The 55609-nt window shown below is 72.9% G+C and carries 49 protein-coding genes and 5 pseudogenes; 19 read left to right on the top strand and 35 right to left on the bottom strand.

The window, feature by feature from the left end; all coding sequences use genetic code 11:
• The first annotated feature begins 37 nt into the window (after positions 1 to 37).
• Positions 38 to 475, top strand: a complete 438-nt coding sequence (locus tag M8J74_RS25325; protein ID WP_249838656.1) for a MarR family winged helix-turn-helix transcriptional regulator — start codon at positions 38 to 40, stop codon at positions 473 to 475.
• A gap of 205 nt (positions 476 to 680) precedes the next feature.
• On the top strand, positions 681 to 1061 hold the full coding sequence (locus M8J74_RS25320; RefSeq protein ID WP_058921407.1) for an anti-sigma factor antagonist: 381 nt from the start codon (positions 681 to 683) through the stop codon (positions 1059 to 1061).
• 15 nt (positions 1062 to 1076) lie between these two features.
• On the opposite strand, the gene tuf is transcribed toward M8J74_RS25320, so the two are convergent.
• Together tuf and M8J74_RS25310 are read right to left on the bottom strand one after the other, a co-directional pair.
• Positions 1077 to 2270 carry an elongation factor Tu gene (tuf, locus tag M8J74_RS25315; protein WP_249838655.1) on the bottom strand — a complete coding sequence of 398 codons (1194 nt, stop codon included), beginning with the start codon at positions 2268 to 2270 and terminating at the stop codon, positions 1077 to 1079.
• A gap of 55 nt (positions 2271 to 2325) precedes the next feature.
• Positions 2326 to 3279 carry a ribose-phosphate diphosphokinase gene (locus M8J74_RS25310; protein ID WP_249838654.1) on the bottom strand — a complete coding sequence of 318 codons (954 nt, stop codon included), beginning with the start codon at positions 3277 to 3279 and terminating at the stop codon, positions 2326 to 2328.
• A gap of 195 nt (positions 3280 to 3474) precedes the next feature.
• Here M8J74_RS25310 and otr(A) point away from each other — a divergent pair, with 195 nt between their 5' ends.
• On the top strand, positions 3475 to 5334 hold the full coding sequence (otr(A), locus tag M8J74_RS25305; RefSeq protein ID WP_249838653.1) for a tetracycline resistance ribosomal protection protein Otr(A): 1860 nt from the start codon (positions 3475 to 3477) through the stop codon (positions 5332 to 5334).
• 10 nt (positions 5335 to 5344) lie between these two features.
• On the opposite strand, the gene M8J74_RS25300 is transcribed toward otr(A), so the two are convergent.
• A complete protein-coding gene (locus M8J74_RS25300) occupies positions 5345 to 6535 on the bottom strand; it encodes a cytochrome P450 (protein ID WP_249838652.1) in 1191 nt (396 codons plus the stop codon).
• 144 nt (positions 6536 to 6679) lie between these two features.
• On the opposite strand from M8J74_RS25300, the gene M8J74_RS25295 reads away from it, so the two are divergent.
• On the top strand, positions 6680 to 7342 hold the full coding sequence (locus M8J74_RS25295; protein WP_249838651.1) for a DUF4230 domain-containing protein: 663 nt from the start codon (positions 6680 to 6682) through the stop codon (positions 7340 to 7342).
• On the opposite strand, the pseudogene M8J74_RS25290 reads toward M8J74_RS25295, so the two are convergent.
• From M8J74_RS25290 to M8J74_RS25275, 4 genes and pseudogenes are all read right to left on the bottom strand, one after another.
• Positions 7343 to 8167 (bottom strand): annotated as a pseudogene (locus tag M8J74_RS25290) (proton-conducting transporter transmembrane domain-containing protein); the annotation flags it as partial.
• 135 nt (positions 8168 to 8302) lie between these two features.
• Positions 8303 to 8563 (bottom strand): Na(+)/H(+) antiporter subunit B, encoded by a 261-nt coding sequence (locus M8J74_RS25285; RefSeq protein WP_058921415.1) that lies wholly within the window; start codon positions 8561 to 8563, stop codon positions 8303 to 8305.
• 264 nt (positions 8564 to 8827) lie between these two features.
• Positions 8828 to 8911, bottom strand: a pseudogene (locus M8J74_RS45045) (hypothetical protein); the annotation flags it as partial.
• A 92-nt stretch (positions 8912 to 9003) separates the two neighbouring features.
• Positions 9004 to 9186: a hypothetical protein gene (locus M8J74_RS25275; RefSeq protein WP_249838650.1), complete on the bottom strand. Its 183-nt coding sequence runs from the start codon at positions 9184 to 9186 to the stop codon at positions 9004 to 9006.
• A 247-nt stretch (positions 9187 to 9433) separates the two neighbouring features.
• Here M8J74_RS25275 and M8J74_RS25270 point away from each other — a divergent pair, with 247 nt between their 5' ends.
• Together M8J74_RS25270 and M8J74_RS25265 are read left to right on the top strand one after the other, a co-directional pair.
• Complete coding sequence (locus M8J74_RS25270) at positions 9434 to 10081, top strand: VanZ family protein (RefSeq protein WP_249838649.1); 648 nt, start codon at positions 9434 to 9436, stop codon at positions 10079 to 10081.
• A gap of 137 nt (positions 10082 to 10218) precedes the next feature.
• Complete coding sequence (locus M8J74_RS25265) at positions 10219 to 11577, top strand: ricin-type beta-trefoil lectin domain protein (RefSeq protein WP_249838648.1); 1359 nt, start codon at positions 10219 to 10221, stop codon at positions 11575 to 11577.
• Positions 11578 to 11583: 6 nt separating this feature from the next.
• Here M8J74_RS25265 and M8J74_RS25260 read toward each other — a convergent pair whose 3' ends face one another.
• From M8J74_RS25260 to M8J74_RS25250, 3 genes and pseudogenes are all read right to left on the bottom strand, one after another.
• Positions 11584 to 11820: a hypothetical protein gene (locus tag M8J74_RS25260; protein WP_249838647.1), complete on the bottom strand. Its 237-nt coding sequence runs from the start codon at positions 11818 to 11820 to the stop codon at positions 11584 to 11586.
• Between the two features lie 190 nt (positions 11821 to 12010).
• On the bottom strand, positions 12011 to 12226 hold the full coding sequence (locus M8J74_RS25255) for a hypothetical protein (RefSeq protein WP_249838646.1): 216 nt from the start codon (positions 12224 to 12226) through the stop codon (positions 12011 to 12013).
• Positions 12227 to 12236: 10 nt separating this feature from the next.
• Positions 12237 to 12811: pseudogene (locus M8J74_RS25250) on the bottom strand (SDR family oxidoreductase).
• A gap of 112 nt (positions 12812 to 12923) precedes the next feature.
• On the opposite strand from M8J74_RS25250, the gene M8J74_RS25245 reads away from it, so the two are divergent.
• The 4 genes from M8J74_RS25245 (at position 12924) to M8J74_RS25230 (ending at position 17159) form a co-directional block, all read left to right on the top strand.
• Complete coding sequence (locus M8J74_RS25245; protein ID WP_249838645.1) at positions 12924 to 13964, top strand: PHP domain-containing protein; 1041 nt, start codon at positions 12924 to 12926, stop codon at positions 13962 to 13964.
• 62 nt (positions 13965 to 14026) lie between these two features.
• Positions 14027 to 14683, top strand: coding sequence for an HAD family hydrolase (locus M8J74_RS25240; RefSeq protein WP_249838644.1), 657 nt, complete (start codon positions 14027 to 14029; stop codon positions 14681 to 14683).
• A 61-nt stretch (positions 14684 to 14744) separates the two neighbouring features.
• Positions 14745 to 15959 (top strand): FUSC family protein, encoded by a 1215-nt coding sequence (locus tag M8J74_RS25235; RefSeq protein WP_372500261.1) that lies wholly within the window; start codon positions 14745 to 14747, stop codon positions 15957 to 15959.
• Positions 15960 to 16199: 240 nt separating this feature from the next.
• Positions 16200 to 17159, top strand: a complete 960-nt coding sequence (locus M8J74_RS25230; RefSeq protein WP_249838643.1) for an SDR family NAD(P)-dependent oxidoreductase — start codon at positions 16200 to 16202, stop codon at positions 17157 to 17159.
• Here the strand turns inward: M8J74_RS25230 and M8J74_RS25225 are convergent.
• Together M8J74_RS25225 and M8J74_RS25220 are read right to left on the bottom strand one after the other, a co-directional pair.
• The gene (locus M8J74_RS25225; protein ID WP_249838642.1) at positions 17156 to 17812 is read right to left on the bottom strand and encodes a M15 family metallopeptidase; all 657 of its coding nucleotides are present in this window, start codon (positions 17810 to 17812) and stop codon (positions 17156 to 17158) included. The two genes, M8J74_RS25230 and M8J74_RS25225, sit on opposite strands and share 4 nt — an antisense overlap.
• A 34-nt stretch (positions 17813 to 17846) precedes the next feature.
• On the bottom strand, positions 17847 to 18677 hold the full coding sequence (locus tag M8J74_RS25220; protein WP_249838641.1) for an alpha/beta fold hydrolase: 831 nt from the start codon (positions 18675 to 18677) through the stop codon (positions 17847 to 17849).
• 154 nt (positions 18678 to 18831) lie between these two features.
• On the opposite strand from M8J74_RS25220, the gene M8J74_RS25215 reads away from it, so the two are divergent.
• Positions 18832 to 19860 carry an SDR family oxidoreductase gene (locus M8J74_RS25215; protein ID WP_249838682.1) on the top strand — a complete coding sequence of 343 codons (1029 nt, stop codon included), beginning with the start codon at positions 18832 to 18834 and terminating at the stop codon, positions 19858 to 19860.
• A gap of 185 nt (positions 19861 to 20045) precedes the next feature.
• Here M8J74_RS25215 and nrfD read toward each other — a convergent pair whose 3' ends face one another.
• The 8 genes from nrfD to M8J74_RS25175 form a co-directional block, all read right to left on the bottom strand.
• Entirely contained in the window at positions 20046 to 21008 is a 963-nt protein-coding gene (nrfD, locus tag M8J74_RS25210) for an NrfD/PsrC family molybdoenzyme membrane anchor subunit (RefSeq protein ID WP_249838640.1), read from the bottom strand.
• A complete protein-coding gene (locus tag M8J74_RS25205) occupies positions 21005 to 21850 on the bottom strand; it encodes a 4Fe-4S dicluster domain-containing protein (protein WP_249838639.1) in 846 nt (281 codons plus the stop codon). The genes nrfD and M8J74_RS25205 overlap by 4 nt, the downstream gene beginning before the upstream one ends.
• Complete coding sequence (gene fdh / locus M8J74_RS25200; RefSeq protein ID WP_249838638.1) at positions 21847 to 25092, bottom strand: formate dehydrogenase; 3246 nt, start codon at positions 25090 to 25092, stop codon at positions 21847 to 21849. Before fdh ends, M8J74_RS25205 begins: the two co-directional genes overlap by 4 nt.
• 12 nt (positions 25093 to 25104) lie before the next feature.
• Positions 25105 to 25338, bottom strand: coding sequence for a hypothetical protein (locus M8J74_RS25195; RefSeq protein ID WP_249838637.1), 234 nt, complete (start codon positions 25336 to 25338; stop codon positions 25105 to 25107).
• Between the two features lie 181 nt (positions 25339 to 25519).
• Complete coding sequence (locus M8J74_RS25190) at positions 25520 to 26809, bottom strand: ROK family transcriptional regulator (protein WP_249838636.1); 1290 nt, start codon at positions 26807 to 26809, stop codon at positions 25520 to 25522.
• Positions 26810 to 26899: 90 nt separating this feature from the next.
• On the bottom strand, positions 26900 to 27865 hold the full coding sequence (locus M8J74_RS25185; protein ID WP_249838635.1) for a phosphotransferase family protein: 966 nt from the start codon (positions 27863 to 27865) through the stop codon (positions 26900 to 26902).
• Between the two features lie 22 nt (positions 27866 to 27887).
• Positions 27888 to 30314 (bottom strand): cytochrome P450, encoded by a 2427-nt coding sequence (locus M8J74_RS25180; protein ID WP_249838634.1) that lies wholly within the window; start codon positions 30312 to 30314, stop codon positions 27888 to 27890.
• A gap of 234 nt (positions 30315 to 30548) precedes the next feature.
• Positions 30549 to 31586 (bottom strand): LacI family DNA-binding transcriptional regulator, encoded by a 1038-nt coding sequence (locus M8J74_RS25175; RefSeq protein ID WP_249838633.1) that lies wholly within the window; start codon positions 31584 to 31586, stop codon positions 30549 to 30551.
• Positions 31587 to 31720: 134 nt separating this feature from the next.
• Here M8J74_RS25175 and M8J74_RS25170 point away from each other — a divergent pair, with 134 nt between their 5' ends.
• Positions 31721 to 33358 (top strand): glycoside hydrolase family 13 protein, encoded by a 1638-nt coding sequence (locus M8J74_RS25170; RefSeq protein WP_249838632.1) that lies wholly within the window; start codon positions 31721 to 31723, stop codon positions 33356 to 33358.
• 133 nt (positions 33359 to 33491) lie between these two features.
• Entirely contained in the window at positions 33492 to 34091 is a 600-nt protein-coding gene (locus tag M8J74_RS25165) for a PAS domain-containing protein (protein ID WP_372500260.1), read from the top strand.
• Here M8J74_RS25165 and M8J74_RS25160 read toward each other — a convergent pair.
• Together M8J74_RS25160 and M8J74_RS25155 are read right to left on the bottom strand one after the other, a co-directional pair.
• On the bottom strand, positions 34043 to 34945 hold the full coding sequence (locus M8J74_RS25160) for a DUF3626 domain-containing protein (protein ID WP_249838630.1): 903 nt from the start codon (positions 34943 to 34945) through the stop codon (positions 34043 to 34045). The two genes, M8J74_RS25165 and M8J74_RS25160, sit on opposite strands and share 49 nt — an antisense overlap.
• A gap of 116 nt (positions 34946 to 35061) precedes the next feature.
• Complete coding sequence (locus tag M8J74_RS25155) at positions 35062 to 35646, bottom strand: TIGR03086 family metal-binding protein (protein ID WP_249838629.1); 585 nt, start codon at positions 35644 to 35646, stop codon at positions 35062 to 35064.
• A gap of 119 nt (positions 35647 to 35765) precedes the next feature.
• Here M8J74_RS25155 and M8J74_RS25150 point away from each other — a divergent pair, with 119 nt between their 5' ends.
• The 3 genes and pseudogenes from M8J74_RS25150 (at position 35766) to M8J74_RS25140 (ending at position 40343) form a co-directional block, all read left to right on the top strand.
• On the top strand, positions 35766 to 37037 hold the full coding sequence (locus tag M8J74_RS25150; RefSeq protein WP_249838628.1) for an FUSC family protein: 1272 nt from the start codon (positions 35766 to 35768) through the stop codon (positions 37035 to 37037).
• A gap of 56 nt (positions 37038 to 37093) precedes the next feature.
• Positions 37094 to 38150 (top strand): annotated as a pseudogene (locus M8J74_RS25145) (hypothetical protein).
• 957 nt (positions 38151 to 39107) lie between these two features.
• Positions 39108 to 40343 (top strand): lactonase family protein, encoded by a 1236-nt coding sequence (locus M8J74_RS25140; RefSeq protein WP_249838627.1) that lies wholly within the window; start codon positions 39108 to 39110, stop codon positions 40341 to 40343.
• On the opposite strand, the gene M8J74_RS25135 is transcribed toward M8J74_RS25140, so the two are convergent.
• Together M8J74_RS25135 and M8J74_RS25130 are read right to left on the bottom strand one after the other, a co-directional pair.
• A complete protein-coding gene (locus M8J74_RS25135) occupies positions 40311 to 41036 on the bottom strand; it encodes a DUF2470 domain-containing protein (protein ID WP_249838626.1) in 726 nt (241 codons plus the stop codon). The two genes, M8J74_RS25140 and M8J74_RS25135, sit on opposite strands and share 33 nt — an antisense overlap.
• Before the next feature lie 87 nt (positions 41037 to 41123).
• The gene (locus tag M8J74_RS25130; protein ID WP_249838625.1) at positions 41124 to 41732 is read right to left on the bottom strand and encodes a TetR/AcrR family transcriptional regulator; all 609 of its coding nucleotides are present in this window, start codon (positions 41730 to 41732) and stop codon (positions 41124 to 41126) included.
• A 104-nt stretch (positions 41733 to 41836) separates the two neighbouring features.
• On the opposite strand from M8J74_RS25130, the gene M8J74_RS25125 reads away from it, so the two are divergent.
• Positions 41837 to 43345 (top strand): cytochrome P450, encoded by a 1509-nt coding sequence (locus M8J74_RS25125; protein WP_249838624.1) that lies wholly within the window; start codon positions 41837 to 41839, stop codon positions 43343 to 43345.
• Here the strand turns inward: M8J74_RS25125 and M8J74_RS25120 are convergent.
• Together M8J74_RS25120 and M8J74_RS25115 are read right to left on the bottom strand one after the other, a co-directional pair.
• Positions 43307 to 44137 carry a pentapeptide repeat-containing protein gene (locus M8J74_RS25120; protein ID WP_249838623.1) on the bottom strand — a complete coding sequence of 277 codons (831 nt, stop codon included), beginning with the start codon at positions 44135 to 44137 and terminating at the stop codon, positions 43307 to 43309. The genes M8J74_RS25125 and M8J74_RS25120 overlap by 39 nt on opposite strands.
• Before the next feature lie 56 nt (positions 44138 to 44193).
• Positions 44194 to 44973, bottom strand: a complete 780-nt coding sequence (locus M8J74_RS25115) for a phosphotransferase enzyme family protein (RefSeq protein ID WP_249838622.1) — start codon at positions 44971 to 44973, stop codon at positions 44194 to 44196.
• 190 nt (positions 44974 to 45163) lie between these two features.
• Here M8J74_RS25115 and M8J74_RS25110 point away from each other — a divergent pair, with 190 nt between their 5' ends.
• Complete coding sequence (locus M8J74_RS25110) at positions 45164 to 45364, top strand: DUF5999 family protein (RefSeq protein ID WP_249838621.1); 201 nt, start codon at positions 45164 to 45166, stop codon at positions 45362 to 45364.
• Positions 45365 to 45382: 18 nt separating this feature from the next.
• Here M8J74_RS25110 and M8J74_RS25105 read toward each other — a convergent pair whose 3' ends face one another.
• The 9 genes from M8J74_RS25105 to M8J74_RS25065 all read right to left on the bottom strand — a co-directional run bounded on the left by M8J74_RS25105 (position 45383) and on the right by M8J74_RS25065 (position 55135).
• Positions 45383 to 46126, bottom strand: a complete 744-nt coding sequence (locus M8J74_RS25105; protein ID WP_249838620.1) for a PIG-L deacetylase family protein — start codon at positions 46124 to 46126, stop codon at positions 45383 to 45385.
• A 28-nt stretch (positions 46127 to 46154) separates the two neighbouring features.
• Positions 46155 to 47456 carry an alpha/beta fold hydrolase gene (locus M8J74_RS25100; protein WP_249838619.1) on the bottom strand — a complete coding sequence of 434 codons (1302 nt, stop codon included), beginning with the start codon at positions 47454 to 47456 and terminating at the stop codon, positions 46155 to 46157.
• Positions 47457 to 47556: 100 nt separating this feature from the next.
• Positions 47557 to 48582 carry a LacI family DNA-binding transcriptional regulator gene (locus M8J74_RS25095; protein ID WP_249838618.1) on the bottom strand — a complete coding sequence of 342 codons (1026 nt, stop codon included), beginning with the start codon at positions 48580 to 48582 and terminating at the stop codon, positions 47557 to 47559.
• Positions 48583 to 48664: 82 nt separating this feature from the next.
• Positions 48665 to 50077 (bottom strand): BNR repeat-containing protein, encoded by a 1413-nt coding sequence (locus tag M8J74_RS25090; protein WP_249838617.1) that lies wholly within the window; start codon positions 50075 to 50077, stop codon positions 48665 to 48667.
• Positions 50078 to 50131: 54 nt separating this feature from the next.
• Entirely contained in the window at positions 50132 to 50452 is a 321-nt protein-coding gene (locus tag M8J74_RS25085) for an L-rhamnose mutarotase (RefSeq protein WP_249838616.1), read from the bottom strand.
• Positions 50453 to 50486: 34 nt separating this feature from the next.
• Positions 50487 to 51566 carry a rhamnose ABC transporter substrate-binding protein gene (gene rhaS / locus M8J74_RS25080; RefSeq protein WP_249838615.1) on the bottom strand — a complete coding sequence of 360 codons (1080 nt, stop codon included), beginning with the start codon at positions 51564 to 51566 and terminating at the stop codon, positions 50487 to 50489.
• A 29-nt stretch (positions 51567 to 51595) separates the two neighbouring features.
• Positions 51596 to 52588, bottom strand: coding sequence for an ABC transporter permease (locus M8J74_RS25075; RefSeq protein ID WP_058921447.1), 993 nt, complete (start codon positions 52586 to 52588; stop codon positions 51596 to 51598).
• A complete protein-coding gene (locus M8J74_RS25070; RefSeq protein ID WP_249838614.1) occupies positions 52581 to 53621 on the bottom strand; it encodes an ABC transporter permease in 1041 nt (346 codons plus the stop codon). Before M8J74_RS25070 ends, M8J74_RS25075 begins: the two co-directional genes overlap by 8 nt.
• Positions 53618 to 55135 (bottom strand): sugar ABC transporter ATP-binding protein, encoded by a 1518-nt coding sequence (locus tag M8J74_RS25065; protein ID WP_249838613.1) that lies wholly within the window; start codon positions 55133 to 55135, stop codon positions 53618 to 53620. Before M8J74_RS25065 ends, M8J74_RS25070 begins: the two co-directional genes overlap by 4 nt.
• Positions 55136 to 55418: 283 nt before the next feature.
• On the opposite strand from M8J74_RS25065, the pseudogene M8J74_RS25060 reads away from it, so the two are divergent.
• Positions 55419 to 55609, top strand: a pseudogene (locus tag M8J74_RS25060) (L-rhamnose isomerase); the annotation flags it as partial.

Below are 55609 nucleotides of genomic sequence, written 5' to 3'. Positions count from 1 at the left end.
ACAGACAGGATTCCTGTCAATGCTCTAGGCTGAACCCATGCTCGACTCCCAGGCCGCCAAGACATCGCCGTCCCTGCTCTACATGGTCAAGCAGGTAGAACTCGTGGTGCGCTCGCACCTGGACGAGCTGGTCAGGCCGGCGGGCATCACCGCGCTGCAGTACACCGCGCTGACCGTTCTGGAGCGTCACGACGGGCTGTCGGCCGCCCAGCTCGCCCGCGACTCGTTCGTCACCGCGCAGTCCATCGCCGACCTCGTACGGTCACTGGAGAACCGCGGGCTGGTGCGCCGGGAGCGCAATCCGCGCAACCGCAGGGAGCTGCTGATCCTGCTGACCGATGCCGGGCGGCGACTGCTCGAGGAGCACGCGGAGCCGGTGCGGACGCTGGAGGAGCGCATGGTCCGCGACCTCACGGCGCACCAGACCGAGCAGTTCCGCCAGTCTCTGACCAAAGCCTGGCACGCACTGTCGTAAGCGTTCACCGCAATTCGAAGACATATGTCAATCGAACATGCTCAAATTCACTCCATCGAGGGTAACTTGCAGGGCGGGGAACGCTTTTGCGCTCACTCGGGACCCAGGGGACGGGCTTGCGCTCATAGGCTCGCGGAACGTTGTCACCCCGGCCCCCGGTGACCTGCAAGCCCGCAGTGTCGGAGCAGGTGGAGGCGATGTCGTCGTGGAGCAGCAACCGGCGCCGCTGACGCGGCATCTGCGGGTCCGTCAGGACCGCGGTCACACGGTGCTGGAGTTCCGCGGCGAGATCGACATCGCGGCCGCCGCGGAGATCGGTCCGTACCTGGACGGCGTGACGGCCCGCCCGGAGGTGCGGCTGGTCATCGACCTGCGGCCCGTCGACTTCTTCGACTGCTCCGGACTGCGCCTGCTGTACCGGGCCCGGACCCGCGTCCTCGACCACGACGGCGAACTGCGGCTGGTGTGCACGCATCCTCTGACGCTGCGCATCCTGCGGGTCACGGGGCTGGCGAAACTGCTGCCTCCGCATCCGACCCTGGACGCGGCCCTGGGGCAGCCCGAGGCCACGTCCGGGTCGCTGTGAGCGCTTCCGGGCTTTCTACTTGAGGATCCTGGTGACCTGGCCGGCGCCGACCGTGCGGCCGCCCTCACGGATGGCGAACTTCAGGCCCTCCTCCATCGCGATGGGCTGGATCAGCTGGACGTGCATGCCGGTGTTGTCGCCCGGCATGACCATCTCGGTGCCCTTGGGCAGCGTCACCACACCGGTGACGTCGGTCGTGCGGAAGTAGAACTGGGGCCGGTAGTTCTCGAAGAACGGCGTGTGCCGGCCGCCCTCGTCCTTGGACAGGATGTACGCCCGCGCCTCGAACTCGGTGTGCGGGGTGACCGTACCGGGCTTGATGACGACCTGCCCGCGTTCCACCTCCTCCCGCTTGACGCCGCGCAGCAGCAGTCCGACGTTCTCGCCGGCCCGGCCCTCGTCGAGCAGCTTGCGGAACATCTCGATGCCGGTGACCGTGGTCTTCGTCTTGGTGTCGTGGATGCCGATGATCTCGACCTCGTGGTTGACGTGCAGCACCCCGCGCTCGATCCGGCCGGTCACGACGGTGCCGCGGCCGGTGATCGTGAAGACGTCCTCGATCGGCATGAGGAAGGGCTTGTCCACGTCCCGCTGCGGTTCGGGCACCGCCTCGTCGACGGCGTCGAGCAGGTCGATCACGGACTGCGTCCACCGCGGGTCGCCGTCCAGGGCTTTCAGCGCCGAGACCCTGACGACCGGTACGTCGTCCCCGGGGAACTCGTACTCGGTCAGCAGCTCGCGGACCTCCAGCTCCACGAGCTCCAGGATCTCCTCGTCGTCCACCATGTCGGTCTTGTTCAGGGCGACGACGATGTACGGCACGCCCACCTGCCGGGCCAGCAGCACATGCTCCTTGGTCTGCGGCATCGGCCCGTCCGTGGCGGCGACGACCAGGATCGCGCCGTCCATCTGGGCCGCGCCGGTGATCATGTTCTTGATGTAGTCGGCGTGCCCGGGGCAGTCGACGTGCGCGTAGTGCCGGCGCTCGGTCTGGTACTCCACATGGGCGATCGAGATGGTGATGCCGCGCTGCCGCTCCTCGGGCGCCTTGTCGATCTGGTCGAACGGCGTGAACGGGTTCAGGTCGGGAAACCTGTCGTGCAGCACCTTGGTGATCGCCGCCGTGAGCGTCGTCTTGCCGTGGTCGATGTGACCGATGGTGCCGATGTTCACGTGCGGCTTGGTCCGCTCGAACTTCGCCTTCGCCACTGCAACCCCTCCTGCGCATCCTGGTGATGCCGAGCGTTGCTCCACTACTCCATGTCTATTCGCTCCGGGGCGCGTCGAACAGGGCGCTGACGGACTCCCCGTTGTGAATGCGGCGCACGGCCTCGGCGAGCGCCGGGGCGACGGTGAGGATCCGCAGCTTCTCGGTGCGCTCCTCCTCCGGCACCGGCACGGTGTTGGTGCACACGATCTCCAGTACGTCGGGCTGCTCGCCGATGCGTTTGAGCGCTCCGGCGGCGAACAGCCCGTGCGTGCAGGCCACCCGGATCGAGCGGGGGCCCGACTCCCGCAACCGGTCGAGGAGTTCGAGGACCGTGCTGCCCTTGGCGATCTCGTCGTCCAGGACGATGACGTCCCGGCCGGCGACCTCGCCGATGACCGAGCTGATGGAGACCCGGTCGTCGGCGTACCGCTGCTTGGCACCCGCGGCCACCTGGGCGCCGAGCATCCGCGCGAACGCGGCCGCCTCCTTGGCGTTGCCGAGGTCCGGCGAGACGACGGTGGTGCGGGACAGGTCGTACCGCCGGAAGTGGGCGGCCAGTTCACGCCGGGCGTGCAGGTGGTCGACCGGGACCGAGAAGAAGCCGTGGACCTGCGGCGAGTGCAGGGTCATGGTCAGCACCCGGCTCGCGCCCGCCGCGACCATCAGGTCGGCGACGAGCCGTCCGCCGAGCGAGATGCGGGGCGCGTCCTTCTTGTCGGAGCGGGCGTAGGAGTAGTGCGGCATGACGACGGTGATCCGGGCCGCCGAGGCGCCGCGCGCCGCGTCGCACATCAGCAGCAGCTCCACCAGGTTCTCCTGGACCGGCTTGACCAGCGGCTGGATCAGGAAGACGTCCCGCTCCCGGCAGTTGGCCTGCAGCTGCACCTCCAGGCAGTCGTTGGCGAACCGGCTGACCCGGGTCGGGCTGAGCGGCACCCCCAGATGGGCGCACACCTCGGCGGCCAGATCGGGGTGGGCGCTGCCGCTGAACACGGAGATGTCTCGCACGATCCGCTCCTCGCATGATCACGTACGGGCCCTTCATGCTACTGAGGCCGGAAAATCCCGTTGCGCCGCACGCGAGCCCGCGGGTCATGATGGGACCGTCCGAGTCCCCTCACGTCAGGACCCCTCGCATGCGCCGACTCCTCGAGATCACCCAGCGCCCCCACCGGCCCACGGTCTTCGAGGACACGCCCCCGCATGCACACCCTGAACATCGGCATTCTCGCCCACGTCGACGCAGGTAAGACCAGCCTCACCGAGCGGCTGCTGTTCGACCACGGAGCGATCGACCGGCTCGGCAGCGTCGACGCCGGTGACACCCGCACGGACGACGGCTGGATCGAGCGCCGGCGCGGCATCACCGTCCGCTCGGCCGTCGCCGCCCTCACCGTCGGCGGCACCCAGATCAACCTCATCGACACCCCCGGCCACTGCGACTTCATCGCCGAGGTCGAGCGCGCCCTGGAGGTCCTCGACGGCGCGGTGCTGCTGCTGTCCGCCGTGGAGGGCGTGCAGGCGCAGACCCGGGTGCTGATGCGGACCCTGCGGCGGCTGCGGCTGCCCACCCTGGTCTTCGTCAACAAGATCGACCGGGCGGGCGCCCGCTCCACCGCCCTGCTCGCCGACATCCGGCGCAGGCTGACGCCGTCCGCCGCCGCGCTCACGGACGTGTCGGGCCTCGGCACCCCCGGCGCCCGGGTGACACCGCGCCCGGCCGGGGACACCCGGCTCGCCGAGGCGCTCGCCGAGGTCGACGCGGACGTGCTCGCCGCCCTGGTGGACGGCCCCGCGCCCACACCGGAGGACCTGCGCCGGGCGCTCGCCGCCCGCACCGCCGACGGCTCCTTCCACCCTGTCCTGTTCGGCTCGGCCCTCGGCGGACAGGGCGTCGCCGAGCTCGTCGACGCCCTGGTCCGGCTGGTCCCGTCCACCCCGGCACGGGGCGGCGCACCCCGCGGCACGGTGTTCGCCGTACGGCCCGGACCGGGCGGTGAGCGGACGGCGTATCTGCGGTTGTACGACGGTGAGGTGACGCCGCGTCAGCGGCTGACGTTCCGGCGGCGCGAGGCCGACGGGCGCACCACCGAGGTCTCCGGACGGGCGAACGGCCTGGCCGTGATCGGCCGGGACGGCCCGCTCACCGCCGGGAACATCGCGGCGGTCACCGGCATCGCCGGCATCCGTGTCGGCGACCGGCTCGGCGACGCCCCGTCCGGGGCGGCGCAGCGGTTCGCCCCGCCGACGCTGCGGACCGTGGTGCGCGCCCGCCGCCCCGAGCAGGCGGCTGCCCTGCGTGCGGCCCTCCTGGCCCTCGCCGACCAGGACCCGCTGCTGCACGTCCGGCCCGCGGCCGCCGGCGCCACCGCGCTGCTGCTGTACGGCGAGGTCCAGATGGAGGTGCTCGCGGCCACGCTCGCGCACGACTTCGGCATCGAGGCCGACTTCGAGCCGGGCCGCGTCCGGTTCCTGGAGCGGCCGCGCGGCGTGGGCGAGGCGTGCGCCGAGATGCCGTGGCACCTCGGCAGCCGCGTGTGGGCCACGGTCGGGCTGCGCGTGGAGCCGGGACCGCGGGACGGCGGAGGCGTGTTCGCGTACGACACGGAGCTCGGCGCCCTGCCCCGGGCCTTCCACCAGGCCGTCGAGGACTCCGTGCACACGGGCATGCTCGACGGGCTGTCGGGGGCGCCGGTGACGGACTACCGGGTCACGCTGATCCGGTCCGGCTTCAGCTCGGTCATGAGCACGGCCGGCGACTTCCGCACCCTCACGCCGGTCGTGCTGCGCCGCGCGCTGGAGAGCGCGGGGACCGGACTGTACGAGCCCTACCACGCCTTCGAGACGGAGGTCCCGCTCGACGCCCTCGCCCCGGTCACCGCCCAACTCTCGCAGATGGGCGCGGAGTTCACCGGAACATCGGGCGGGAGTACCTCCTGGGTGGTCACCGGCGAGGTGCCGGCCCGCCGGGTGCGCGAGGTCGAGCTGCGGCTGCCGGGCCTCACCCACGGCGAGGGGGTGTGGTGGTCGCGGCCGTCGGGCGACCGCGAACTGCGTGCGTAGCGACCGGGGTTCACCAGGACACCGGCAGTCTGCGCGGGCTGCGCGTCAGCTGGCCCTCCCTCCACTCGATCGTCTCCGGCGTGAACTCGGCGCGCAGACCGGGGAGTCGGGAGGCCAGCCGGTGCAGGGCGAGGCCGAGTTCCAGCCGGGCGAGCCAGGCGCCGAGGCAGTGGTGGGGTCCGGCGCCGAAGATCAGGGTCGGTGCGGTCAGGGGGGTGAAGGGGTCCGGCGGGCCGGGCGGGAACACGTCGGGGTCGCGGACGGCGGAGTTGGTCTGCACGGCGACCACCGCGCCCGCCGGGACGGCCACGCCGCCGACGTCGACGTCCTCGACCGCGCGGCGGATCAGTCCGGGCAGCACGCGGCCCTCGCTGAGGGGGACGGCCCGCAGCAGCTGCTCCGCCGCGCCCGCCGCCGTGTCCTCGTCGGCGGCGAGCCCGGGCCAGACGCCGGGTGCGTCGGTCAGCAGGTAGACGACGATGTTGCCGAGCGCCGTCATGGTCGTCTCGTGCCCGGCCACCACCAGACCGCACACCAGGCGCACCAGCAGCCGCTCCTCGATGCCGAGGCCGTCGCCCGCCGCCACCAGGCCGCTGACCAGATCGTTGCCGGGGGACCTGCGCCGCTCGGCGATCAGGTCGGCGCCGAAGGCCGTGAACTCGCCCAGCGCTGCGGAGACCTCCTCGCGGGTGTGGGCGCCGCCGGAGAGGGCGTGGTCGGCCCAGTGGCGGATGCGCTCGCGGTCGAGGTGGTCGAGGCCCATCAGCCGGCAGATCACCGACACGGGCAGCGGGCGCGTGAAGCCCTCGACGATGTCGGCGGGCGGCCGCCGCGCGGTGAAGTCGTCGAGGAGCGCGTCGACGGTCGAGGCCACCCAGGGCCGCCAGCGGGCGATCGCCCGGGGCGTGAACGCCCGCTGCACGGTGCCGCGCAGCCTGCGGTGCGCCTCGCCGTCCATGTTGAGCAGGCCGTTCGGGTCGTCCAGCAGGTTCGGTACGACGAGCAGCGGCGGCGCGTCCTCGGCGTACAGCGATTTCCGGTCGAAGCGGGGGTCCATCAGCACCTGGCGTACGTCGGCGTACCGCGTGACCAGCCACACCGGGGTTCCGGTGGCGAGGGCGGCGGGCCGGGGCGGGCCGGTTTCGGGGAGGTCGAGGCGGTGCATGGGACATGAGGGGCGGGAGGTGCTGTCTGTGGTCATCCGGGCTCCCGGCGTGCCAGTACGGACAGTTCTCTCACGCTAATGCGCCCCGGCTGCCCCGACCAAGGGCACCAATCGGCCAACACGACGGTCTGGCCCGGCATTTGGCGGGCATGCGTGTCACAGGAAAGGAGGGCCGTCGCCATGACGACTCCCATCAGGCGCGTGTCCCGGCGCATGCCGGGCTGGGCGAAGGCGGTGAGCGCCGTCGTGCTGGTGCTCGTGGTGTTCTTCGCCGGTATCCGGCTGGCCGTGCTGCCGGGCCTCAAGGACCTGTTCGGCACCGAGACGCACGACCGCACGGGCCCCACACTGCTCCAGTCCATCCAGGACATGAGCCGTTACGACGCCGCCTCCGGCAACTTCCAGGTCGTGGTCGACCTGGAGAAGGACACCAAGTACCTGCCCGACGCCATCCGCGGCACCCGTGTCCTCTACGTGGGCGCGGGCACCGTCGACGCCTACGTCGACCTGGGCAAGGTCGGCAAGGACGACGTGACGGTCAACGGCGACCGCACCTCGGCGACCCTCCGGCTGCCGCACGCGGCCCTGGGCAAGCCCGCCCTCGACCCGGACCGCTCCTACGCCGTCTCCAAGCAGCGCGGTCTGCTGGACCGGCTGGGCGACCTCTTCTCGGACAACCCCAACAGCGAGCAGGCCGTGCAGAAGGTCGCGGTCAAGCACATCGGCGACGCCGCCAAGGACAGCGGACTGACCAAGCGCGCCGAGAGCAACACCACCGACATGCTCGAAGGGCTGCTGCACTCCCTCGGCTTCAAGGAGGTGCGCGTCTCCTACCAGAGCTGATCAGCCGCCCAGCACCCCGGGCAGGGCCAGCGCGCCCAGCAGGGCGGTGCCGACCAGCATCCAGGCCACGTAGTCCCCGACGTGCCCGGACTGCAGGCGCCGCAGCCCGGAGGCGCGGTAGGTACCGGCGAGCAGCTTCGGCCGGGCCACGGCGAGGGCCGCGAGCCCGCCGGCCAGCACGGTCGAGGCGAGTGCGAGGACCACACCGGCCGGCGTCCAGTGCGGAGCCGGGACCACGGCTCCGCCGGCGCCGGCCTCGTTGACGCCGTGCGCGACCACCCCGGCGAAACCGGGAGCCACGCCGACGGCGAGGGCGGCGGCGAGCAGCACCGCGGGAACCGCCGTCATCGTGTCGGGGACGCGGCCGATCCGGCTGCCGGTCTCGGGCTGCTCGCCGGAGCCGGACGTCTCGTACTCGGTGTCCTCCTCGGGCCGCGGCCCGAGATCGAGGAAGACCCGTGCGGCGACGCGCAGCACCACCGCCCCGGTCACCGCGCTGACCAGCACGAACACCACGGTGAGCGGGCCGCCGACGGTCTCCTCGGTGACGGCCTTGCCCAGGCCCGTGCCGAAGGGCGGCAGCCCGGCGAGGGCGAGGCCGCCCAGGCCGTAGAGCACGGCGACACCGCGCGGCCGGCGGGCGCGGCCGTGCAGGGCGTACTCGTCGACGCTGCCGAACCGGTCGAGGAGGATGCCGGTGCAGGCGAACAGCGCGGCCTTCACCCCGGCGTGGCCGAGGATGTACAGGGCGACCCCGTCGTCGCCCTCCGGCGTCAGCACGCCGAGACCGATCAGGAACAGTCCGGTGTGGGCGACCGTGGAGAAGGGAGGCGCGCACGGCCCGGTCGCCGTAGGGGTGCCGGGCCCCGCCGAAGTCCGGCAGTCTCAGACAGGCGGCGACGAGCAGGGCGGCGAGGCCCGCGCCGCCGGCCAGCAGCACGCGGAGCCGGCCGCGCCGGGTCATCGGCCGTCCTCCTCGTCCCGGCCGCGCCGCCTGACCTTGCGGACGGTGAGCATCAGCAGCAGCGGGGTCAGGGCGGAGCCGACGGCCAGCTGCGACAGGCCCACGTCGGGTGCCTGGAGCACGGTGAACAGCACGGCGAGCACGACGCCGAGGACGGCCAGGACGAGCGCCTGGCGCACGGGATCACGGGTCGTCACCGCGGCCGTGGCGGCCGCCGCGACCAGCAGCAGCGCGACGACGATCAGCGCGTCAGCCACGGCGCACCCCCGGAAGCCGCCCGACAGGGCCCGGGAGGCGACGATGTTGCCGCCGATCAGCAGCGCCCCGATCACCAGCAGTTTGACCATGGCCCGGCCCGGTCCGGTGGCCAAGCACAGCGCGATCACCGCGGCGGCGCCGAGGCCGGCGACCGCCCAGGTGGCTCCCCAGGCGCGCGGGGGGTCCTCGGCGAGTTCGTCGGCGAGCAACCGGGCGAAGACGAGGGTGCCGACGGGGCCGAGCAGGGCGAGGACGAGACCGAGGTCGACGTAGGAGGGGCGGTCGTAGGCCTGGGAGAGCAGGAGCAGGCCGGGGCAGGCGAGGGCGGTGGACAGGTCCTGCGCCACGACCCGGCGCCGCGGCGGCCCGGTGGTCACCCCCCACAGGGCAGCCCCCAGGCCGCCGCCGAGCACGACGGTCGCGGCCGAGGTCCAGCCGTTCACGAGCCGGTCACCGCCCGCCGGGCGGCGCACGCGGCGAGGGCGCCCACACCGGCGCAGCCCGCGCCGACGGCGAGTTCCAGGGGGTCCACCGTGCTGATCAGGACCAGCCACAGCAGGACGAGCGCGGCCCACCAGGCGAGCAGTTCGGCCAGGGCGAGGAGTGCCGTCCGCGGGGTCATGCGCCACCTCCGCGGGCTCTGCTCGCCCACCGCGCCGGCGAGATGTCCGGCCTGTCCCTGCGCGGCATCCAAGCAGCACGACGGGCGCCGCGGGCGGCGGCGCGCTCGGCTCACCGCCCGGAGTGCCCCCACCGCGGCGACGGAAACCGGCCGGGCGCCCGGCCGGGAGCGCGAACGGGGCGGCATCGTCGGGTGCCGAGGGGGTAAGCGCCATGAAACACAGGCAAGTTGAAGACTGGAGGACCTGATGGCCCGTGCAGCAGCACGCCCGCTGTCGGCTCTACGGCTGCGCACCGCCAAGGCCGAAAAGCCGGTGGAGAGTGCGCAGTCCACGAAGAAGACCAAGAGCGTGCGGTCCGCGCAGAAGGCGAAGGCGCGTCCCGCGCCCCGCCCGGAGCCGCGGGAACGGCACGTGCTCCCCTGGCCGATCCGGGTGCTGGCGATGCTGGTCGCGTTCGGGGCCATGGTGGCCTTCGCCGTCGTCCTGGCCAAGCTGACGCTGGAACCCTCCCCCGCCTCGGCCTCCCTGGTGCACACCAACCTGCATCCGGGCCGTTCGATCCGCGCCTACATGGAGCAGCCCGCGCTGCGGGACACCGTGAAGCAGATCGGCGGCAACATCCTGCTGGGCGTCCCGTTCGGCGTGCTCGTACCGGTCGTCGCGCCACGGGCACGCGGGCTGCTGCGCGTCCTGCTGCTGACCGCCGTGGTGATGCTCCTCGTGGAGTTCGCCCAGGGGGCCCTGGTCAACGGGCGCGCCTTCGACATCGACGACGTCATCCTCAACACGACCGGCGCCCTGATCGGCTGGCTGCTGCTGGGGCGGCGGATGGGCAAGGTGCACGCCAAGGAACGGGTGCCCGCCCGGCCGGCCAAGCGGACAAAGAGCGCGTAACCGAGAACCTCGAAGCCTGGTCCGTACCAGAGTATTGACGCTGGGCTTATCTCACTTCTTAAATCAAGAGGCGACGCCTTCACCCCCCACCGGCCGGGCGCACCTGTGCGCCCGGCCGCCGTACGGAAGGAAGTGCCGTGGCCTCCCCACGACTGCTGCGCAGATGTCTGTTCGCCGCCCTGTCCGCCGTCCTCGTCGCGAGCGCGGCGACCGGCGCGGCGCAGGCGGAGACGCCCAGGGCCACCGCCGCCGCGGTGACGTTCTCGGACACCTTCGACGGACCGGCCGGGGCCGCCGTCGACTCCTCGAAATGGCAGACCGAGACCGGCGACAACGTCAACAACCACGAGCGGCAGTACTACACCTCGGGCACCAGGAACGCGGCCCTGGACGGCCAGGGGCATCTGGTCATCACCGCACGGCGCGAGAACCCCGCCAACTACCAGTGCTGGTACGGCACCTGCCAGTACACCTCGGCCCGGCTGAACACCTCGGGGAAGTTCACCGCCCAGTACGGGCACGTCGAAGCCCGTATGAAGATCCCGCGCGGGCAGGGCATGTGGCCGGCGTTCTGGATGCTGGGCACGCCGGTCAACTGGCCGGACTCGGGCGAGATCGACGTCATGGAGAACGTCGGCTTCGAGCCCTCCACCGTGCACGGCACGATCCACGGGCCCGGCTACTCCGGCTCCGGCGGCATCGGCGCCGCCTACACCCTGCCGGGCGGCCAGGCCTTCGCCGACGCCTTCCACACCTTCGCCGTCGACTGGGCGCCCGACTCGATCACCTGGTCCGTGGACGGCAACGTCTACCAGCGCCGCACCCCCGCCGACCTGGGCGGCAAGACCTGGGTGTTCAACAAGCCGTTCTTCCTGATCCTCAACCTCGCGGTCGGCGGCTACTGGCCCGGCGACCCCGACGGCTCCACGGCCTTCCCGCAGCAGCTGGTGGTGGACTCGGTGTCGGTCACCACGAGCGACACGGCCACCGGCACGGCGATCAGGGGCCTGGCCGGCAAGTGCGTGGACGTCGCCGGCGCGAACCCCGCCAACGGCACCCCCGTGCAGCTCTACGACTGCAACGGCACCGGCGCCCAGCAGTGGACGGTGGGCTCCGACGGCACGCTGCGCGCGCTCGGCAAGTGCCTGGACGTCACCGGCAACGGCACGGCGGACGGCTCGACCGTCCAGCTGTGGGACTGCACCGGCGGCCCGAACCAGAAGTGGACGGTCACCGGGGCGCACGACATCGTCAATCCGCAGGCGAACGAGTGCCTCGACGTCACCGGCAACGGCACGGCGGACGGCTCGACCGTCCAGCTGTGGGACTGCACCGGCGCCCCGAACCAGAAGTGGACGGTCACCGGGGCGCACGACATCGTCAATCCGCAGGCGAACAAGTGCCTCGACGTCACCGGCAACAACTCGGCCAACGGCACCCGCCTGCAGATCTGGTCCTGCACGGGCGGCGCCAACCAGAAGTGGACGGTCGGCTGACGGCCGCTAGTGGAGTCTCCAGGTGAACTTGTCGCCGCCGACCCAGCGCACCACGTCCGGATCGTCCATGTCGTGGACCGTGATGCCGAACGCCGCCGCGGCCTCCAGGACGTCGGTGACGTCCTTGGCCTCACCGACCACTTCGCCGTCGATCTCCACGATCCGGAACGGAGGCGTGCCCGGCTGCACTCCGAGCACCATGATCCGCGGATGAGAGAGGTAGGGAGCTGCTTGTTCGGTCATGCAATTCAGCGTAGGACGCAACCGGCCGATCCGGCTCGGGCAGGTCACGCCTGGAGAAGCTCCAGCACAGCGGCCTCGACGGCGCCCTGTGGATGGGACGCCCGAAGTCCCCGTGCTCGCCCAGCCGGGTGAGCACGGGGCGACGGTCCGCCCCTCGTCGAACAGCTCGATGACCCGCGGGTCGATTTAGTTAGGAGGCCCGGCACACCGCCGGCGTGTTGCCCAAGTGGCTGACCTCGCGGACGGCGCGGGCCTCCTTCGTCCCCACGGCGAGCGCGACGGCGGCCAGCACCGTGGCGTGCCAGGTCCGGAAGTCCTTGGCGGTGATCTCCGTCCCCGACAGCCGGCGCACGGCCTCGTTGAGGTCGGCGCCGTGCAGGTCGTGCCAGGCTCCGCCCTGTCTCACGGCCGCCGACTCAGGGCCGCCGCCGGTCGTCGCCGCGCAGATGGGAGCCGGCCTGCGGTCCCATGCGGAGCATGCCGCCGTCCACGCTCCAGGAGGCCCCGGTGACGTAGGAGGCGTCGGGACCGGCGTGGAAGGCGATCACGGCGGCCACCTCCCGGGCGTCGCCCGGACGGCCGAGCGGGACGCCGGGACGGGACACCGGGCCGCCCGCTGCCCGCACAGGAACGGGCCGATCAGGTCGACGTCCAGGACCTCGCGCACGGTGTCGAGCTCCGGGTCGAGGAACGGCGCCATGGTGCCCGTACCGGCGTTGTCGACGAGGACGTCGAGGCGGCCGAGGCGCCCGGCGAGGTCGTCGACGGTGTCGGCGGCCCCGGGGAGGGCGGTGAGGTCCAGCCGGGCGACCTCGGCGCGCCGCCCGACGGCCCGGACCTCCTCGGCGGTCTCCTCCGCGCCCTTGTGGTCGGTGTGGAAGGTGATGCCCACGTCCAGGCCGTCCCGCGCGAGGCGTACGGCGGTGGCCCGGCCGATGCCGGAGTCGGAACCGATGACCACGGCCACCCTGGCGGGAGCTGATGGAGACATCGCCGACCCCCTCGTGAATGGTGCCGGGCGAGGCTTCGCAGTACCCGTGGGGGGGACCGGACAAACAGTGCGGCCCGGGCGCCGCTGGGGAACCCTGGACGTGGAGGTGACCATGGATCCCGTCGAGGCACTGGAGCGGATCGCCTTTCTGCTGGAGCGGTCCCTGGCGCCGACGTACCGCGTACGCGCCTTCCGTACGGCGGCCCGGGTCCTGACGTCGCTGCCCGAGGACGAGGTGCGTGAGCGGGCCGACGCCGGGACGCTGGAGTCGCTCAAGGGCGTCGGCCCCAAGACGGCGCAGGTGGTGCGGGAGGCCCTGGCCGGGCAGCTGCCCGGCTACCTGGGGAAGCTGGAGACCGAGGCAGCGGCGCCCCGTGGCGAACGGCGCGGCGAGCGGCTGCGGGCGCTGCTGCGCGGCGACTGCCATCTGCACTCCGACTGGTCGGACGGCGGCAGCCCGATCGAGGAGATGGGGCGGGCCGCGGCGGCGCTCGGCCACGAGTGGGCGGTGCTGACCGACCACTCCCCCAGGCTCACCGTGGCCCGCGGCCTGTCCCCGGAGCGGTTGCGGCAGCAGCTGGACGTGGTGGCCGGGCTCAACGCCGGCTGGGCTCCCTTCCGGCTGCTCACCGGCATCGAGTGCGACATCCTCGACGACGGCTCGCTCGACCAGGAGCCGGAGCTGCTCGAACGGCTCGACGTGGTCGTGGTGTCGGTGCACTCCAAGCTGCGCATGGACGCCCGCGCGATGACCCGCCGCATGGTGGCGGCCGTCCGCGATCCGCACTCCGACGTCCTCGGGCACTGCACCGGGCGGCTGCTGACCGGGCGGGGCCGGCCGGAGTCGGAGTTCGAGGCCGACGAGGTGTTCGCCGCCCTGGCCGAGACGGGCACCGCGCTGGAGATCAACAGCCGGCCCGAACGGCAGGACCCGCCGCGGCGGCTGCTGCGCCGGGCGGTGGAGGCGGGCGTGCTGTTCTCCGTCGACACCGACGCACACGCCCCCGGCCAGCTGGACTGGCAGATCCTCGGCTGCGCCCGGGCCGAGGAGTGCGGGGTGCCGGCCGAGCGCGTGGTGAACACCTGGTCGCGAAAGGACCTGCTCGCCTGGGCGGAGCGACGCGCCCTGCCCGCAGGAGTGCCGGGCACCTGACGTGGTACCCGGGCAGTCGACCGTACGGCCGCGCAAGGGGCGGCCGGAGAGAAGGAGCGCGCATGGAACGGGCGGCCGTGTTCGACGTCGACGGGACCCTCGCCGACACCAACCACCTGCACGTGGTGACCTGGTGGGAAGCCTTCCGGCAGGCGGGGCACGACATCCCCATGCACGCCGTCCACCGCTCCATCGGACTGGGCTCCGAAGACCTGGTCGCCCGGCTGCTCGGCGACCGGCGGGACAAGGACCGGGACGCCGAACTGAGCGCCGCGCACAAGGCGTTGTACGCCCAGTACTTCGACCGGCTGCCCGCCTTCCGGGACGCAGGCCGCCTGCTGCGCCGCCTGGACCACGACGGCTGGCAGGTGGTGCTGGCCACCTCCGCGAGCGGCCCCGAGCTGTCCGCGCTGCGCCGCGCCATCTCGGCCGACGACGCGATCACCGCCACCGCGAGCGCCGACGACGTCGAGGAGGGCAAGCCGGCACCCGAGCCCGTCGAACACGCCCTGGAGCTGGCCGGGGTGCCGCCCGAGCGGGCGGTGTTCGTCGGCGACACGGTGTGGGACATGCGCGCGGGCAGCCGGGCCGGCGTGCGCTGCGTGGGCGTGCTGTGCGGCGGCATCCCCCGCCACGACCTGGAGGAGGCGGGCGCCGAGGCGGTCTACGACGACCCCGCGCATCTGCTGGCCTCGCTGAAGGACGGTCCGTTCGCCTGAGTGCGCCATGTCACAAGGATCGGCCCGCTGCGGCGCCGCGATCTCGGACACCCGTAGGCGCATGAGCAGGACGAAGGCGGTGTTCAGGCACGCGATGCCCGCCTGGCGGCGGGGGGCCGGGAGGGCGGCTCGCTCGGTGCGGGCGGCCTGGCGGTCACCGGGCCGGGAACGGGACCTGGTGGTGCAGTCGTTGAAGGCGGCCGGGGCGGCGCTGCTCGCCTGGGTCGTGGCGAGCGACGGGATGAACGACCCGATGGCCCTGATGGCGCCCTGGGTGGCGCTGCTGCTGGTGCAGGCCACGGTGTACAGCTCGCTGCGGCAGGCGGCGCAGCAGTTCGCGGCGATCTGCGTCGGCACCCTGTGCGCGTCGGGGGCGCAGGCCCTGACCGGGACGACGCTGGGCGCGCTCGCGCTGTGCCTGCCGGTGCTGATGCTGCTGTCGAACTGGTCGCGCTTCGGCGACCAGGGGGTCTACACGGCGACGACGGCGGTGTTCACGCTGGCCTCGGGCACCGTGAACGCGACGGCGGTCGGGCACCGGCTGGGGCAGGCGGCGCTGGGCGCGGTGATCGGGGTGGCCGTCAACGCGCTCGTGCTGCCGCCGATCCATCTGCGGGACGTGCGCGAGAACCTCGCGGCCCTCGCCCGGGAGGCCGGGGACGTGCTGCGCACGGTCGCGGACGATCTGCGGCACGAGCGCTGGGACACGCGGACCACGGCCGGCTGGTCGCGGGCCACGGCCCGGCTGGAGCAGCGGATGGAGGCGCTGCGCTCGGCGCGCCGCTGGAGCCGGGAGAGCCTGCGGCTGACGAGCCGGCCGCTGCGGGCCCTGCGCCGGGTTCCCGCGGCGGTGCCCGAGGGGTCGGAGGACGAGCGCTTCAGCCGGGTCACGGGGCATGTGGGGAGTCTGGTGCGCACGCTCGTGGTCGCCGCCGAGGACGGGCGTACGCCCGCGCTGCCCGAGGGGCGGGTGCTGCGGACGTACGCGCGGATGCTGGAGCTGATCGCCGAGGCGTGCGCCGCGGAGGGGTCCCGGCTGCTGGACGGCCGCGGTGTCGAGGGCGCGGACGGCGAGGGCGAGGAGGCCCGGCAGGATCTGCACCGGTGGCTGCAGGAGGAACTGCGCGAGCAGGCGGCCGGTGGGGCGGACCGGACGACCGTGCTCGGCTCGCTGGTGCTGCAGGCGGAGAACCTGTGGGTGGACTCCGTTCCCGCCGCGGCGCAGGTGACTCAGATCACCGTCGAGGAGGCCCAACGGCGGAACACCCGGCGGTAGTTCTCCGTTGAACAAGCCGTGGGTGTGGACGGGACAGTGTCCCCGGGCCTCACCTTTCGCCCACAGGGACGATCGTCCGGCTGAAGCCCTGTGGAGCCTTTCGCCGAGAGGCGACCGCCGTCCGCGCCCACACCTGTACCGCCCCGACCGGCATCCCCCCGTCCGGTCGGGGCTTTTCCTCGTCCCGGAGCCGCCGGACGCGCTTGACTTCGAGCGCACTCGAATCCGTAGCGTTCCCGCATGAGCACTGCACAGCACAAGATCGGATCCGGATTCGGTGCGACCAGCACCGCCGACGACGTCCTGGAGGGCCTGGACCTCACCGGGAAGCTGGCCCTCGTCACCGGCGGCTACTCGGGCCTCGGCCTGGAGACCACCCGTGCCCTCACCAAGGCGGGCGCCCGGGTGGTCGTCCCGGCCCGGCGCCGGGCCACGGCCGAGGAGGCGCTCGCCGGTCTCGACGGCGTCGAGGTGGACGAACTGGACCTCGCCGACCTGGAGAGCGTGCGCTCCTTCGCCGAGCGGTTCCTGGCCTCCGGACGCGTCCTCGACATCGTCATCGACAACGCGGGGATCATGGCCTGCCCCGAGACCCGGGTGGGGCCCGGCTGGGAGGCGCAGTTCGCCACCAACCACCTCGGCCACTTCGCCCTCGTCAACCGCCTCTGGCCGGCGATCGCGCCGGGCGGCGCCCGGGTGGTCTCCGTCTCCTCCCGCGCCCACCACTTCTCCGGGATCCGCTGGGACGACGTCCACTGGCAGCGGGGCTACGACAAGTGGCAGGCCTACGGCCAGGCAAAGACCGCGAACGTCCTGTTCGCCGTCCACCTCGACCGGCTGGGCCGTGACGTCGGGGTCCGCGCCTTCTCCCTCCACCCGGGCGGCATCCTCACCCCGCTCCAGCGGCACATCCCCAAGGAGGAGATGGTCGAGCGCGGCTGGATCGACGAGGACGGCAACATCCTCAACCCCGAGGGCTTCAAGACCCCCGAGCAGGGCGCGGCCACCCAGGTCTGGGCGGCGACCTCACCCCAGCTCGACGGCCTCGGCGGCGTCTACCTGGAGGACTGCGACATCGCCGAACCCGCGCCGGCCGACGCGACCACCGGCGTCAAGCCCTGGGCGATCGACCCCGACCAGGCGTCCCGCCTGTGGGACCTGTCGGCGGAACTGACGGGCGTGAACGCCTTCGCGTCCTAGCCGAGAACCGACTCCCGGGGCCCGTACAGGGCGGCCGGCGCTCCCGCCGCCAGGGCCCAGTAACGGTCCCCGTACGACCAGTGCCACCACTCGGTCGGGTAGTTGACCAGCCCGGCCGCGCCCAGCGCCGCTCCCAGCACCGCACGGTGCGCCCGCGCCTCGGCCCCGAGGTTCCCGGCACCGGTGTAACAGGCGCCGTCGCTCTGCTCGGGACTGGCGTTCATCGGTGTCCCCAGGTCCAGTTCGCGGCCGTCGGCGTCGGCGAGGGTCAGGTCGACCGCCGCTCCGGCGCTGTGCGGCGCGAGGTCGGGCGGGGACACGTAGCGGCTCGCGGCGTCGTGGATCCGGCCGGCCGGCCAGTCCGGGTGGGCGGTTCGCAGTTCGCCGGCGTACCGCTCGAAGATGCGACGCTGGAGGGGCGGCGGCCGGTACCCCTCCACGAACAGCAGCCGCAGACCGTCGGGCAGCAGGGTCTGCGCGAGGCGGAGGCGCTCCAGGACTCCGCGGCGCAGATGGACCTCGGCGCCGCGGGAGTCCTCGTGCTTGCGGTCGTCGACCAGCAGCGCCCCACGGACGTCCACGAGTGGTTCGCCGTTGTCCTCGACGGGGACGGCGGCGACCCGGGCGTCGGACATCAAGATGATCTCGGTCATGGCCCGATCATTCCCCGGCCGTCCCGCCGCCGGCTCAGTTCGTCATGAACTCGCTCAGGTCGGCGGTGAGTCGGTCGGCGTGGGTGACGAACAGGCCGTGGCCGGCGTCGTCGTAGGTCTTCAGGGTGGCGGCGGGCAGGAGGCGGGCCGCGCGGCGGGCGGTCGTCTCCAGGGGGGCCGAGGTGTCGTGGGTGCCGTGGACGACGAGGACCGGCAGGTCGATCTTGGGCAGTTCGGGGGCGACGTCCACGGAGGCGACGAGTTCCTGGACCGCGGCCGTGGAGTGCGGCGAGGAGAGCTGGGCGCGCTGGACGAAGTACCGCATGAACGCCTCGGACACCTCGTTGCCCGGCCGGTCCACGGCGAAGAAACCGGCGATGCCGTCCTGGAAGAAGGCCGGCCGGTCCCGGCGGCACACCTCGTTGGCGGCGCGCACGGCGTCGGGGTCCAGACCGTCCGGGTTGTCTGCGGTGCGCACCACGCCCGGCGCGATGCCGGCGACGAAGGCGACCCGGGCCACCCGGTCGGCGCCGTGCCGGGTGAGGCAGCGGGTGATCTCGACGGAGCCCATCGAGTGGCCGATCAGCGTGGCCTCGCGCAGGTCGAGGTGGTCGAGGAGGCCGTACAGGTCGTCGGCGAGGGTGTCGAGGTCGAAGCCGTTCCAGACGTCGTCGGAGCGGCCGTGCCCGCGCCGGTCGAGGCTGACGCAGCGGTGGCCCGCCGCGGCCAGCGCCGGCATCTGGAACTCCCACATCTCGGAGCCGAGGTAGGCGCTGTTGACGAAGGCGGCCACCGGTCCGCCGGCCGGTCCGTAGTCGACGTAGTGCAGCCGCGTACCGTCGGCGGGGCTGGTGAAGTACGGCATGGGACGGCCTCCTGGTCCGGTGCGGTGGGTACGTCCTCCATGGTTCCGGCGGACGCCGCCGGGGTCGATTACCTCCGGGGTCATGCCGGGCGGCCGGTGAACCGGCACCGCACGGGTACTCGGTCGGCTCGTCCAGCGAGCGAAGGAGCCGATGGTGAGCAGCACAGCGGGCAGCAGGATCGTGGTCACGGGCGCCACCGGAAACGTCGGCACCAGCGTGGTGCGCGCGCTCTCGGAGAACTCGGACGTCGGCTCCGTACTGGGGCTGGCCCGGCGCATCCCCGACTGGTCGCCGCCCCGGACGGACTGGTCCGCGGTCGACCTGTCCTCCGAACAGGTCGACCTGGCCGCGGAGTTCGCGGACGCCGACGCGGTGATCCATCTGGCGTGGGCGTTCCAGCCGACGCACGATCCGGCGACCACCTGGCGCACGAACGTCCTCGGCGGCATCCGGGTGTTCGAGGCGGTGGCGGCGGCCGGGGTGCCGACCCTGGTGCACGCCTCGTCGGTGGGCGCCTACTCTCCGGGGCCGAAGGATCGCGCGGTGGACGAGTCGTGGCCGACGCACGGCTGGCCGGACGCCGCGTACTGCCGCGAGAAGGCGTATCTGGAGCGGGCGCTGGACGCGTTCGAGCACCAGCATCCCGAGGTGCGGGTGGTCCGGATGCGGCCGGCGTTCCTGTTCAAGCGGGAGTCGGCCAGCGAGCAGCGCCGCATCTTCGGCGGCCGCTTCCTGCCCGGCCCGCTGGCCCGCCCCGAACTGCTGCCGTTCCTGCCCGACGTGCCCGGCCTGCGGGTCCAGGCGCTGCACACCGACGACGCGGCCGCCGCGTACGTCGCGGCGCTCGGCACGGAGACCCGCGGCGCCTTCAACCTGGCCGCCGAGCCCTGGGTGGACGCGGAGCTGCTGGCCGAGATGCTGGACACCCGCCCGGTCCGGCTGCCCCGCGCCGCGGCCCGCTCGGCCATCGCCGCGGCCTGGAACCTGCACCTGCTGCCCGCCTCGCCGCACCTGTTCGACGCGGTGCTGCGCCTGCCCCTGATGGACTGCACACGCGCGCGGGTCGAACTGGGCTGGGCGCCGCGGCACTCGGCCACCGAGGTCCTCCGGGAGTTCCTGCACGGCCTCCAGCAGGGCGAAGGCGCCCCCACGGAGCCGATGCGGGGGCGCAAGGCGGGCTGAGCCGGCAGCTGGGCCCTGTCGGGGCGGCTGAGCCCGGCCGGGAAGGCCCCTCGGGCGCCGTCCACGCCGGAGCGGGGACGCGGCGCCCCCACATCAGGGCCGAGCCGCGACGGCGGCAAGTCGGCCGAGGCCTGGTGATGGGAACGGGAAACGCATCCCAGGAGACGGAAAGCGCGCTCAGGCCGCTACGAAGTCCCCTCGGACGTCCTCTCCTCCAGCCGCTCCCGTTGGGGCACCACCGTGTACTTCGGGTCCTCTGCGGAGGCGACGCCCGCCGCGAAGACCCCGAAGCGGGTGCAGGCGGAGGCGGCGAGGAGGGCCAGGCCGGAGGTGACCGCGACCGGGCGCCGGTCGCCGAAGAGGGCGGCGGCGACCGCGCCGCCGATCGTGAGGGCGCGGGCGGTGCGCAGCAGCGTGCCGGCCCGGCCTTCCTTCCAGGTCTCGGCGACCATGCCCAGCCGCCGCTCCGCGGCCTTCTCCATCGCCGTGTCGGCGACGGCCGCCAGCCCGGCGGCGCAGCGGGCGGGCAGGTTCTCGCCGGTCGGGCCGGCCACCAGCGCCATGCCGGAGGCGGCGGCCGTCGCCGACGCCGCGAACAGGTAGGGCAGTTCGCGGTGGGCGCCGTGCCAGGCCGGTACGGCGGTGTCCGCGGCCAGCACCCCGGTGTACGTGGCGACGGCAGGGCCGAGCAGCGCGGCGGCGCCGGTTGCCACGCCCCCCAGACGCGGCAACCGGCCGGTCACGGCGCTCGCGGCGGCCACCCCCGCCGCGGGCCCGTACGCGCCGAGGAGCCAGGACCCCATGCTCATCGGCGAGGTCGGCTTGAACACCCGCAGCATGTTCGCGAAGCGGCTCGGCTTGCCGAGGTCGTGGACGAGGGCCGCGGCCGAGAGGGAGACGGCGGTGAGCGAGGACACCTTCAGTGCCGTCGCGGTGGTCGTCCGCCCCGTCAGGTGCGCCCCCGCCGCCAGCACCGAGCCCGCGCCCGCGAGCCCGCCGAGGAAGAAGTACCCGGCGATGTCGGTGGCTTCCCAGGAGGGCTTCTTGATGACCGGACGGCCGTAGTAGGACCGGAACTCGGCCCGGGGGACGACCGGTTGCTCGCCGCGCCGGCGCCGGCCGCGGCGCGCGTTCTGGATGACGCTCATCGCCGGCCCCTTCCCGCCGTGGCGACGAAGCACGCCGCGACGCCGCCCAGCAGGGACAGGGCGGCGGCGCCCGCGTGCTTCCACATGGCCGGCAGGTCCCGGGTGGTGACCACGGGGTCCGGCGGCAGCCCGTACACCTCGGGCTCGTCCAGGAGCAGGAAGAACGCGCCGTCGCCGCCCACACCGTCGTCCGGGTCATGGCCGTACAGCCGGGCCTCGGGAACGCCCGCCTCGTGCAGCTGGTCGACCCTGAGGGCGGCCCGCTCGCGCAGTTCGTCCAGCGGCCCGAACTGGATGGACTCGGTGGGGCAGGCCTTGGCGCAGGCCGGTTCCTGTCCTGCGCCAAGGCGGTCGTAGCACATCGTGCACTTGAACGCGCGTCCGTCGTGCGGTCGTTGCTCGATGACGCCGTAGGGACAGGCGGGCACGCAGTACCCGCAGCCGTTGCAGATGTCCTCCTGGACCACGACCGTGCCGAACTCGGTGCGGAACAGGGAGCCGGTGGGGCAGACGTCGAGGCAGGCGGCGTGCGTGCAGTGCTTGCACACGTCGGAGGACATCAGCCAGCGCAGCTCGCCGTCACCGCCGACGGGCGTCTCCTGCGCGGTCGACCCGCCTTCCACCACGGGCAGTCGGGTGCGGCCGTCCGGCCGGGGCTGCTCGATGAAGGCGACGTGCCGCCAGGTGGAGGCGCCGAGGGCCTGTGTGTTGTCGTAGGACATGGCGGTGAGGGACAGGCCGTCCTCGGGGACGGCGTTCCACTCCTTGCAGGCCACCTCACAGGCCTTGCAGCCGATGCACACGGAGGTGTCGGTGAAGAACCCGACGCGTTCCTCGCTCACTTGCGTGTCTCCGTTCCGGTGTCCGAGGTGATGCCCGCCCGCCTGCGGTAGTCGGCGACCAGCCTCGGCAGGTCCGGTCCGCGCGGCCGGCGGCCCGGGCGGATGTCGGCGGTCAGCGCCTTGTCCTCCTGGATGTGCGCGTTGGGGTCGAGGGCGATGGCGGTCAGCTCGTTGGCGGCGTCGCCGGTCACCACTCCGTTGGGACCCCAGTGGAAGGGCAGGCCGATCTGGTGGACGACCCGGCCCTGCACGCGGAGGGGCCGGATGCGCTCGGTCACCAGGACCCGGGCCTCGACGGCGTTGCGGGCGGTGACGACGGTCGCCCAGCCGCCGTTCTCCAGGCCCCGTTCGCGGGCCAGCTCGGGCGAGACCTCGCAGAAGAACTCCGGTTGCAGCTCGGACAGATACCCCGACCAGCGGCTCATCCCGCCGGCCGTGAAGTGCTCGGTGAGCCGATGGGTGGTGACGATGTACGGGAAGACCTCGGCGCCCTTCTCGTCACCGCTCGGGTGGTAGCGGTTGCCCTCGCGCGGCAGCAGCCGGCGGACGGGGCTGCGCGGGGTGGAGGGGTACAGGGCGTTGGGGAACGGGGAGTCCTGGGGCTCGTAGTGGGTGGGCATGGGCCCGTCCTCCAGGCCGGCTGGCGTGAACAGCCAGCCCTTGCCGTCGGCCTGCATGATGAACGGGTCGTCGCCGCGCAGCGCGTCGGTTCCGACGGCGTCCTCGTCGGGGACGTGGTCCGGGGCGCGGTCGGGCACGAAGTCCGGGACGTCCCGGCCGGTCCACTTCCCCTCCTCCGGGTCCCACCAGACGTACTTCTTGCGGTCGCTCCAGGGAGTGCCGTCGGGCGCGGCCGAGGCGCGGTTGTAGAGGATGCGGCGGTTGGCGGGCCAGGCCCAGGCCCATTCGGCGGCCACCCAGTCCTGTTCCCACTGGGGCTTCTTGCGGGCGGCCTGGTTGACGCCGTCGGCGTAGACGCCGCAGTAGATCCAGCAGCCGCAGCGGGTGGAGCCGTCGTCCTTGAGCTCGGTGTACGCGCTCAAGGGGGAGTCGTCCGGGCCGTGGCCGCTGATCTCGGCGAGGATCGCGTCGGCGACGGGCTCGTCCAGTTCGCCGGTGACCGGGTAGTCCCATGTCAGGTCCTGGATCGGGCGGTCCATGGGGTCGGTGGAGCCGGCGAGCCGCTCCTTGATCCGGCGGCCCAGGTGGTACATGAACCACAGGTCGCTGCGCGCGTCTCCCTCGGGTTCCACGGCGGCGTAGTGCCACTGCACCCAGCGGTTGGTGTTGGTGAAGGAGCCCGACTTCTCGGTGTGGGCGGCGGCCGGGAAGAAGAACACCTCGGTGCCGATGTCCTCGGTGCGCAGCTCCCCGGTCTCGATCTCGGGGCCGTCCTTCCACCAGGTGGCCGACTCGATGAGGGAGAAGTCCCGCACCACCAGCCACTCCAGGTTGGCCATGCCCAGGCGCTGCAGGCGCGTGTTGGCCGAGCCGACGGCCGGGTTCTCGCCGAGCAGGAAGTAGCCCTTGCAGTCGCCGTCGAGCTGGGCCATGACGGTGTCGTAGGTGGAGTGGGAGCCGGTCAGGCGCGGCAGGTGGTCGAAGCAGAAGTCGTTGCCGGGGGTGGCGGCGTCGCCGTAGTAGGCCTTCAGCAGGCTGACGATGTAGGCCCGCATGTTCGACCAGAAGCCCTTGACCGTGCGGGTCGTCTCGACGTGGTTGTCGAGGTTCATGTCCTCGTGCGCGTGCGGCATCGGGATGTAGCCGGGCAGCAGGTTGTACAGGGTGGGGATGTCGCTGGAGCCCTGGATGGAGGCGTGGCCGCGCAGTGCCTGGATGCCGCCGCCGGGCCGGCCGATGTTGCCCAGCAGCAGCTGCAGGACGCTCGCGGCGCGGATGAACTGGGAGCCGGTGGTGTGCTGGGTCCAGCCGACGGCGTAGCAGAAGGCGCTGGTGCGGTCGGGGCCGGAGTTGGCGGTCAGGGCGTCGCACACGCGCCGGAAGGTCTCGCGGGGGATGCCGCAGACGTCCTCGACCATCTCCGGCGTGTACCGGGCGTAGTGGCGCTTGAGGACCTGGTAGACGCAGCGCGGGTGCTGGAGCGTGTCGTCGGTGGGGGCGCGGTGTCCGGTGCGGGCGCCGCCGGAGCCGTGCGCCTCGGCGCCGGCCGTCTTGTGGGTGCGCTCCGCGTACAGCTCGTCGGCCTCGCCCGCGGGCTGCTGGATCTCCACGCCCTCGTACTGCCAGCTGGCGGGATCGTAGTGGAGCTTGTCCTCGTCGAGTCCGGAGAAGACGCCGTCGAGGTCCTCGGTGCCCCGGAAGTCCTCGCCGACCAGGGTGGCGGCGTTGGTGTAGCGCAGGACGTACTCGCGGAAGTCCTTGCCCTCGGTCAGGACGTGGTTGATGATCCCGCCGAGGAAGGCGATGTCGGTGCCCGCGCGGATCGGCACGTACAGATCGGAGAGCGCGCTGGTGCGGTTGAAGCGGGGGTCGACGTCGATGATGAGGGCGCCGCGCTTCTTGGCCTCCATCACCCACTGGAAGCCGACGGGGTGGCACTCGGCGAAGTTGGAGCCCTCGATGACGATGCAGTCGGCGTGCTGCAGGTCCTGCATGAAGGTGGTGGCGCCGCCGCGGCCGAAGGAGGTGCCGAGGCCGGCGACGGTGGCGCTGTGGCAGACCCGGGCCTGGTTCTCCACCTGGACCACGCCGAGGCCGGTCAGCAGCTTCTTGATGAGGTAGTTCTCCTCGTTGTCGAGGGTCGCGCCGCCCAGACTGGCGATGCCCATGGTGCGGGCGGTGCGCATCCCCTCGTACTCCCACTCCCAGGTCTCCCGCCGGGTGCGGATCACCCGCTCGGCCACCATGTCCATGGCGGTCTCCAGGTCCAGCGGCTCCCAGGCGGAGCTGTAGGGGCGCCGGTAGAGGACCTGGTGCTCGCGGGCCGGCCCGGTGGTCAGCTGGAGGCTCGCCGAGCCCTTCGGGCACAGCCGGCCGCGGCTGACCGGGGAGGCGGGGTCGCCCTCGATCTGGACGACCTTCTCGTCCTTGACGTAGACCTGCTGCCCGCAGCCGACCGCGCAGTACGGGCAGACGGACTGCACGACGCGGTCCGCGCTGTCGGTGCGCGGACGCAGTTTCTCGGTGTGCGGCGACTTCGCGGCGCTCCCGCGGGCCGTCCGGTCGGTTCCGCCGAGTTGACGGTAGACGGGCCAGGAGCGGACCCGGTCGCCGATACCCATGGTGGCTCCCTGTCAGGCGGAGGACTCGTCCGGTTCGGGGTGTTCGGGATGCACGGTCGCGGACCGCGGCCCACCCTGACGGCCGGTGCCGGCCTCGTCGGTGTCGGGCAGGCCGGAGCCGGACTCATCCTCGTCCGCGGCGGGAAGGGGCACGTCCAGTGGGTCCTCGCCCTCGATGACCTGCTGATCCGGCAGGTCCCTCGGCACGGGCTCGCCGTCCTGTCCCGTACGGTGTCGATCCGCCACGGCGCACTCCTTTCGCGTCGTCGAGCGACACGCGAGTACCTCCGGCGGTGACCGGTGAAACATGGGCCGACGAGCGCCCCGCAAGGGGCGCGGGGAACGGCGCGACCAGCCACAACGCGCCCGCGGTCGCCGAACTACCCCCGCTGTCCACCCCCTGACGCGGAGCCTTACCGCGGAGCCCTTACCGCGGAGCCCGCTCCTCCAGCGCCGTCTGCCACGCCGGCACGGGCCCTTCGGCCGCCGGTTCCAGCCGGCGCCCGCCCCGGCCGAAGAAGTCGGCCAGCGGCAGGATCGCCGCCCCGACGGTCACCGCGTCCGGCCCCAGCCGCCCCAGCTCGATGGCGACCTTCTCGGCCGGATGGCGCAGGGCGTACGAAGTCGCGTACCGCCGCACGGCGGGCAGGAACCGGGCACCCAGCTGAAGCCCGCCCCAGCCGCCGATCAGAATGCGCTCGGGCTGGAAGAGGTTGATCAGATCGGACAGACCGGCGCCCAGGTACTCGGCGGTCTCCTCCAGCACCCCGAGCGCGACGGGGTCGGCCGTCCCGCCCCCGGCAGGGTAGGCGGCGGCCAGCATCGCGGACAGCGCCGTCTCCTCGTCGGCACCCTCCGGCGGCCGTCCCCCCTCTTCGCGCCAGCGATCCAGCAGGGACTCCGCGCCCGCGTACGCCTCCAGGCAGCCGAGCGCGCCGCACCGGCAGCGGCGCCCCCTGACCCGTACGGTCAGATGCCCCCACTCGACGGCGCGACCGTGTTCCACCTCGGGCGTGACCAGGCAGGCGCCGACGCCGGAGCCGAACAGCACGACGATGGCGTTGCGCGCCCCGCGCCCGGCGCCGAACCACATCTCGGCCTGGCCGAGGGTCTTGGCGCCGTTGTCGATGAAGTAGCGCACGGAGTCCGGCAGCCGGGAGGTGGTCCGCAGCAGGGACTCCAGCGGGACCGCGTCCCAGCCGATGGTCTGGCCGTGCACGACGGCGCCGCGGTCCGGGGTGCGCTCGACGATGCCGGGGACGCCGATGCCGACGCCGAGAAGCTGTTCGGGCGGGATGCCCGCCTCGTCCAGCACCTCGGCGATCCCGTCGCGGATGTGCCCGACGATGACCTCGACCTCGTACCGCTGCTGCTCCAGCGGCCGTTCGGCGCGGGCGAGTTCGGTGAGGGTGAGGTCGAACAGCTCGACGCGGACGCGGGTCTCGCCGACGTCGACGCCGATCATGTGACCGGCACCGGGGGCCACCCGCAGCAGGGTGCGGGGGCGGCCGCCGTCGGAGTCGACGCTGCCGGCCTCCTCGACCAGGCCGTCGGTGACGAGGTCGGCGACGACGTTGCTGACCGAGCCGGAGCTCAGCCCGGTCGCCGGACCGAGCTCGAAGCGGCTGAGGGGTCCGTCGAAGTAGAGCCGTTGCAGCACCGCCGTGCGGTTCGCCCGCCTGAGGTCGCGCACGGTGCGCCCGTTCCGCCCCGCCATATGGCTCCTTCCGAACCCTGCCGACCTGCAACATACCTCTGCGGGCGGGTTCGGCGCGACATTCCTCCAACCCTTAGTTCACGATGTGAGCTAAGAGGCGCGGTCCCGGATGGCGTCCAGGGCCGCGACGAGCTCCGGCGCGACCGCCTTCTCCCGCCACCGGACGTGGTCCTCCCCCATCGCCCGCGGCACGGTCTCGACCAGCATGATCAGGTAGAGATAGGCGCGGTAGAGGGCGAGGCGGAGCAGCGCCGGGGTGTCGAACTCGGCGTGTCCGCCGGCCTCCCGGTAGCCCGCCAGGAACGCCTCGTCCTTCCTGATGTCCCCGAGCAGGGCCAGGGAGACGAACTCGGCCAGCGGGTCGCCCCAGAACATGCGCTCGCCGTCGATGAGACCCCCGACCCGCGCGGGGCCGGCCGAGCGGTCCACGAGGATGTTGCCGTCCCACAGGTCGAAGTGGACGAGGGCCGGGACGGTGACCTCGCCGAGCGCGTCGTAGGCGGTGCCGAGCGTGCGGGCCACCTCGTCGACGGGCCTCGGCAGCCGGGCCCCGAAGCGGCGGGCGTCGTCGAGGACGGCGTCGAGCATCCCGGTGAAGGCGGTCCGCCAGTCCGCGGCCGGCGGGCCGAGCGCGCCGGAGGGATAGCCGAAGGCGGGTCCGGTGATCCGGTGCAGCGCGGCCACGTGCCGCCCCAACTCCCGCCGCAGCGAGCTCTGCTCGGCTTCTGTGAGCGAAGTGTCCCAGGGGTCGCCGGGCGATGCGGTCATCAGCAGGACGCCGCCGTCCTCGTCCAGCGCGAGCAGGCGGGGCGCCGGCACCCCGGCGGCCTGGGCGCCGCGGTAGAACTCCGCCTCGGAGACGAGGAGCCGCTTCTCGTGGCTCAGCCCCGGTGCGTCCGGCGCGGCCTTGAGCACATGGCGGCCGCCGTCGGTGAGGGTGAGTTCCTCGACGGTGTTGTAGGTCCCGCCGGTGAGGGGGCGCAGGCCGGCCAGCCGCCCGGGCGGGATGCCCGCGTCCTGGAGGATGCGCCGGGCCCGTTCCCAGGAGTCCACCACCGTGCGCCCACTCTCCCCTCGGTCAGCCGGCCGCGTACACGTCCTCGACGTAACGGCCGTCCGCGATCAGCGCGTCGAGCCAGTCCACGGCCGCCGCGTCGTCCGCGCCCGGCACGTGGTGACGGTACAGCGTACGGAACGCCTCCCGGACGCCGGGCGCCATTTTCGAACCGTCGCCGCAGACGTACACCCGGGCCCCCGCGGCGAGCAGCTCCCAGACCTCGCCGGCCTCGGCGGCGACGCGGTGCTGCACGAAGGTGCCCGCGGTACTGAAGGCGGGCCGCAGCGACACGGCTCCGGCGGCCTCGGCGGCGCGCAGTTCCTCGGCGTGCAGGAAGTCGGCGTCGGGCGCGTCGCAGCCGAAGTAGCAGAGCGCAGGGGCGAGTTCGGCTCCGGCGGCGAGGGCGGCCGTACGGTCGGCGACGGCTCCGCGGAAGGGGGCCAGGCCCGTGCCCGCCGCGATCATGATCACGGGCGTGGAGGCGTCGATCCGGAAGGCGTCCCGGCAGGGCTGGACGCGGGCGTACACCGTGTCGCCGGGTTGAAGGGAGACGAGGTAGCCGGATCCGGTGCCCCGGTGGACGCCGTTGCCCGAGCGTGCGGGGGCTTCGAGCAGGGACACCATGAGGTCCGCGTGGGCGGGGCTCACGGCCGGGGAGGACGAGATGGAGTAGTGGCGGGGGCGCAGCGGGGTGAGGACCTCCAGGAGCGTCGGCCAGTCCAGGACCCCGCGCAGGGCGGGATGGTCCTCGATCACCTCCACGAGCGTGCGGGGGTCGTCGGCGGCGAGGGCGGCGAGCGAGGCCCGTTCGGGCGGGCAGGGGTTGGCCGCGGCGAGGGCGGCCAGCTGGGCGGGGGTGGGCCGCTGTTGCAACTCGACGTGGCACGACAGGAGCTGACGTATCGTCAGTGAGCGGTCCGGTGCCGGGCTGTCGCGGCGGGGGCGGGTGGCGCGGATGTCCAGGACGGCGTCGGGGTCGACGCCGAGTGCGCAGGCGGCCCGGTCGACGAGGGCCGGGGCGTTGGCGGGGAGCACGGTGAGGTGGTCCGCCGTGCGGTAGGCGGTGCCGTCGGGGAGGGCCACCCGCACGAAGCGCTTACGGCGTGGATGGCCCGGGGCGGTGAGGTCGCGGGTCTCGGTGACGGTCATCGGGACGAGGCCGTGGCGCTCGGCGAGGGCGTCCAGGTGGCTGCCGGTGAGGGTGCGCACCTCGTAGGCCGCGGGGGCGGGTTCGGCCGTCGGGGCGGTGGCGTCCGGGTCGCCGTACTGCTGGAGGAGGGCCCTGCGCAGCCGGGCCGTGAAGTCCGCCACCGCCCCGCCGAGATCGCCCGAGGCGTCGGCGGCGGCGCGGTCGAGCAGCCGGGCGGCGCCCAGTTCGGCGAGGCGGTCGTCGACGCGGGTCGGGAAGTGCTGGTAGGTGGCGGCCCAGTTGCGGTCGCCGACGCCGAGGACGGCGTAGGTGACGTCGGTGAGGTCGTGGGTGCCCTCCAGCCAGGCGGCGAAGGCGGTGGCGTCGTCGGTGGGGCGGCCGTTGTAGGAGGCGGCGGTCGGCCACAGCCGCAGCGCCTCGTTGAGGACCTGCCGGGTGTACGTCAGCCTGCCGACCTCGTCGTACGTCGGCTCCGGGTCGGCCGTGTCGCCCCACAGGGCGTCCGCCTCGCGCTGGACGAGGCGCAGCACGGTCGGGTTCTTGGCCAGGTGGTACAGGGCGAAGGACATCGCGCCGGAGGTCGTCTCGTGGCCGGCGATCAGGAAGGTGATGACCTGGTTGCGGATGTTGGCGGGGTCGAGGGTGGTGCCGTCGGCCGGGTGCCGGGCGCCGAGCATCAGACCGAGGAGGTCCCCGGCGCCGCTCTGGTCGGTGCCGGTGCGGGCGGCGATGACGTCGTCGACGACCTGGGCCAGGTAGGCGGCGTCGTCCCGGAAGGCGGCGTCGGCGGCGGAGTGGTCCTCGCCGGGGACGCGGGCGAGCCGGGTCATGGCCCACTCCAGGCAGCGGACCATGGCCTCGACGAACGGGTGGGGCTCGGCGCGTTCGAAGGAGCCGAAGTCGTGGTCGAAGCCGGCGAGTCCGATGGTGTCGAGGGTCATACGGGTCATGTCGCCGGGCACGTCGACCGGCCGGCCGGCACGGGCGTCGCGGTCCCAGGAGGCGATGAGCCGGCGGGCCACCCTCAGCATGACCGGGTGGTAGGTGCGCATCGAGCCGAGCGCGAAGGCGGGCATGAGGATGTCGTGCGCCTTGGCCCAGTTGGGCTCGTCGTCGTACGCCGTGAACAGTCCGTCGGCGGCGAACGCGCGGACGTTCTCCAGCGCGGGTCCGATGTGCTTGGCGAAGCGCTTCTCGTCGGCGAGGTCGGTCACCAGGTCGAGGTCGGCGACGAACAGCGCGTCCCGTCCGTGCAGCCGCCGCACCAGCACCGGCCCGTGCTGGCGCATCAGGCCCATGAGCTGCTGGATGGGGGTGCGGCCGGGGCCGGTGGCGCTGATGTCGACGACGGGGACGCCGGGGAGGGTGTCGGTGGTGCGGGGGTGCGGCGCGGTGGGGGGGCATGGCGCGACAACTGCCTTTCGCGGTACGGGAGTACTGCGATCAAGGTTCGTCGAGGAAGGCGGGCGGACCGCGCCGCCGCACTACATGATCATGTAGTCAAGTCCTCGCCAAGGGGCTTGCGCGGGGCGTCAGTCGGTGTCCGCGCCGGGTGCCGGGGCGGTGCTGCCGCGGGGGACGAGGCGGGTCGGCAGCAGGACGTGCCGGGCGGGGTCGGCGTCGGGGTCGGCGATCAGGCTCAGGACCAGTTCGCCCGCCTCCCGGCCCATGTCGGCGGGCGACTGCGCCACCGTCGTCAGGTCGAACAGCTCGGCGACCGGCTGGTCGTCGAAGCCGAGGACGGACATCCGCTCGGGCACCTCGATCCTGGACCTGCGTAGGGTCCAGATCAGGGAGACGGCGAGCTCGTCCTGCTCGGCGAAGACCGCGGTGGGCGGCTCGCGCAGGCCGAGCAGCTCCCCCAGGGCCTCGGCGACGGCGCGCCGGTCCGCGGCCGGCGCGGCCACCACCAGGGAGTCGTCTAGGGGGACGCCCGCCTCGGTGAGCGCGCGCCGGTGGCCGAGGAGTCGTTCGTGGGAACTGAAGGAGAAGCCGGTGGGGCCCGCGCTCTGCATGAAGGCGATGCGGCGGTGCCCGAGGTGGAGCAGGTGCCGGGTGCCGGCCTCGGCCGCGGCGCCGTCGTCGACGTACACGCTCGGCCGGCCGTCGGCGTGCTGGCTGACGTAGACGACGGGCATGCCGAGGTCGTCGAGGCGGGCGATCTCCTCGTCGGTGAGGTCGAAGCTGAAGACCAGCAGGGCGTCGGCGTTGCGCCGGGCCGGCAACCGCTCGAAGAACGCGGCGCGTTCGGCGAGGTCGGGGGTGACGTAGACGGTCAGTTCCAGGTCCGCGGCCCGCAGCAGGGGGCCGAGGGCGGACAGGGCCGAGCCCATGAACCACGAGTCCAGGGTGGGCACGAGCGCCGCGACGACCCCGGTCCGGCCGGTCACCAGGCTGGAGGCGTGCCGGGAGACCGCGAAGTTCAGCGCGCGGGCGGCCTTCTCCACCCGGGCGCGTACGTCGGGCGAGACGTTCGACAGCCCGCGCAGGGTGCGCGAGACGGTGGAGACGGAGACCCCGGCGCGTTCGGCGACGTCGGCCATCGTGGGGTGCCGTCGGGCGGGCGGCATGGGCGGACGCTAGCACAGGTGTGCGCGGTTCGTGACAGCGCTGCCAGGGCATTACTCACCCGTAACGCATTGACGGTCCGAGCCGGGACCGTTCAGGCTTGCAAGCGTTGTCACGACCGAGGAGCACGCACCGAATGTCCACCTCCGCCGTACCTTGGTGGCGCGATGCCGTCATCTATCAGGTCTACATCCGCAGCTTCGCCGACGGGAACGGCGACGGCGTCGGCGACATCGCCGGCATCCGCTCCCGGCTGCCGTATCTGAAGTGGCTCGGCGTCGACGCCGTCTGGATCAACCCCTGGTACCGGTCGCCGATGGCCGACCACGGCTACGACGTCGCCGACTACCGCGAGATCGACCCGCTGTTCGGCACGCTGGAGGAGGCCGAGCGGCTGATCGAGGAGGCGCACGCGCACGGCATCCGCGTCATCCCCGACATCGTGCCCAACCACACCTCCGACCGGCACGCCTGGTTCCGGGCGGCGCTGGCGGCGGGGCCGGGCAGCCCGGAGCGGGAGCGGTACGTCTTCCGGCAGGGCCGCGGGCCCGACGGCGCCGAGCCGCCCAACGACTGGGTCTCCTGCTTCGGCGGCCCGGCCTGGACCCGGCTGCCCGACGGGGAGTGGTACCTGCACCTGTTCGCCCCCGAGCAGCCCGACCTGAACTGGCAGCACCCGGAGGTGCGCGCGGAGTTCGAGTCGATCCTCAGGTTCTGGTTCGCCCGGGGCGTCGACGGCTTCCGGATCGACGTCGCGCACGGGCTGATCAAGCACCCGGAGCTGCCCGACCTTCCGCCGCCCCTGGAGGAGAAGGGACCGCGGCGGCATCTGGACCACCCGCACTGGGACCGTGACGAGGTGCACGACATCTACCGGTCCTGGCGCCGGGTGGCCGACGAGTTCCCGGGCGACCGCTCGTTCGTCGCCGAGGCCTGGGCGGACACCCCCGAGCGGCTCGCCGCCTACGTCCGCGCCGACGGCCTGCACACTGCGTTCAACTTCGACTTCCTGATGTCCAGTTGGGACGCCAAGGACCTGCGGGCCGTCATCGACGACTCCCTCTCCATGCTCGGCGCGGTGGGCGCGCCGGCCACCTGGGTGCTCTCCAACCACGACGTCGTACGCCATCCCAGCCGCTACGGCCGCAAGACCGCCCGGCGGTGGACGGTGAACGAGCCCTACCGGGCCGAGGGCCCCCTCGACCTGGAGCTCGGCACGCTCCGTGCCCGCGCGGCCGCCCTGCTGATGCTCGCCCTGCCCGGCGGCGCCTACGTCTACCAGGGCGAGGAGCTGGGTCTGCCGGAGGTCGAGGACCTGCCGGAGTCCGTGCTCCAGGACCCGGTCTGGGAGCGCTCCGGGCACGCCGACCGCGGGCGGGACGGCTGCCGGGTGCCGATCCCGTGGTCCGGGTCGAGCCCGCCCTACGGCTTCAGCCCGGACGGCGCGCGGGGCGAACCGTGGCTGCCGCAGCCCGCGGCCTGGGCCGGCCGCGGAATGGCGGAGCAGCGGGGCGACGAGCACTCGATGCTGGAGCTGTACCGCGCCGCGCTGCGGCTGCGCCGCGAGCATCCCGCGCTCGGCGACGGTGACCTGACGTGGCTCGACGCCCCGGCCGGCGTGCTGGTGTTCGGCCGCGAGCCCGGGTTCGTGTGCGCGGTCAACCTCTCCGCCGAGGGGTACCGGCTGCCCGCGCACACCTCGTTGCTGCTGGCGAGCGGCCCCGTCGAGGACGGTGTGCTCGCGCCCGACCACGCGGCCTGGCTGGCGGTGTAGCGCGGCACCGCGGGCAGGTTCGTCCGGCGTCCCCTGAGGGCGCGGGCCGGCTCGTTCGCCGCCGCATGATGGGGTGGCTCGTGTGGGCGCCGGGTGACGGGAGCGACGGGTGCAAGAGGGCCGTGGTGAGGCCGTGGTGTGGCGCAATCGCGCCCTGACGCTCTTCGACCGGGTCTCCGTGCCCGTCGCCGTGTGCGACGTCTACGGCGACGTCCTGCTCGCCAACCCCGCGATGGCGGCGGAGTGCGGGACGACGCCGGGGCGGCTGCGCGGCCGTGCCGTGCTGGAGCTGTTCCGGCCGCAGGAGGCCACGCAGGTGGAGCGGATCGCCGAGGCGCTGCGGCTCAGGCACCGGTCGCGGTACCAGGTGTCGGTGCTCTGGGAGGCGCCGGGCGGGGCCGAGCGGTTCGGCGAGCTGACGGCCGACCCGGTCAGCGACACCGTGGAGGAGACGCCCGCGCTGCTGGTGATGCTGCGCGTCCTGGGCACCCGCGAGCCGGCGGCGCCGGAACCGGCCCGCGTCGCGCCCGTCGAGGCCCGCATCCTGGCGCTGCTGGCCGGGGGCGCGACCACCGCCCGGGCCGCCAGGGAGACCGGGCTGACCACGGACGGGGTCACCTACCACCTGCGGCGGCTGTCGGCACGCTGGGGCGCGTCGAACCGCACCGAACTGGTGGCGCGCGCCTACGCGCTCGGCGTGCTCAACCCCGGGCTGTGGCCGCCGGAGGCGTAGGCGGTGCCCGCGCCCTGCGGAGCGCCGAAGCGGGCGAGGGTGTGCCAGACCATCTTCAGGTCCTGCAGTTCGTGGCGGCCGGTGCGCGCGGCGTCGCCGATGATCCGCGGGTCGATCCGGCCGTCCTCGGCGATCCGGGCGCCGAGGGCGGCGTACTCGGGCCCCCGGTAGTCGGCGTGCTCGCGCAGCTCTTCCACCGTGAGCCGGTAGCCGGGGTGCCACTCGACGGGGCAGGGCAGCCGGCGGGCCTCGGCCTCGACGGCGGTGCCGCGGTAGCACGCGTCCAGGACGAGCGCCTCGACGTGCCGGGCGAGCCGGACGCCGCCGTGGACCTGCGCCTCGATGTAGTCGTTGAGGGCGTCCTGCTCGTCGGCCTCGGCGAGCGCGATCAGCGACATCCCGGCGGCGACCCCGAAATCGGCCGGCTCGGCGGCGCTGTCGGGATAGCAGAAGGTGGTCCGCTCCAGGGTGTCGGCGGTGAGCCGGAAGTGCGAGGAGCCGAACCGCGGGGCGGCGCCGACCACTTGGCGCCGGAAGTTCAGCCCGCCGTACACGGGCCGCTCGTGCGGATCGGCGTCGTCGTAGGCGCCGCCGAAGATCCGGCTCTCCCAGCGCCGGCGGTCGCCGCCGGGGTGCGCGGTGAGGCCGCCGTTGCTGGTGCCGGTGACGAACTGCGAGTGGTAGGCGCCGTCCTGGGCCATGGCCCGCAGGATGGGCAGCCCGCCGGTCAGGCGGTCGGGATGGAAGTTCAGTGTGATCCGCGGCTCGGGGCCGACGGCCGGCCCGGAGGAGCGGGCGGCCACGTGCCGCAGCGCCCGCAGTGTCCGGTCCGTCGCGAGATCGCTCGAATCCACCGGCTTCCCTTCGTAGGTGCTGACGTCCTGCCCAAGAGATCACTCATCGGCGGGGGCGTGCGCAACTCATTTGCCGGCGGGCCGTGTCCCGCGCGGGTCACGGGGTCCAGTGCGGATCACGGGGTCCAGTGCGGATCGCGGCCCAGGAAGGCCAGCAGGGCGTCGGCCCGGTCGTGCTCGTACGGCAGCGGCCTGGCGGGTGCGAAGACCTGGTAGGAGTTCCGGAGATGGTCGACGAGCCGCTCCGCCGCCGGCCAGATCCCCTCGGCCAGCTCCACGGCCAGTGGGCGGTCCTGGCCGGTGGCGACGGCGATGTCCCAGGCGTGCACGGCCGCGTCCATGGCGGCGGCCGCCGCGGCGAGCGGCGGGGACAGCGGGCCGAGGGGCGTCGGCACCTGCTCGGCGTCCGCGGGCACCGCGGCATAGGCCTCGGCAACCTGGTCCAGCACCTTGCCGAGCTCGGCCGCCGGGTCGCCGTCGAGGGCGTCGGCCGGATGGAACGGGTCGGAGTCCGGACGGCCGCCGGAGAGCGCGAGGCCGTAGCCCTGCTGGTCGATCCGGGCGTGGTTGAGGACCTGACGCACGGTCCACTCGGTGCACGGCGTCGGCGCTCCCCACGCCGACTCGGGCACCGCGGCGACGACGTCGCCGAGATAGCGGTGCGCACGTGTGAGAACCTCGAAGTCCCGGGTGTCCGCCATCACCGTTCTCCCCTCTTGCCGTCCCTCGGCCATGGCCAACAATCTAGGTGTCCTTGCGGACAGTTACGGTCCGCGATCGAACGTCGTACGTGCGCGAGCCAGTGGAGGAACAGCCCGTAGTGCCAGATGTACGTGAGTGGAGGGCGTCCCTCGTCCGGTACGTGAAGCGCCGCCGCGACCCGGTGGTGGTGCAGACGCTCCGGTCGGCCGTCGCGGCGACAGGGGCCTATGTCGTCGCGCTGCGGCTGAGTCCCGAGGCGGCGCCGCTGACCGCGCCGCTCACCGCGCTGCTGGTCGTCCAGGTCACCCTGTACGCCACGCTCACCAACGGCATCCGCCGGGTCAACTCGGTGGTGGCCGGCGTCCTGGTCGCCATCGCCTTCAGCCAGCTGGTCGGTCTGACCTGGTGGAGCCTCGCGCTGCTGATCGTGGCCTCGCTGGCCGTGGGGCGGCTGGTGCGGGTCGAGGAGTACGTCCCCGAAGTGGCGATCAGCGCCATGCTGGTCCTCGGGGTCACCGCCGTCGGCGACACGGCGTGGGCCCGGATCGTGGAGACGCTGATCGGCGCCGTCGTCGGCATGGCCTGCAATCTGCTCCTCGCGCCGCCCGTGTGGGTGGACGAGGCGGGCGAGTCGATCGAGGGACTGGCCCGGCGGGTGCGGCAGCTGATGCTGCGCATGGGCGAGGAGGCCGCCGGGCGCACCCCGGTCGAGCACGCGACCGAGCGGCTGCACGAGGCGCGCCGCCTGGACCACGACATCGTCGAGGTGGACGCGGCGCTGCGGCAGGCCGAGGACAGTCTGCGGCTCAATCCGCGCGTGCGGGAGGGACTGCTGCACCGGGTGGTGCTGCGCACCGGGCTGGACACGCTGGAGATCTGCACGGTGGTGCTGCGGGTGCTCGCCCGCACCTTCACCGACCTCGCCAAGCAGCGCGATCCGGAGCCGCTGTTCGCGCGCGAGACGGGGGCCGCCGTGGAGCGGTTGCTGTCCGAGATCGCGGACGCGGTGGTCAGTTTCGCGGTCCTGGTCACCACCAGCGTCAGCGTCAGCGCGGAGTCGGCCGAGGAGCGGCTGGCCGCGGAGCTGCGCCAGGCCGGGACGACCCGGGACAAGCTGGCCCAGCTGCTGCTGGAGGAGGTCCAGCGCGACGCCCGCAGCTGGCAGCTGCACGGCGCGGTGCTGACCGAGGTCAACCGCATCCTCGACGAGATGGACACCGAGCACCGCTCACGCCGGCTGCTGGAGGAGCTGGACCGGGCCTCCGGCGAGCAGCGCGAACGCATGCCGCGGCTGACCCGGCTGCGGGCGGGCCTGCGCGACTCCGGCCGGCTGCGCGTGCCGGAGGTGCTGCGCCGGAACCGCGGGGGTGCCCGGCGTCGTTCCAGGTGATGTGGTCACCGGGGGCGCGTACGTCTCCGGCAACGGAGAACGAAGGGGGCGGGCCGATGGCCGAGAGCGGCGTGCGGATCGACGGGAACACCCTGCGGTTGCCGGGCGGGGTGGCGGTGCGCTTCGTGCGCACCCTGCGGCTGCCCGAGACGGGGACGCATCCGCTGCCGCCCGGGCTGGGCGAGTTCCCGGTCCGGCGGGTGGCGGACTATCCGGACACGGCGCCCGAGGCGTGGCGTGCGCGCGGCGGGGTGATGCTGCCGGTGTACCTGCGCGAGGCGATGTGGCTGAGTTTCTCGGGCACGACCGAGCCGGCCGCCCTCCAGGTGGGGGTGGGCAAGGTGTGCGCGGTCTCGGGCAGGCCGTGGAGCGACCGGCTCTCCCGCAAGCCGCAGAACTACGTCGTCCTGCCGCGTCAGCCCTGGCTGGACGGCATCAACTCGGGCAAGGGAACCGTCCGTCAGTTCGTGGCGGTGCCGCTGGGCCTGGGCGCGACCGTCGAGGGGCAGGTCACCGGCGAGGAGGTGTGGGGCGGCGTACAGCTGCAGTCCTTCCCGCTGCGCGAGGGGAAGCTGGCCGAGTGGCGGGAGGCGGAGCGGCGCCGCGCGGAGCTCGCCCGGGAGCGGGGCCCCGCGCCGGGCGGCGGCTACGGAATGGCGATGCCCATGGCGGCGCCGCCGGCTCCGGGCGCCGTCCCCGCTCCCGCCGCGGCGCGGGCGCCGCGGGCCGCGGCGGCCATGGGGCTCGGCGTCGGCGGCTCCATGCGGCAGGAGGTCTACCAGGACGACCGGCGGCTCGACGACTGGTCCGAGCGGCCCGCCGGGCGGGTCTTCGTGCACCTGGTGACGCCTCCGGAATGGCGCCGCATCACCGGCGAGGCGCCCCCGCCGTCACCGGTGGACCGCGCCGCCTACACCCGCGCGGGCCTGCCCTGGTACGACTACTACGACCAGGACGCCCAGGACCTCTCCCCCACCGACACGCTGGAGGCGGTGAAGCCGGTCGGCGACTGGCTCGGCGACGACCACACCCCCTGGCAGCCCCCGTCCCCCCACCAGATCACCCCCCCTGAAGGACGCCCCGGGCAAGCCGGTGGAGGACGGCGACTGGTAGGACCCGGGCAGAGCGGTGAGCGTAGGGCGTGGGCCGGGCGGTGCCTCGTGGGACGCGACCCGGACGGTGAGTGGTGGGGCCGGGGCCGAGCGGTGACTCGCGGGCCCCGGCCCGGACGCCGACGCGTGGGGCCCAGCCCGGACGGCGAGGCGTGGGACGCGCCCCGGATGTCGGCTTCCAGGGAGTCCCCGGCGCCTCGTCGGCGACGAGCCTGCGGCCGGCGGCGCACGCCCGGGCGGGATGGGCCACCACGGCCTCTGCCCGGCACCCCACTCCCGGACGAGACGGCCACCACCACCCGTGCCCGGCAGCGCACACCCGGGCGGGACGAGCCACCACGCCCTGTGCCCGACGCCCACTCCCGGGCGGGACGAGCCACCACGGCCTGTGCCCGGCGCCGCACTGCCGGGCGGGACGGCCACCACCACCCGTGCCCGGCAGCGCACGCCCGGGCGCGACGGGCCACCACCACCTGTGCCCGGCGCCCCACTCCCGGACGAGACGGCCACCACCACCCGTGCCCGGCAGCGCACACCCGGGCGGGACGAGCCACCACGCCCTGTGCCCGACGCCCACTCCCGGGCGGGACGAGCCACCACGGCCTGTGCCCGGCGCCGCACTGCCGGGCGGGACGGCCACCACCACCCGTGCCCGGCAGCGCACACCCGGGCGGGACGAGCCACCACGCCCTGTGCCCGGCGGCGCACGTCCGGGCGAGACGGGCCATCGCTCGTGGCGGGTGGTGGTCGGCGGTCGTGATCACGGGACCGGGCAGGACTCGCCGCGCCCGGCACGTTCCTCGCGGACATGCCAGGACCGCCCGTGGCGAGGTGGCCGACAGTCGTGCCCGTGAATTGCACGGCGTGCAACACGTGGGGCCGTTGTTTGCGCGTGATGGGGGCTTCGCGTCAAGGTGGCTTGTCGGGCGGAGACGGGCGATCACGCGAGGTGCGGGCCATGGGCAGTGGGACACGGGCGGCGAGCGGCGGCTGGAGCAGGCGCCGCTTCGTCGGTGCGCTCGCCGGACTCGGCTCGGTGACGGCGCTGCCGGCCTGCGCGCCGCCGGGGAACGCCGGGAGCGGCCCGGCGTCACGGCACGCGGCGTCCTCGGCGTCCTCGCACCCCGCGCCGGCGGCCACCCCGAGGCCGAAGACCGAGCCCACCGGCCCCCGACCCCTCTTCCTCGGCACGTACACGAGCGTCGACGGCGGCGGGAAGGGCATCGGGCTCGCTGCCTACGACCCGTCGACGGGCCGGATCACCGGCACCGGGACGGTGACCGGGGTCGCCGATCCGTCCTACCTCGCCGTGCACCCGGACGGGCACACGCTCTATGCGGTCGACGAGCGGGACGCCGGCGCGGTGACCGCCGTGCGTCTGGCCGACCGCGAGGTCCTCGGCAGCCGGAGCACCGGTGGGGCGGGCCCGTGCCATCTGTCGGTGCATCCGAGCGGCCGCTGGCTGCTGAGCGCCAACTACGGCTCGGGCAGCGTGGCCGTGCACCCCATCACCGGCTCGGGCGGGCTCGGCGAGCGCGCCGACCTGGTCACGCACTCCAGTCCGGCCCCCGGCCCCGGTCAACAGGGGCCGCACGCCCACCAGTTCATCACCAGCCCGGACGGCGGTCACGTACTCGCCGTGGACCTGGGCACGGACACGGTCTACAGCTACCGCCTGGACGAGCGCACCGGCAGGCTCACCGAGGCCGCGCGGGCCGCGGCGAAGCCGGGAGCCGGTCCGCGGCATCTCACCTTCCATCCCGGCGGCCGTCACGCCTACCTGGCCAACGAGGTCGACGACACGGTCACGGTGTGCGCGTACGAGCCGTCCACGGGCCGTCTGACGATCGGCGAGCCCCAGTCGACGGGGTCGGGCGCGGGCACCAACTACCCGGCACAGATCCTGGTCACGGCGAACGGCTCGTACGCCTTCCTCGCCAACCGCGGCGACAACACCCTCGCGCGGTACGCGATCGAGCGGGACGGTGCCCGGCTGCGGCTGCTCGGCACGGTGCCGGTGGCCGGTGACTTCCCCCGTCAGATCGCCTCCTCCCCCGACGGCGCGCTGCTGTTCGCGGCGAACCAGAAGTCGGGCACGGTCAGCGTCTTCCATGTGGACGACGGCAGCGGTGAACTGCGGCTGGCGGGCGAGCCGTTCGCCTCACCGGTCGCGGTCTGTGCGCTGCCGCTGTAGGGCCCGCGGGCAGGCGGCGGCAGCGGCCTGGCCGAGGAGGGCGTGCATGCGCTCGGTGAGCTGCGCGACGTCGTCGGCGGGCGTGTGGAACGGCAGGCGTACGTCGCCGTGGGCGCGGGTGCGTTCGATGCGCAGCGTCAGGCCGTGCCGGTCGACGGCGAGCGGCTGGACGCGGACCGCGCCGTACAGACTGGCGTGGTCGACGAGGCGCGTCAGGCGCTCGACCGCGTCGGCGTGGCAGTCCGCGAGGTGGGTCAGCAGATGGGCCTCGGCCTGCGCCAGGGGGTCGGGCGCGGCGGCGGCGAACTCGTCGAGGTCGACGACCACCGCCCCGGAGGGCTGCCGCAGCACGATCCTCGTCGGCCGGAACGCCAGCCGCTCGCCTTCGGGGGTGAAGGACCCCGCCATCCACAGTCTGGCCCGGATGCGATCGCGTACGGGGACGGGTGCCACGTCGGCGAACTCCAGCACGGCGGACGGCTGTCCGCGCGGGGCGAAGATCGCGGTCGCGAGCAGCGCGCTGTCCTCGGGCACGCCGACCAGCACCCGGCCGTCCTCGGCGACCGTGTGCGCGCCGACGAACTCCTCGCGTCCACCTTCCGCGGTGATCGCGCAGGACCATGCCGCGGCCAGCACCGAGCGGGCCCGTTCCGCCGCGGCGGGCGCCGCAGTCCAGCTGTGGCTGTCACCCATCCCAGGACCTCCTTAGGTAAGCCTTGCCTAACCTATCGGAGTTCGGGGTGTACGCCAACACCGCCTCCGCGTGGGGAAGGGCCCTGTTCAGGCGGCGATGACGCCGAGCAGCGCCCGGGCGCACAGATCGCGCACCTGCTCGCGCGTCAGCTCCGAGCCGCGCAGCCACTCCAGGCAGACCGCCGTGGTGAAGGCCAGCCAGCCGCGGACGGCGAGCCGGAGGTCCGGGCGCGCCTCGGCGATCGGGCCGAGTTCCGGGTCGCGCGCCAGCGCCGCCAGGATCTGCCGCTCCTGCGCCCCGAGCGCCCGCTGGTAGACGCGCCGCACGGCCTGGTCCCCCGCCGCGTCCGCGCGATGGAAGGCACGGAAGCCGTGCGCGTGGGCATGGACGTACTCCAGGAAGACGTCCAGGTTCGCGGTGAGCTGCTCACGGGCCGGCACCCCCGGCACCGGCTCCGTCATCCGCAGCATCCGCTCGCTCTCCCGCTCGACGACCGCGAGGAAGAAGTCCCGCTTGGCCGGAAAGTAGTGGTAGAGCAGTCCGCGGGAGACGCCGGCGATCTCGGCGACCTGCTCGATCCACACGTCGTCGTACGGATTCTCGGAGAACAGCCGCGCCCCGACGGAGAGCAGCTGCTCGCGGCGCTCCTCGGTGCTCAGTCGGCGGCGCGTGCGCCCGCCCGGGTTCGCGGCCATCCCCCGCACTTTACTTGACGTCGATTCAACAGCGGGACCACACTGGGCGCGCTATTGAACCCACGTACAACTGGCTCGACTGCCGCTGGATCGAGGGAGATCGTGTGAGGGCGGAGACCACGACGAGGCCGCCGCTGCCGGGCGGCTTCCGCAGCGCCGAACAGGGCTGGCCGGAGCTGCATCGCATCCCGCACCCGCCGCGCCGGCTCCCGCTGCTCGGGGACGTGCTGGGCGCCAACCGGGCCACCCCGCTCCAGGACTCGCTGCGCTTCGCCCGCCAGTTGGGGCCGATCTACCGGCGCAAGGCGTTCAACCGGGAGTTCGTGTTCGTCTGGGGCGCCGATCTGGTGGCCGACCTCGCGGACGAGTCGCGGTTCGCCAAGCACGTGGGCCTCGGGGTCGCCAACCTGCGGCCGGTGGCCGGCGACGGGCTGTTCACGGCGTACAACCACGAGCCCAACTGGCAGCTGGCGCACGATGTGCTGGCCCCGGGGTTCAGCCGGGAGGCCATGGCGGCCTACCACCCGATGATGCTGGACGTGGCCGGGCGGCTGACCGACCACTGGGACCGCGAGCAGGCGGCGGGCCGGGCGGTGGACGTGCCCGGCGACATGACCAAGCTGACGCTGGAGACCATCGCGCGGACCGGCTTCGGCCATGACTTCGGCTCCTTCGAACGGGACCGGCCGCACCCCTTCGTCACCGCGATGGTGGGCACCCTCACCTACGCCCAGCGGCTCAACTCCGTCCCGTTCCCCGCCCTGTTGCGGCGGGCCGCGCGGCGCAACGAGGCGGACATCGCCCGCCTCAACCGCACCGTCGACGACCTGGTCCGGGCCCGGCGGGCGACGAGCGGGGACGGCGACCTGCTGGACCGGATGCTGGAGACAGCGCACCCGGAGACGGGCGAGCGGCTGTCGGCCGAGAACGTCCGCCGGCAGGTCATCACCTTCCTCGTGGCGGGGCACGAGACCACCTCGGGCGCCCTCTCCTTCGCCCTGTACTACCTGGCCCGCCACCCCGAGATCGCGGCCCGCGCCCGCGCCGAGGTCGACCGGGTCTGGGGCGACACCGCTGCACCCGACTACGACCAGGTGGCCAAGCTGCGCTACGTGCGCCGGGTCCTGGACGAGTCACTGCGGCTGTGGCCGACGGCACCGGCGTACGCCCGCGAGGCGGTCGAGGACACCGTGCTGGCCGGGCGGCACCCGATGCTGCGGGGCGCCTGGACGCTGGTGCTCACGCCGATGCTGCACCGCGATCCCGCCGCGTGGGGCGCCGACGCCGAGCGGTTCGACCCGGACCGCTTCGACCCCAAGGCGGTCCGCTCCCGCCCCGCGCACACCTTCAAGCCGTTCGGCACCGGAGCGCGGGCGTGCATCGGACGCCAGTTCGCGCTGCACGAGGCGACGCTGGTGCTGGGGCTGCTGCTGCGCCGGTACGCGTTCGTCCCCGATCCCGCTTACCGGCTGCGGGTGACCGAGCGGCTGACGCTGATGCCGGACGGGCTGCGGCTGCACCTGGAGCAACCCGGGGTCACGGCCGCTGCGACGGCCGCAGTCGAGGAGGCGCCGTCAGAGGCGCGCTGTCCAGTGCGCGGGGCGCGTGACTGAACCGGGCAGCCGGGTGCCCTCACTCCCCCGGGCCGCCGTGAGCTGGGGCTGGGTGAGGAAGAACGCCCCGGTCAGATCGGCGTCGGAGAGGTCGGCGTCGCGCAGGTCGGCGCCGATGAGGTCCGCGTACCTCAGGTCGGCGCCGGTGAGGTCGGCGGCGATGAGGTAGGCGCCGCGCAGGTTCGCGCCGCGCAGGTCGGCGCCCTTGAGGCGGGCGCCCATGAGGTCGGCCCCGCGGCGGTCCTTCTTGCGGCCGCGGACGCCGGCACGGACGAGTTCGCTGGTCTTGAGCAGGAGCACGTTGACCTGCTGCCGGTGGGCGCCGACGTCCAGCCCGGCGAGCTCGTCGGGGGTCTGGCGGGTGAGCTCCCGCGTCTGCTCCAGGGCCCGGCGCAGGTCGGCGTGGACCGGGCGCGCGGCGGGCAGGTCGAGGGCCTCGGTGAGGTACCAGAGCAGTTCGTGCAGTTGCCGGACGACCGGGAACACGTCGAACATCCGCCGGGCGCGTTCCCGCGGGCCCGTGCGCCAGTCCTGGCCGCCGAAGGTGACCTGCGAGACCTGCTGGCCGGCGCCGAAGCAGTCGTAGACCGTGCAGCCGGTGAAGCCCTCCGGGCGCAGGCGGGCGTGGATGCCGCAGCGATGGTCGTCACGGAGGTTCGGGCAGGGGGTGCCGGCCGCCTTGTCGAGGGCGAAGTCGGCGGACGCCGCGAAGGGCAGGGCCACACAGCACAGTCCGAAGCAGTTCGCGCAGTCGCCGCGCAGGTCGGCACGGCCGACGGTCCCCTCTTGCATATCGCACACCTTATCGAAAGAGGGTCGGTGGGACCTGCCGGCCGACGGTCCGCGGTTCAGCCGGAGAGCAGGACGCGCAGCCACTGCTCCTCGCGGGCCTCGACGTACTCGGCGTCCCCGCGCCAGGCGTCGCCGTGCCCCTCGGCCCAGAGCCTGGACCAGGGCTGGTTGCCCAGCGCGTGCTGCTCCCGCAGGAAGTCGTGCATCGCGCGGGTGCGGCGGCCCAACAGCGGTACGAGCAGGCGCCGTTCGGCTTCGTCGAGGCCGTAGGCGTCGGCGAACAGGCGCAGCCGGGCGGCGGCGTCGGGGGTCTGCCAGTGGGGGTGCGCGGACAGCGGGACGAAGCCGCGCACGGCGTAGGCGACGTCCCAGAGGCGGGAGCCGGGGGCCGCCGTGTCCCAGTCGATGAACGCCCACCCGCCCACACCGGCGACGAGGTTCCAGGGCGCGAGGTCCTGGTGGGCGATGATGTCGTCGCCCTCGGCGGGCATGAGCACCTGCCAGCACGCGTCCTCGGGCGGCCGGAAGTCCTGTACGGCGTCGTGGAAGTCTCGGATCAGCCGCGCCACCCGGACCAGTCCCGCCTCGGGCTCCACCAGGGCGAACCGGTCCGGCCAGACCACCTCACCCGGTACGAAGCTCAGCACCTCGCGGCCCCGCTCGTCGATCCCGAGCGGGCGGGGCGCGGACCGGAAGCCCGCCTGGTGCAGGTGTGTGAGCAGGGCGTGCACCGACGGCGTCCAGGGTCCCGCGGGCCGGCGCACGGTGTCGCCGACGCGGACCACACCGGCGCTGGCGTTCCCGCCGGTCAACTGCTGTTCCTCTGCGTCCGGCATCAGGCCAGTCTCTCCGAACACCCACCGGGAAGCACCTCATTTGACCGGCGCCCGGGCCCGTCGGGCGACCGCACCTCACCGATGATTTTCCGGCGGTGTGGGGGTCTCCTCATACAACCGAAAACAAGCTCGTGTACCACGGACACGAACCCCTCTCAGGCGGGAGCCGGACGGATCGAGGAGTCGGACCATGTGCAGCCACCAGCCACCCTGCCCCACCGCGGACAGCCCGCTCCACCACGGCGCCGTGATCGTGTCGTCCCACCCCGAACAGGGCTGGAGTCTGCTGTGCAATGGAACGATCATGTTCGACGACACCGGTGAGCTGCTGCCGGACGGGCGGGTCGTCGACCCGCACCGCGTCCTCGACCCGCTCACCGTGGCGGCCTGACCCGCTCGGGGGCGCGGGCTAGCGGGCGAACACCTCGAACGCCACCGCCGGCCTGCCTCCGAACCGCTCCGCGAGCCGCTGGGCGTTCTCCGTCAGGAAGGCGCGGGCGTACGTCTCGGGGTCCTCGTCGGTCAACGCCTCGATGTAGGTGCGGTGTTCGAGCAGGGAGCGCACCGCCCGTTCCAGGCCGGCCGTGGCGTCGACCGCGTGCGTGGGTGAGGCCGAGCCGGCGACGGCGACCCAGCGGACGCCGTTCCAGGGCTCCAGTCCCCGCTCGGTGAGCTCGGGGAAGATCCACCGGTTCCCGGCGTCCGCGGCCGCGTCCAGGGTGGCCCGGCCGACGGCGACGTGGTCCGGGGTGTTCCAGGCGACGCCGCCCCAGGTGTCCCGGTGGTTGAGGGTGATCACCAGCTCGGGCCGGTGCTGGCGGATCGCCGCCGCGATGTCCCGGCGCAGGGCGACGCCGTACTCGACCACGCCGTCCCGGTGGTCGAGGAACTCCACCTCCGACACCCCCACCACCGCGGCGCTCGCCCGCTGTTCGCGTTCCCGCAGCGGCCCGCACTCGGCGGGCGCCAGTGTGTCGATGCCCGCCTCGCCGCGGGTCGCCAGCAGGTAGGCGACCTCGCGGCCCTCGTCGGTCCAGGTGGCGATCGCCGCCGAGCAGCCGTACTCGAGGTCGTCGGGGTGCGCCACGACGGCGAGCGCGCGCCGCCAGTCGCCCGGCAGGGGCGGGAGCTGGATGATCTTCGGCTCGGTCATGGGCGCAGACTAGTGCGTGGCGACGGCCTCACACCTCGTCGTGGACGAGGGCGAGCAGCCGGTCCAGGACGCGCTGTCCGCCCGCGCGGACGCCGTCGTGCTCGAACTCGTCGGTCACCCAGGTGCGCAGGCCCCGGATGGTGCGGGCCGTCCGCAGGGCGTGGGCCGTGTCGACGTACATGTCGTCGTGGTAGACGGCGGCCGCGACCGGCACCTCGTTGGCGGCGAGCCGGGCGGGGTCGTAGAGGGGGCGCCAGTCCGTGCGCTCCGCGAGCAGATCGGCCGTCTCGCGCAGGGGCCGCAGCGCCGGGTCGCAGTCGAACATCCAGGGGTGGATCGACTCGCCGGTGAACAGCATCGGTCCGTCGCCGGCGAGCGCCTTGGCCGCGTCGAACTGCGGGAACTCGGCGCGCACGCGCTCGGCCGACCAGGCGGTGGGGCGCTCGTCCTGGGCATAGCACGCCTCGTGGACGAGGGCGTAGAGGGGGTGGCCGGCGTACGACAGCAGGCCCTGTACGTCCTCCTGGAAGGCGTCGGAGAGCTCCGCGCCGTGCGGGGTGCGGACGAAGGCGTGCTCCAGGAGGTGGTGGAGGCGGTGGGTGCCCTCGCCGCCGCCCAGGAGGATGCCGAGGGACTGGAAGGCCTCGGCGGTGAGCCGGTAGCCGTTCGGCAGGGTCACGTCGTGGGTGAGGAGGTGGTCGGCGATGCGGCGGGCGCGTTCGACGTCCTGCGGGTAGCGGGTGTAGTGCGCGGCGACCTTGCGCTCGATGCGGGGGTAGGCGGCGCGGTAGACGTCGTCGGCGTGCGCGTCGAGGGAGGGCAGGCCGCCGGTGATCAGGGCCGCGGTGAGGCCTTCGGGGGCGCGGGAGAGGTAGTGGACGGCGCAGAAGCCGCCGAAGCTCTGGCCGAGCACGGTCCAGGGGGCGCCGCCGGTGACCGCCGGGCGGATGGCCTCGCAGTCGCGGACGATGGAGTCGGCGCGGAAGTGGGCGAGGTAGTCGGCCTGTTCGGCGGGGCCGCCGCGCAGCGGCAGGGTCTGCCGGTTGGCGGGGGTGGAGTGGCCGGTGCCGCGCTGGTCGAGCAGGAGGACGCGGTACTCCTTCAGGGCGCGGCCGAGCCAGGACGGCCTGCCGATGAACCGGTTGGCCCCGAAGCCCGGACCGCCCTGGAGGTAGACCAGCCACGGCAGGTTCCGGTCCGCCTTCTCGCTCGCGACGACCTCACGGACGTAGAGCTCGATCGTCTCCCCGGCCGGGTCGTCGTGGTCGAGGGGCACGGTGAAGCGGCGGTCGGTGAGGACGACGCCGGGCTGGCGGTACGTGGCGGTCAACGGGTCTCCCGGGACGGACGGTCTTCTGGCCGCGTCCCACTTCACCACATGACCGCGCCCGTGCCGACCTCCGGGATCATGAAATTTACTGAACGGTCGATCAGCGGGCGGAGAGACTGGAGCGCCGCACCACCAGTTCCGGCTGGAGCACGACCCGCCGGTGTTCGTGCCGGGTCGTGCCGGTCTCGGCCTCCGTCTCCTCCAGCAGCAGCTCCGCGGCCATGGCGCCCATGGTGACGGCGGGCTGCCGTACGGAGGTGAGCGGGACGGCCGCGGCGGCGGCGAACTCGATGTCGTCGTAGCCGACGATGGCGAGGTCCTCGGGGACCTTTATGCCGGCCGCGTACATGGCCTGCAGGACACCGAGGGCGAGCAGGTCGTTGGCGCAGAAGACGGCGGTGGGCCGGTCGGCCAGGCCGAGCAGGCGGGCGCCCGCGTCCCGGCCGGCCGCCACGTCGAGCCGCTCGGTGGGCAGCTCCCGCAGGCAGTCCGGGCCGAGGCCGGCCTCGGCGAGGGCGTTCAGCGCGCCGATGCGGCGGTCGCGGACCTGGTTCAGGCCGGGCGGCCCGCTGACGTAGGCGATGGAGAGGTGCCCGGCGTCGACGAGGTGGCGCACGGCCAGGGCGCCGCCCGCGACGTCGTCGACGGACACCGAGCACTCGGTGGTGCCCTCGGCGACCCGGTCGACGAGGACGAAGGGGATGTTGTGCCGCCGGAACGTCTCGATGTTCCGGCCGGTCGCGTCGGCGGGGGTGAGCAGCACGCCCCGGACCCGCTGCTCGGCGAAGAGCGACAGGTACTCGGCCTCCTCGCCGGCGCTCTGCGCGCTGTTGCAGACCATCACGCCGAGCCCGGCGTCGCGGGCGGCGCGCTCGGCACCGCGGGCGACGTCGACGAAGAACGGGTTGCCCATGTCGAGGACGAGCAGCCCCATGATCCGGCTGCGGCCCGCGCGCAGCTGGCGCGCGGACTCGCTGCGGACGTAGCCGAGCCGGTCTATCGCGGACTGCACCCGTGCCCGGGTCTCCGTGGCGACCGTGTCCGGACGGTTGATCACGTTCGACACCGTGCCGACGGAGACTCCGGCGGCACGGGCGACGTCCTTGATACCCACCGACTGGGCCATCAGGCAGGGACCTCCAGTAGAACGCGGAGCGGCGGGAAGAGGACCTTCACATTACCGTCATCGCCCCGCACATCGGCGCCGGTCACGCGGGCAGTGCGAAGTCGACGACATGGAGTGCCGAGGGGGTCGTACCGCTCGACTTCTCCTGGTACATGAAGGACAGCACGTTGTCGTACCTCACCCGCATCTCGTCGATGACGACCTCGCCGAAGGCGTTGAGGTCGCTGCCGTCGTACAGCAGGGTCCAGTCGGTGTACCCGGAGGCCTTCGACGCGGCGGCGATCCGGCCGAAGGGGAAGACCGCGTAGGCGTTGTCGTACTTGTCCAGGACCAGTTTGGTGCGCTGGCTGGAGTTCAGGGGGACCGGGATCTCGGTCTTCTGCCAGCTGCCCGAGGCGTTCTTGCGGACGTGGAAGGCGCGCCCGTTGGCGGTGCGGTCGGCGACGTAGTTCGTGGTGCACTGGCCGAAGCGGCCCGGAACGTAGCTGATGATCGCGTGCGGGAGGCCGGTGGAGTCCGTCCACTGGCTCTCCTGGTTCATCAGGGAGTGGTCGGGGTTGAGGGAGTCGACGACCAGGCCGGAGTCGGTGACGGCGACGGTGTCCGAGGTGCCGGTGGTGGCGACCAGGGTGCCGGCGTCGTTGCGCCAAGTGCGGCCGCGGTCGGTCGAGTAGACGTAACCGGTGTCGTGGTTGGTGATGCCGCCGCTGTTGCACATCACCGCCGCGTTCTGCTCGCGCCAGGTGAAGAAGGAGTGCAGCCGGCCGGCCGCGTCGTAGTCGATGCCGTGCAGGTACATGTTGCGGGCGGTGGAGGAGCCGTGCGAGCTGGTGTACGTGCCCGTGGAGGCGGACCACTCCCCCAGTGCCGTCCAGCTCGAACCGTCGTACTCGGCGAGGGCGTTGCGGCCGTTGCCGGAGACGCCGACCCGGTAGCTGAGCTGGAGCCTGCCCTCGGGGGTGGAGACGAACTGCGGGTAGGTGAACTGCGAGGTGAGGGCGAGGCCGTCCATGGACGTCTGGACCGCGCCGAACACGGACGAGGTCCAGGCGGTGGTGGCGGGGTTGTCCAGCAGCCCGGCGACGGACTTCACGTAGAAGTAGCCGTCGCTGTGCGAGTCCATGTTCAGGTGCAGCCGGCCGTCGACCTCGGAGACGCCCATGGAGATGACGTTGTGCGAGTCGCTGGTCTTGAGGACGTGGGAGAGGGTGACGGTGGACCAGCTGCTCGCGGTGAGCGCGCGCCGGCCGACGACGGCGTTGCCCGTCGACGTGTACCAGGCGGCGTACTGGTAGCCCTTGTAGGTCAACAGGCCGTTCTTCTGGAACGAGTTGTTGTTGACCAGGCCGTCGTAGGAGACGAAGAAGACCGCCTGGGCGTCGAGTCGGGTGGTGCCCTGCTTGCTGACGGCGGGGCCGGGGTCGGCGGCCCGCGCGGTGCCCGGTGTTGCCACGGCCGCGAGTATGGCGGTGGCGAGCACGGTGCGTCTTCTCATGAGCGGCTCCAGCGGGGGTGGGGACGATCAGCGGGGACGGTCGGCGGGTTCGGGTCAGGCGAGGTGGAACACCTCGGTGAGCGGTTTCATGGCCTCGTCGGGCCGGGCGCCGTCCAGCGACTCGAAGAACGGCCCCATCTCCTCCTGCCAGCGGGCGTTGACCTCGGTGGCCTCCATGCCGGCGAGCGCGGCGTCGAAGTCCTCGGTCTCCAGGTAGCCGACGAGCAGGCCGTCGTCGCGCAGGAAGAGGGAGTAGTTGTGCCAGCCGGTGGCGGAGAGCGCCGCGCGCATCTCCGGCCACACGGCGGCGTGGCGTTCGCGGTACTCGGCGATCCGGTCCTCGCGGACCTTGAGGAGGAAACAGACGCGCTGCATGGAAGTACCGGCTCCCGCGGGGGGTGTGGGGGGATCAGAAGTTGAACTGGTCGATGTTCTTGGCGGTGAACACGGTCGGCTTGCCGAGGGTGATCACGCCGTCCTTGCCGATGGTGTACGTGGTCGAGCCGGCCTTGAAGGTCTCGCCCTCCTTGCCGGTGATCTGGCCGGAGGACAGCGCGACGGCGGTGCGGGCGGCCAGGTCGCCGAGCTTGGCCGGGTCCCACAGCTCGAAGCCCTCGACGGTGCCGTTCTTGACGTACTTGCGCATGTCGTTGGGGGTGCCGAGGCCGGTCAGCTTGACCTTGCCCTTGTACTTGGAGCCGGACAGGTACTGGGCGGCGGCCTTGATGCCGACGGTGGTCGGGGAGATGATCCCCTTCAGGTTCGGGTACTGCTGGAGCAGGCCCTGGGTCTGCTGGAAGGAGGCCTGGGCGTCGTCGTTGCCGTAGGCGATCTTCACCAGCTTGACGTTCTTGTACTTCGGGTCCTTCAGCTCGTCCTTCATGTACCCGATCCAGGTGTTCTGGTTCGTGGCGGTCTGGGCGGCGGACAGGATCGCGATCTCGCCCTTGTAGCCGATCTGCTGGGCGAGCAGCTGCACCTCGGTGCGGCCGAGGTCCTCGGCGGAGGCCTGGGAGACGAAGGCGTTGCGGCAGTCGGGCTTGGTGTCGGAGTCGTAGGTGACGACCTTGATGTCGTTCTTCATGGCCTGCTTCAGCGCGGTGCACAGGGCGCCCGGGTCCTGCGCGGACACGGCCATCGCGTTGACCTGCTGCTGGGTGAGCGTGTTGACGTAGGAGACCTGGCCGGCGGTGTCGGTGGCGCTGGAGGGGCCGACCTCCTTGTACTTGCTGCCGAGTTCGGTCAGCGCCTTCTCGCCGCCCTTGTCGGCGGAGGTGAAGTACGGGTTGTTGACCTGCTTGGGCAGGAAGCCGACGGTCAGGCCCTTCTTCAGCGCGGCGTTCGGGTCGGCCTTCGCGGTCGAGGAGGCGGAGGCGTTGTCGCTGCCGGAGTTGTTCTTGGTGGTGCCGCCGCAGGCGGTCAGCGCGAGAGCGAGCGAGGTGCCGGCGGCGAGGGCCGCGCAGGTACGACGGACGGATGACTTGCGCATGGTGAGGTTTCCTTTACGAGGGTGAGGAGTTACGACGTCGGAGTCGAGGCGGCGGCTCTGCGTCCCGCCCTCGCGACGGAGATTTGCCGTGCGACCCGGGGGCCGAGCACGGAGATGACGAGCAGGACGCCGGTGACGACGATCTGCGACTGGGCGGAGACGTTCAGCAGACTCATCACGTTCTGCAGCGCTCCGAGGAGGAAGACGCCCGCGATGGCGCCGCCGAGGGTGCCCCGGCCGCCGTCGAAGTCGATGCCGCCGAGCAGCACCGCGGCGACGACGGACAGTTCGAGCCCGGTGGCGTTGTCGTAGCGGGCGCTGGCGTAGTGCAGCGCCCAGAAGATCCCGGTGAGGGAGGCCATCAGGCCGGTCACCGTGAACAGGATCAGCTTGTGCCGCTTGACCCTGATCCCGGCGAACCGCGCCGCCTCCTCGCTCGCGCCGATCGCGAACAGCGACCGCCCGAAGGGGGTGGCGTGCAGCACCACGACGGCGATGGCGAGCAGGACGAGGAAGGGCAGGAAGGCCTGCGGGAGGAAGGTGTTGCCGAGCCGTCCGGACGCGAAGTCCAGGTACTGGGTGGGGAAGTCGGTCACCGCGTCGGAGCCGAGCACGATCTGCGCGATGCCCCGGTAGGCGGCGAGGGTGCCGATGGTGACGGCGAGGGAGGGCAGTCCGAGCCGGGTCACGAGCAGGCCGTTGACGAGCCCGCAGACGACACCGAGCAGCAGGCACAGCGGGATGATCGTCTCGATCGCCATGCCGTCGTTCCACAGTTTGCCCATCACCGCGCCGGACAGGCCGGCGGTGGAGGCGACGGACAGGTCGATCTCACCGGCGACGACCAGCAGGGTCATCGGCAGGGCGATCAGCGCGATGGGCAGGGTGTTGCCGATCAGGAACGACAGGTTGAGGGCGTTGCCGAACCCGTCGACGGTGCCGAACGACAGCAGGAGCAGCAGGATCAGCAGCGCGCCGACGACCGTGTCCCAGCGGACCGCGCGCGTGAGGGACTCAGGCATTGCGGGCGTTCCTCTTCTTCAGGGCGGAGGCCACGCGCAGCGCGACGATCCGGTCGACCGCGATGGCGAGGATGAGCAGGATGCCGTTGATGGCGAGCACCCAGACCGAGCTGACGCCGAGGGCGGGCAGCACGCTGTTGATGGAGGTCAGCAGCAGGGCGCCGAGCGCGGCCCCGTACACGCTGCCGGAGCCCCCGGTGAAGACCACGCCGCCGACCACGACCGCGCTGACGACGGTGAGTTCGTAGCCGGTGCCGGTCCCGGAGTCGACGTTGCCGAAGCGGGCCAGGTACATGGCGCCGGCGAGGCCCGCGAGGCCGCCGCAGAAGGTGTACGCGGCGAGGATCCGCTTGCGGACGGGGATGCCGGCGAGCCGGGCCGCCTCCGGGTTGGAGCCGAGCGCGTACAGCTCGCGGCCGCTGCCGAAGTGCTTGAGGTAGTACGCCGTCGCCACCAGCACCGCCAGCGCGATCAGCGCCAGGTACGGCACCGCGGAGATGCCGCCGGAGCCGAAGTCGACGAAGCCGCCCGGCAGGTCGGCCGCCGTGATCTGACGGGAGCCGACCCAGATGGAGTCGATGCCGCGGATGATGTACAGCGTGCCGAGGGTGACGACGAGCGCGGGCACCTGGCCGAGGCTGACGAGCAGGCCGTTGAGCAGTCCGAACCCGACGCCCATCAGGACCGCCAGCCCGATGGCGATCACCGAACTGCCGCCGCCGTGCAGGTAGTCGCCGGCCGCGAAGGCGCAGATGCCGAGGGTCGAGCCGACGGACAGGTCGACGTTCCTCGTGATCACCACCAGGGACTGGCCGGTGGCGACCAGCACCAGGATGGTGGCGTTCAGCAGCAGGTCCTTGATGCCCTGCTCGGACAGGAACTCGCTGTTGCCGGCCTGGGTGATGCCGATCATCACCAGGAAGACGACCAGGATGGCGAGCTCGCGCATCTTGAAGACGCGGTCGACGAGCCGGGTGCCGCTGGACTTGGGCACCTCGGCGACGGGGGTCTCGTTGGGAGCGGTCACCGTCATGCGGCGGCCCTCCCGGTGGCTGCGGCCATCACGGTTTCCTCGGTGGCTTCGGCGCGTGGGATCTCTGCGGTCAGCCGGCCCTCGTGCATGACGAGCACGCGGTCGGCCATGCCGAGGATCTCGGGCAGGTCGGAGGAGATCATCAGGACGGCGACGCCGTCGGCGGCGAGCTGACTGAGCAGCCGGTGCACCTCGGCCTTGGTGCCGACGTCGATGCCCCGGGTGGGCTCGTCGACGATCAGCACCTTGGGGCCGGTGGCGAGCCACTTGGCCAGGACGACCTTCTGCTGGTTGCCGCCGGACAGGGTGGAGACGGCGTCCGCGATCCGGGCGTACTTCACCTGGAGCTTGACCGCCCAGTCCAGGGACCGGTCGCGCTCGGCGCCGCGGTCCATCAGGCCGGCCCGGACGGTCGTGCGGAGTCCGGTGAGGCCGATGTTGCGCTCGATGGACATGCCCATCACCAGGCCCTGGGCGCGCCGGTCCTCGGGGACGAGGGCGAGCCCGGCGGCCATCGCGGTGGACGGGGCGCCGTTGGTCAGCTTGCGGCCCTCGACCTCGACCTCGCCGGCATCCCAGCGGTCGATGCCGAAGACGGCCCGGGCCACCTCCGTGCGGCCGGCGCCGACGAGTCCGGCGAGGCCGACGATCTCGCCGTGCCGGACCTCGAAGGAGACGTCGGTGAAGACGCCCTCGCGGGTCAACCGCCGCACACTGAGGGCGACTTGACCGGGCTCGACGTCCTGCTTGGGGTACAGCTCCTCGAGGTCGCGTCCGACCATGCGCCGTACGAGGTCGTCCTCCGTCATGCCCTCGACCGGCTCGCTGGCGATCCAGGCGCCGTCGCGCAGGGTGGTGACCCGCTGGCAGATCTCGAAGATCTCCTCCAGCCGGTGGGAGATGAACAGCACGGCGGCGCCCTGCTCGCGCAGGGTGCGCACGACACCGAAGAGCCGGGCCACCTCGCTGCCGGTCAGGGCGGCCGTCGGCTCGTCCATGATCAGGACGCGGGCGTCGAAGGAGAGCGCCTTGGCGATCTCCACGATCTGCTGGTCGGCGATGGACAGGCCGCGCGCCGGGCGGTCGGGGTCGAGTTCGACGCCGAGCCGCTTCATCAGCCGCAGCGTCGCGGTGTGCGTGGCCTTGTGGTCGATCCGGCCCAGCGCACGCCGGGGCTGGCGGCCCATGAAGATGTTCTCGGCGATCGAAAGGTCGGGGAAGAGCGTGGGCTCCTGGTAGATGACGGCGATGCCCGCGTCGCGAGCGTCACCGGGTCCGTGGAAGACGACGGGCCGGCCGTCGAGCAGCACCCGGCCGGCGTCCGGCCGGTGGACGCCGGCGAGCGTCTTGATCAGGGTCGACTTGCCCGCGCCGTTCTCTCCGGCGAGGGCGTGCACCTCTCCGGGGAACAGCTCCAGGGACACGTCCCGCAGGGCACGTACGGCCCCGAAGGACTTCGAGATGTCCTCGAGCGCCAGCACCGGGGCCGGACCCGTGTCGGACGGGTGGGTCATGAGGGGCTCCTCGACGACGCCCGGGAAGCACCTCGCGACGTCGTGAAAGGTTTCAACTTGGTTGCCGGGACGTTAGGCGCGTACGCCATGTCACGTCAATGGGTGAGCCCCGAAAAAATTTCGAGAGCCCTTCGAGAGCCAAAGGTCACGGTGAGGCTACGGGCAACAGAGTGCGCCGGAACGCTTGACACTCCTCCGGAGCGTTCTAAGCTTCGCTTCCTGAATCGATTCATCCACAGGCCGTACGGACGCCATTCCGGCCCGATGTCACAGGAGCCCTGAAGTGACCGAGCTCGCCGCGGTGAAGACCGCGCTGAAGACCCAGGCAGTCGAGACGCCGTCGTGGGCGTACGGGAACTCGGGGACCCGGTTCAAGGTGTTCGCCCAGCAGGGAGTTCCCCGCACACCCCAGGAGAAGCTGGCCGACGCGGCCCAGGTGCATGCCGTCACGGGTGTGGCGCCGACGGTGGCGCT

Origin of the sequence: Streptomyces panaciradicis (assembly GCF_023516615.1) — a bacterium.
Lineage (GTDB): Bacteria > Actinomycetota > Actinomycetes > Streptomycetales > Streptomycetaceae > Streptomyces > Streptomyces panaciradicis.
This window is presented reverse-complemented; position numbering and strand designations above follow the sequence as displayed.

What these genes read in the sequence shown, in the direction of transcription:
- M8J74_RS25325 (WP_249838656.1), top strand. Translation starts at nt 38, where the DNA reads ATGCTCGACTCCCAGGCCGCCAAGACATCGCCGTCCCTGCTCTACATG.
- M8J74_RS25300 (WP_249838652.1), bottom strand. Translation starts at nt 6,535, where the DNA reads ATGACCACAGACAGCACCTCCCGCCCCTCATGTCCCATGCACCGCCTC.
- M8J74_RS25295 (WP_249838651.1), top strand. Translation starts at nt 6,680, where the DNA reads ATGACGACTCCCATCAGGCGCGTGTCCCGGCGCATGCCGGGCTGGGCG.
- M8J74_RS25275 (WP_249838650.1), bottom strand. Translation starts at nt 9,186, where the DNA reads ATGACCCCGCGGACGGCACTCCTCGCCCTGGCCGAACTGCTCGCCTGG.
- M8J74_RS25270 (WP_249838649.1), top strand. Translation starts at nt 9,434, where the DNA reads ATGGCCCGTGCAGCAGCACGCCCGCTGTCGGCTCTACGGCTGCGCACC.
- M8J74_RS25260 (WP_249838647.1), bottom strand. Translation starts at nt 11,820, where the DNA reads ATGACCGAACAAGCAGCTCCCTACCTCTCTCATCCGCGGATCATGGTG.
- M8J74_RS25245 (WP_249838645.1), top strand. Translation starts at nt 12,924, where the DNA reads ATGGATCCCGTCGAGGCACTGGAGCGGATCGCCTTTCTGCTGGAGCGG.
- M8J74_RS25240 (WP_249838644.1), top strand. Translation starts at nt 14,027, where the DNA reads ATGGAACGGGCGGCCGTGTTCGACGTCGACGGGACCCTCGCCGACACC.
- M8J74_RS25235 (WP_372500261.1), top strand. Translation starts at nt 14,745, where the DNA reads ATGAGCAGGACGAAGGCGGTGTTCAGGCACGCGATGCCCGCCTGGCGG.
- M8J74_RS25230 (WP_249838643.1), top strand. Translation starts at nt 16,200, where the DNA reads ATGAGCACTGCACAGCACAAGATCGGATCCGGATTCGGTGCGACCAGC.
- M8J74_RS25225 (WP_249838642.1), bottom strand. Translation starts at nt 17,812, where the DNA reads ATGACCGAGATCATCTTGATGTCCGACGCCCGGGTCGCCGCCGTCCCC.
- M8J74_RS25220 (WP_249838641.1), bottom strand. Translation starts at nt 18,677, where the DNA reads ATGCCGTACTTCACCAGCCCCGCCGACGGTACGCGGCTGCACTACGTC.
- nrfD (WP_249838640.1), bottom strand. Translation starts at nt 21,008, where the DNA reads ATGAGCGTCATCCAGAACGCGCGCCGCGGCCGGCGCCGGCGCGGCGAG.
- fdh (WP_249838638.1), bottom strand. Translation starts at nt 25,092, where the DNA reads ATGGGTATCGGCGACCGGGTCCGCTCCTGGCCCGTCTACCGTCAACTC.
- M8J74_RS25190 (WP_249838636.1), bottom strand. Translation starts at nt 26,809, where the DNA reads ATGGCGGGGCGGAACGGGCGCACCGTGCGCGACCTCAGGCGGGCGAAC.
- M8J74_RS25180 (WP_249838634.1), bottom strand. Translation starts at nt 30,314, where the DNA reads ATGGGCCTGATGCGCCAGCACGGGCCGGTGCTGGTGCGGCGGCTGCAC.
- M8J74_RS25175 (WP_249838633.1), bottom strand. Translation starts at nt 31,586, where the DNA reads ATGCCGCCCGCCCGACGGCACCCCACGATGGCCGACGTCGCCGAACGC.
- M8J74_RS25170 (WP_249838632.1), top strand. Translation starts at nt 31,721, where the DNA reads ATGTCCACCTCCGCCGTACCTTGGTGGCGCGATGCCGTCATCTATCAG.
- M8J74_RS25155 (WP_249838629.1), bottom strand. Translation starts at nt 35,646, where the DNA reads ATGGCGGACACCCGGGACTTCGAGGTTCTCACACGTGCGCACCGCTAT.
- M8J74_RS25140 (WP_249838627.1), top strand. Translation starts at nt 39,108, where the DNA reads ATGGGCAGTGGGACACGGGCGGCGAGCGGCGGCTGGAGCAGGCGCCGC.
- M8J74_RS25135 (WP_249838626.1), bottom strand. Translation starts at nt 41,036, where the DNA reads ATGGGTGACAGCCACAGCTGGACTGCGGCGCCCGCCGCGGCGGAACGG.
- M8J74_RS25130 (WP_249838625.1), bottom strand. Translation starts at nt 41,732, where the DNA reads ATGGCCGCGAACCCGGGCGGGCGCACGCGCCGCCGACTGAGCACCGAG.
- M8J74_RS25120 (WP_249838623.1), bottom strand. Translation starts at nt 44,137, where the DNA reads ATGCAAGAGGGGACCGTCGGCCGTGCCGACCTGCGCGGCGACTGCGCG.
- M8J74_RS25115 (WP_249838622.1), bottom strand. Translation starts at nt 44,973, where the DNA reads ATGCCGGACGCAGAGGAACAGCAGTTGACCGGCGGGAACGCCAGCGCC.
- M8J74_RS25110 (WP_249838621.1), top strand. Translation starts at nt 45,164, where the DNA reads ATGTGCAGCCACCAGCCACCCTGCCCCACCGCGGACAGCCCGCTCCAC.
- M8J74_RS25105 (WP_249838620.1), bottom strand. Translation starts at nt 46,126, where the DNA reads ATGACCGAGCCGAAGATCATCCAGCTCCCGCCCCTGCCGGGCGACTGG.
- M8J74_RS25095 (WP_249838618.1), bottom strand. Translation starts at nt 48,582, where the DNA reads ATGGCCCAGTCGGTGGGTATCAAGGACGTCGCCCGTGCCGCCGGAGTC.
- M8J74_RS25090 (WP_249838617.1), bottom strand. Translation starts at nt 50,077, where the DNA reads ATGAGAAGACGCACCGTGCTCGCCACCGCCATACTCGCGGCCGTGGCA.
- M8J74_RS25085 (WP_249838616.1), bottom strand. Translation starts at nt 50,452, where the DNA reads ATGCAGCGCGTCTGTTTCCTCCTCAAGGTCCGCGAGGACCGGATCGCC.
- rhaS (WP_249838615.1), bottom strand. Translation starts at nt 51,566, where the DNA reads ATGCGCAAGTCATCCGTCCGTCGTACCTGCGCGGCCCTCGCCGCCGGC.
- M8J74_RS25075 (WP_058921447.1), bottom strand. Translation starts at nt 52,588, where the DNA reads ATGCCTGAGTCCCTCACGCGCGCGGTCCGCTGGGACACGGTCGTCGGC.
- M8J74_RS25070 (WP_249838614.1), bottom strand. Translation starts at nt 53,621, where the DNA reads ATGACGGTGACCGCTCCCAACGAGACCCCCGTCGCCGAGGTGCCCAAG.
- M8J74_RS25065 (WP_249838613.1), bottom strand. Translation starts at nt 55,135, where the DNA reads ATGACCCACCCGTCCGACACGGGTCCGGCCCCGGTGCTGGCGCTCGAG.